Genomic DNA, 57,671 nt, shown 5'->3' on the forward strand with positions numbered 1-57,671 from the left:
CAAAGAATGGTTCGTCCGCTTCCGATTCCCCGGCCACGAAACAATCCCAATCGAAAACGGAATTCCCAAAGGCTGGCGAATTGATAAAATAGAGAATATAAGCAATGTGACAGATGGCGTTCATAACACCATACAAGATACGCCAAATTCACCATACTTACTACTTAGCTGTAAGAATATTAAAGATGGGAAAATACAAATAGGAGAAAACGAGCGAACTATTGATGAAAAAACTTTTTTTACGCTTCGAAAAAGAACCCAATTGTCAAAAGGAGATATTCTTATAACCTCTGTTGGAACAATTGGGGATGTCCACCTCCTAAATCAAGAACCTTCCTATATAGAATTTCAGAGAAGCGTTGCAATTATCAAACCAAACAAAGAGCTAGTCAATTCCTGCTATTTATATGAAACGTTCAAATCAATGCGGAAAGAATTTGAGAACGCAGCCCATGGTGCAGCACAGCAATGCCTTTTTATTGGCGATATTAATAGAGTGAAAGTCTGTCTTCCGCCTTTTAAAATCTGCCAACTCTTTGAAAAAAAGGTTCAACAAATATACGATTTGATTCTTACTTTATCAAATCAGTGTAACAATCTCATCAAACAACGCGACCTGCTCTTGCCCCGCCTAATGAGCGGAAAACTCGCTATATAAAAAGAAGGGAACATGAAAGCTTTACTTTTATTTCAATCACTAAGCCCAATAGCTTTTTTGATGTTGATAAACTTCTTTTATTTTTCATTGTCTCAAAAAGACAGCGAAATGACATTTTGGACATATTGTTACGAGAACATATATTTCTCCATTCTTTCAATTGTGTTTGTTATATGGGTGTTGATTTCCCTATTCTCTTGGATATATATCAATTCCATGAATAAAATCCAGTATGAAACAACGAATACAACTATAAGCCATATTAAAGAAGATAAGGAAGCAAGCCCATCCTTTTATGCAACTTTTTTACTGCCTTTTTTGATGAATAATTACACAGGTACAAATGGTCTTTTAGTTTTTACAATCTCTTTCATAGGGCTCATCGCCCTACTAGCCAAAACAACTCTTTTTTACAATAATCCCATATTAAGTATTCTTGGCTATAGAATATACAACTTCAAGAAAGACGGTTCCGATTTCATCGGAATTTGTTCCCAAAAACTAGAAAAAAAAACATTAAAAATCAATTACAATAAAGTTTCCAATAATGTAGTCTTTTTTGAGGTGATTGAATAATGAAAAAAGACAATTTCAAAAAACAGGTTAAAGCCATTCTTGACAATTATTCATACACACCAACTTTGTATGCGCTCCTCAAGGAGAAGGATATATACCAAATAAAGCGTATTAGCATTAGCAAAACTCTAGAAAAAAAATTAGAAGATGTAACCACCAATTGGTTAAAAGAAGAAATTGATAATGACAATTTCGAATTAGCCAATATCGAATATATAGATGAAAATAAAAAGATATTTTACGGATTAGGTTCTTATTCAAGGAATGGTTCTATAAAATTTCCAAAATTGCAAGAAACGAACGATTTGTATTTTTCGGAGAATGATCATAAAAACTTAACAGGAATACTTGTTCGTATAAACAAGGATAAAAAGGATTTTTGGTTGTACCAACATAAATATAAGATGACCCAAATGAACAGGGTTCATATACTTTATGCTTTTTTCAACAAAAAAGATGCATACGAACCCGTAGATTTCGACATCTTTAGGATTGATCATAAATTTGATTTTATTATATTGGAAGATTTTATTGCAACCAAAAATTGGACTTTACTGCAAAATTACTTTGGCTTAGACGCCTATATAAAAAAAGAAGCTAAAAAAAATATAGAAAGAATCAAACAATTGGATCTTATTTCCGATTTAAGTACGGTAAAAAAATATAGCACAGATTTAATTTTCGCTAGAAAACTTATGAAATTGAAGGATTCCGTCGTATTAGAAATGAATAAAGCGATCTTAATGCCGCGAATAGAAACGCATCCTATTTATTCAAAACAATTCAAGAAAGACTCATCTACAGGAAAGATCATCATCAACACCAAAACTAGCGTCAGCAATCTCATTAAAATGCTAAACGACGAAATTCTCCGTTCTGAACTAACGGATCAAAATTACGAAACAACTTCAAAATCTAAATTTGATGAAAACAACATACAAAGTTTGTAGCTGTATTGAAATAAGGATTTGATATGGCAAAAATGGTTCTTGACTTACAGCAAGCTTGTCTCGACGAAAAAGTATCTTGCTATTACTTGCTACTCCGAGCATACGCCATTGCCGAAAAATTGTCCATCAAAGACATGGCAGAATTCTGTTCTAATGAAATGACTGGATATAAGAGTGATGACACAACTCAATTACCCTTATATCGTCAAATCATAATTTACACGGAAGCTTTTGATGTCAATTTACAACGATGGGTTCCCATATCACTTTCTTCAGAGAATCCCATAAACAAACGAAATGTCATTGAACCTATCACAGAAATAGAAAAATTAAGCTTATCAAAAACTGAAACCTTAGAAATTCGCCCCACTGCAGAAGTTCAGCAAATAATCTTTGAAACAACAAATATGCCTAAAGCAATGGACATCCATCATATCGTGTCTATTGCTCAGCTAGCTTCAATCCCACAAATTGTTCGCAAACTCGTTTTAGATTGGGCTCTAAAGTTGGAAAAAGAAGGTATTCTTGGAGACAATCTTAAATTTTCTAGCGAAGAACAAAGTAAAGTTAAAGATATTCCCTCTATCCAAATCATCATCAATGGTAATGTTTCAAATTCAAATCTTGCCGGCGTGTTAAACGATTCTATTTCAAGCATCCAAACGCAAAGGAAAGAATAAATGTCAAAGCTGGTTATAGAATTACAGAAAGAATGTTTAAATCCGAAATGTTCGTTTAGCGATCTTTGTCAAAAGGCATATTTTATTGCTCGTAAACTAGATCAAGATGAAATGGTAGAATTCCTAAAAAAAGAAATTAATGGTTATCCCACCTCTAAGGAAGTCCCTGAATACAGAAATGCAAATGTCTTTTTCAAGGCTAGAAACCCAATGCGAGGATGGATACCTATCCAGCTTCCATCAAAAGGAACTTTTGAAGAATTATCAACATGGCCAATCACCATGTCAATTAGCGAAATTCAAACCGCCGTTGATAATAAAGACTTACAAACAATTTCAATGATTATTCCCCTTGAATTGCAACAGTTTCTTATTGAGGCAGCTCGCATTCCAAATCGTTATGAAATAAAAATGTTTTTTTCGAAAACTCAACTAGTGAGAATTCTCAATACCATAAAAAATCAAATTCTTGATTGGGCTCTTAACTTAGAACAGAAAGGTATTCTCGGAGAAGATTATGAGTTTTCTACAAAAGAAAAGGAAATCGCCAAAAATATGACCATTATAAACAACTACGGAAACATTAACGGATCAAACGTTGTTGGAGCAGCCATCAACTCCACTCTAAACGCAAACGGAGTAAAAGAATTTGATTACGAAGGGGCCAAAAAGCTTCTTGAATCTATAAAAGAGCTGATAAAAGCACCTTCAGTTGATGAAAATGACAGAAATCTTTTAAATACACAAATTGAAAAAATTGATCAAAAAATCAATCAAAAAGATTCTAAGTCTATCGGAACATTACTCAACAGCTTGGGCGTCTGGGCACAAAGCATAACTTGTAGCGTCATCGGCTCAGACATTTACAATAAAATTGACGCTTTCCTCAAAACAATTCAATAAACATATCCATGTCCATCGCAAAACTTATAGAAGATTTCATCACCAATAGTGCAAAATCGTCAACCCCTGTTGCCGATTTACTTGAGCAAGCCCGTACCATAGCCGACCTTATTGATGACAAAAAATTCGCCAAATTTTGCGAAAGGGAATTAAACGGATATGCAGAAAATGAAAAACTTCCCGATTATCGTCAGGTAAATGGCACTTTGGACATTTGGTATGATGGTCCCTTAATTAAAGCAGATGCCAAAAGATATGCAGTTGGCAATCCTGTTATCATTCCCTGCTGGAATCCAATCAAAGATATCTCTAGTGTTGTAGCCAGTGGAAAAGATTATGTATCACCTGTACAGGATGATAAAAATATTCGAGATTATAAGAACCGAACTGTTATAAAGTTGCATCTTCTACAAAGAATTGAAAACGAAATCAGAAGAAAAATCAACAAATGGAAATCGCAAAAAATCAAAGAAGGTAAGTTTTCCTTAGATTCGAATAAGGGAACTCCAGTTATAAACAACTATGGAAACATAAATGGTTCAAATATCATCGCTTCAATGACGAACTCTTCTGCAACAATCAACAACAATAACAGCTTTGATTTCAAAAAAGTTTCCGACTTAATAGAGCAAGTTTTGCAAAATATCGCAAGCTTACGCCTAACAAACAATCAGGAAGCCGAATTAAAGTCAGACCTTGTCGAAATCAAGCAAATGGTTACCCAAAAAGATGAAACAGGTGTTCGCAAGCTACTGCATAAAATAGAAGCCCTTTGCCAAAACATTACCGGAAGTTTGGTTGCCACAGGCATCATTTCTCAAATCAGTCAAATCTTAGAATAAAAGCAAGAGCAATACGAAGCCCCCTTGCCTAGTCTCTTTTAAAGTTGTATATTCTTTCCCGATCGCACCCATCCTGCCGACACCGATAAATTCAGGGCAGGTAGTTCCACTCTCTGCTTGACGCCGACCTCCCTTTGTTCGCTCGACAGGCTCACAATTCGAGGCAGCATACACCCTATGGGGAAACTGGCCCCCTGGCGATTAACGTAGAGCACCCCCACATTCCGTGGGATCATCAATCTGTCATTCAACAGGTTTGTGAACTGGTGTTCTGCAATGGATCTATACACAACAATAGAAAAACTAATCGAGCAAGCTAAAGCAAGGGGAATCTATTCAGAACACGAACTATATGTCCTGTGGCCCACTTTTTTAAAAGAAAATCTCTCAAAACGCATAAACCCAGAATGTCAGAAAAAACATATCGTGGGTACAAAAACTTTTGAAAACTACAACAGGGTTTCCAAAGCTAAAGGATTTGCCGGAGCTGCCTATTTCGATTTCAACATCGATGTTTATAAAATCGTGCAACAATCTATCGGGACGGGCCTAGTCGTTTTCGACAAAACCGGAAAAATCAAAGAAGAAATCGTCAAATTCGGCAACGATATAGGCTTTGCCGGTTGCGAAGACCTTGTAAGGACGAATGTAATATCGATTCGATATGCCAAGAAAGGCATTCACGCGACACCGGTCCATCCTATAAAATACGAGGACACCATAAACTTCCTCAAAAGTCGCTGAATGCCCTATATACAAAAAAAACATCGGTAACCTTCCAGCGACCCGGCATCACCAGCCGGCGCGTGTTTTCCGATGCTTTTATAATAATATACATTCTTATTTAACGAAAGTCAAGAGCAGCATAATTAGCCTTTCCAAAGTGGAACATTCCAAAGAAACCGAAATTCAGCAAATTCATTCATTTTCGCAAAAGAAAACTAATCATTAACACTCGTAGCATTTTTTCTATGGGTGTTTATTTATATTTAAATCAGAGATTTAAAATGAAGTCCTTTATTTCTGAAGACGATATTGAACAGGCAATCCTGAAAATGCTGGAGGCAGCCCCTTACAGCTATCAGGTTGTTCGTTGCGATCCGTCTCCAGAAAAAATGGAAGACCTCAACGATGGTACAGGCAGGGCGAATAAAAAGCAATGCGTCTTGCCAACTATTTTACGAGAATCGCTCACAAAACTCAATCCATACATTCCTTCGGACAAGCTAGACGAGATTGCACACGAACTGTCACGAGACTATTCCGGTACAGATATCACCGCAACCAACTACACGCTCTACAAAAAGTTGCGTGATGGCGTCCGTGTGAAGTTCATTAGGGATGGCAAGTCAGATTTTGACGATGTTGCCTTTATCGACTTCGATAATCCCGAAAACAACACGTTTACCGCAGTATCGCAGATGTGGATTCAGGGACGGTTCAATTACCGCCGCCCCGATGTTTTGATATTCGTCAATGGTTTGCCGCTCGTCTTTATCGAACTGAAGAACAGCACCGTCAAAATTGAAGAAGCCTACAACAAGAACTTGACGAGTTACAAGAGGGACATTCCGAATCTTTTTGCACTCAACCAGATTTGCGTACTTTCGAACGGTTTCGAGACAAAGCTTGGTGCTTTCAACGCCAGCTACGACTATTTCTTTGAATGGCTCAAGTCTAGCGAAGACGATAAAATTGACCGCAAGTATATCCGTGGCGAAGGCGTCAGTGCCGAGTACATGGTCAAGGGATTGCTGAACAAAGCAACTCTTATCGACTACATCGAAAACTTCATCTTGTTCGAAAATCAGTCCATCAAGATTATCGCCAAGAATCACCAGTTCATGGGTGTGAACAACTTGTGCGAAGCGGTCAAGAACCGCAAGGAACTAGACGGCAAGCTCGGCGTTTTCTGGCACACGCAAGGGAGCGGCAAGAGCTATTCAATGGCAATGTTCGCCCGCAAGGTTAATCGCAAGTTCCATGGGAATTTCTCTTTCGTCATCATCACTGACCGCGATGATCTCGATACGCAAATTCACAAAAACTTTATGCGTACCGAAATTATCGGACCCAAAGACGAATGCCAACCTAAGAACGGCGAACAACTTCGTGATTATTTGAGAGGAAACAAGCCTTTCATCTTCACGCTGATTCACAAGTTTGGTTTCGAAAAGCCAAAGAAGAAAACCGAATCGTCTGCTAATGAAGCCAGCGAAAAGAAGGTTCCCGTCTATGGCAAAAAATATCCGGTACTTTCGACCCGTGACGACATCTTTGTCTTAGTAGATGAAGCGCACCGCACGCAATACAAGACCTTAGCCGAAAACATGCGAACGGCGTTGCCGAACGCAAACTTCATTGCGTTTACAGGCACACCATTACTCGGCAGCAAACGCCTTACGAATCAGTGGTTCGGCGATTATGTTTCGGAATATAACTTTGCACAATCCGTAGAAGACGGCTCTACCGTCCCGCTGTTTTACAGTCGGCGCGTTCCCGAAGTCGGTCTCCAAAACAACTTCCTCGATGATGATGTCGTCACGATTATCGAAGACGAAAACCTCAACGAGGCCGAAGCGAATCTTCTGGAAAATTCCAGCTCGCGCATTCTAGAAGTCATCAAGCGCGAAGACCGCCTCGACAAGATTGCAAGGGATATCGCCCACCATTTCCCGCGTCGCGGATTCCTCGGCAAAGGTATGGTTGTTTCCGTCGATAAGTTTACCGCCGTAAAGATGTACGACAAGGTTCAGCACTATTGGAAAGAAGAAAAGAAGGCGCTGACCATCGAACGCAATAATGTCGTCAAGGATGGCGACGATTACAATCGTCTGACCGCAATCTTGAATTACATGGACAAGGTCGAGATGGCGGTTATCGTTTCGGAAGAAGCGGACGAAGTTCAAAAGTTCAAGGCACAGGGTTTGGATATCGTCGCCCACCGCAATAAGATGAATGCGATTACCCCCGAAGGTAAAGATATCGAAGATCGGTTTAAAGATCCAAACGACAATTTGCAATTGGTCTTTGTCTGTGCCATGTGGCTTACCGGTTTTGATGTAAAGAGTCTCAGCACGCTTTACCTCGACAAGCCCATGAAAAATCACACGCTGATGCAAGCTATCGCAAGAGCAAACCGCGTATTCCCAGGGAAACCATGCGGCATCATCGTGGACTATGTAAACGTATTCAAATTCATGAAGCAAGCCTTGGCCGCATACGCCATTGGCGATGACGGAAGCGAATTCCCGGCCAAGAACATCGACGAACTAATTGGCTACATTGATGCCTGTATCGAAGAAGCCCACAAGTTCCTTTTGGAACGAAACATCGATCTTTACAAGATTGTAGAAAATGCTTCTACATTTGACAAGTTGGATGATATTCGCGAAACGTATAACAAAATCATCGCGATTGATGAAGATTCCGAAAAGTTCAAAGTCATTTTGAACACCTTGCTGAATCTTTACAAAGCATCGAAGCCAGAAATTTTTGAACGCGACTGGAGTAATCCGATTTTCAGTGCACTCATCTATTTGCACGGACAATTTTTCCGCCTTATAAACGACGAGAAAATTGAAAAGGCTCGCAAACGCATGGGCGACCTTTTGGATAACAGCGTTTCATCGGAAAGCGTGAAAGTTGATGGAGCAACCGAACTCCGCGAGAGCTCTAGAAACGGAATATACATGCGTGGTTCCAAACTGATTGACCTTTCTAAAATTGATGCCGAAGGTTTGCGTAAAGAAATCAAGCAGGCAAAGTACAAGGCCGTCGAAATCAACGACATGAAGGAATTCATCGAAAAAGCCTTGCAACAGATGATCAACAGGAACGTCACTCGCATCAAGTTCTCCGAAAGGTTCCGCAATATCATCAACCGCTACAATGCAGGCGGAACGGAAAATGAAGATTATTACGAACAGTTAATCAAGCTTGTCGAAGAATTGAAGAAAGAAGATTCCCGTGCAAGCACGATGGGCCTTTCGGACGAAGAATTGGAAATTTTCGACTTGCTCGTGATGGGCAAAAAACTCACAAATGCACAAGAACAAGAAGTTCTGTTGACATCAAAAGCTTTGTACAAAAAGTTGAAAGACAACCGTCAAAAGATTCTTGTTGTCGATTGGTATAAGGACGAGCAGACTCGTGCCAAAGTCAAGAGTACCATCGAAGAAGTTCTGGATGCACCCAAATCACCGCATTTACCGGACTGCTACGATATCGATTTGTTCAATGCGAAAAGCAATTTGTTATTGAACCATTTTATCGATATGGCGGTACAGGGTTACGGCTGGGCCCGCGGCGTGATTTCATAAAAAAACTGGTAGTTTCCAAAATGGAAACTACCACTCTAAAGGCGATGCCGGAACGGAGTCCGGCATGACAATTCAACGTCCGCGCGGTTCCCCGCGCATTCTCGGCATGCTTTTTGCGCACGCCGCACGTTTCACAACGTCCGCTTACTTCTGCAAATTCAAACTTGCATTAGCAGCACCGTACAAACTAATGCTGTAGTCCTTGATGAGGTACACCGGGATCTTGTTCAAGAGCGGGCGGATGTTCGGATTGTAGTTCTTTTCGAACCAGGTCATGAACAAGTTATCGCGTTCGAGCCAGCGGAGGTCCTTCTGGACCGTTCCACCGGCGAGGTAGAAACCGCCGAGCGGGAGGAACAACGTGCAAGCATCGCTAGCGAAGCGGGCAAGCATCTTCACGAACATGCGCATCATTTCGGCAGCCACCGGATCGGTATCGCTTGCGCGGCTGATGTACTTCGGACGGTCATGCCAATCGGTTTCTTCAATCTTCTTGAAGGCATCGTTCTGCGGAACGCCCTTCGTGTCGCGCCACCATTCATAGAGGTGAGCAAGACCCATGCCAGAGACGAGCGGTTCAACGCCCGGCACGGTGCCGATGCGCTTTTCCATGTAGTCGCGGAAGTCCTGGGTTTCCTTGTCGAACGGAGCAAACGTAGAGTGACCACCTTCGGAGCAAGCCGGGATGTACTTCTGACCGTCAAATGCGAGGAAGCCAACGCCCATGCCCGTACCCGGACCAATCACAGCCTTCGTTGCAGCCTGCGGCTTCGGTTCGCTACCGTCGGTGTGCTTGAACTTGAGAATCTGTTTCGGGTCATCGACGTCGAGAGTCGGGATGCCATAGCTAATGGCCATAAAGTCGTTAATCACGAGAGTCGGGATGCCGGTTGCATTCGTGATGGCATCGCCGTCGACGCACCACGGGAGGTTCGTCATGACGCACTTGTTGTTTGCCACCGGACCTGCAGCGCTGATGCAGATGTGGGACGGCTTCAAATCCGCGCGATTTTCAATTGCTGCCTTGAGCGTTTCACGGATCGGGGTGTCAAGTCCTTCAATGCACTGGCTCGGGCAAACGGTTTCGAGAATGAGCGTAAACTTGCCATCCTTGTAGCCCACAAGACCAAGATTCGTATTCGTACCACCGATATCACCCGCCAAAACGAGACGGTCAAACTTTGCATCGGGATTAAGCCATTTAATTTCCATAATTTAAAACTCCATGTTTTACGTTCAGGAATATAGTTTTTTCTCAAGGAAATAGGAGATTCTCGATTAAATCGGGAATGACAAGTGCGTATTTATGCGTATGTAACAAAAACAACCGATTTACTCCGCTCAAAAAATATACATTAAGCCCATAGGAACCTATTTATATTGAGTGGGTCATAATTCACTTTTAACAAGCAGAGACCATGCGCGCTATTCTTGCACTCTTTTATTACATCGTCGTTTTCACTATCATGGTTGTTGCGGGTATCCCCTACACCCTCTATTGCGGTATCCGCGGGCACTGGGAAAACTGCACCAAGATTTGCACTTTCGCCTTCAGGAACATTATTTTCAAGCTTTTCGGCATTAAAGTCGCGGTCAAGGGGGCAGAAAACATTCCAAAGGGCGTAAACTACGTCATCGTCGCCAACCACCAGAGCTTTTTGGACATCAACGTCGTCTGGCATTCCATCACGTCGGCGTCATTCATGGCGAAGGCAAGCCTCTGGAAAGCGCCCGTATTCGGCTGGGTCCTGAACCGCTCCGGCAACATTCCTATCCACACGAACCCGCGCAAAAACGCAGGCCTCGGCAAAATCCTCAAGAAACGCCTCGAAAGCAACTACAACATCGTTGTGTTCCCCGAAGGCCACCGCAGCGAAGACGGGCACATGTTCAAGTTCCAAAATGGAATTTTCCGTTTGGCAAAAGAACAGCACTTTGACATTTTGCCAGTTACATTTATCAATACCGGAAAGATTCTCCCAAAGGTCAAATGGGCGGTCTATTCCGGCACCGTCGAGATGGTCGTTCACCCGCTGATCCGTTATGAAGATTACGCCGACAAGCCGATGGCCGATCTCCGCGACGAAACCCACGATTTAATTGAATCCGCAATGCCGTACAAGCAGGCGGAACTTGCCGCAGCAAAAGAAGCGGCAACAGAAAACAAGGAGGCTTAATTATGGCTAAGGAATTACCGAGCGAAGAACAAATTATTGCAATCCTTCGTGACGAACCTATGGTAGGGAGCCAGCTCCGCAGCGCTCTCGGCCTCCCCAAAAAACAGAAGATGGCTTTTAAGCAGCTCCTCGCCGACATGATCGAGCGCGGTGTTCTCAAGCGTTCCGCCCACAAGGAATACCAGCTGGGCGATGGCGAACCGCTCGAAGACAAGCGCGAAAAGCGTCGCAAGAAACTTGCAGAGCAGGGCGTCGAAGACAACCGCCGTCCAGGCGCTCGCAGCCGCCGTCAGACCGAAAAGGATTCCGGCACACGCGTGAAGCGCGGCATTCTGCACCAGACCGGTGACGAAGACTGGCAGGTGACCGAAATCGATACCGGCAAGGTGTACGAGATGTGCCACCGCAGGCAGGCGCCGGGCAAGGAAGGCGAGACCATCAGCTTCACGCTTTATCCGCACCCGAAGCTCAAGCACAGCTACTTGGCAAAGGTGGACCGCTCTGCCGAAATCATGAACGTGACTTGGGACGAAGTCAAGAAACAGTTCATGGAAGAGAGCAACTTGCCCAAGGGCTTTAGCCCCGCCATTGAAAAGTACGTGGCATCCATTACGGACCCGACCGAAAAGGATTTCAAGGGCCGCGTGGATTACCGCAAGCTCGACATTCTCTGCATTGACCCCGAAGGCGCCATGGACCACGACGATGCGATCAGCGTGGAACGCAAGCCGAATGGTGGTTACAAGCTCGGCGTGCACATCGCCGACGTGAGCTACTACGTGCCTGAAGGATCTGACCTCGACGAAGAAGCTCTTGAAAGAAGCTACACGCAATACTTGCCGTGGACGGCAGTGCCGATGCTCCCGGAAAAGCTTTCAAGCGGCGTTTGCAGTTTGCACGAAGGCGTAGACCGTTGCGCATTCACTTGCATGATTGACTTGGACAAGGAAGCAAACGTTCTCGGTTGGGACTTCCACCGCAGTGTCGTGAACATTACGAAGGGCATCACGTACCAGCAGGCCGTGAAGATGATGGAAGAAGGCGACGATTCCATCAAGGCTCTCGCCGAAGTGACAGCACTTCTCAAGAGGAACCGCACCAAGGATGGCTTGCTCGAATTCCAGACAACTGAATACGGTTGCAAGTTTGACGAAAACGGTGAACCGGTCAAGATTTTCCCGCGCGAACACGACGATTCCAATTCTTGGGTCGAAGAGTGCATGCTCATCGCGAACAACTGCTGCGCCAAGGAACTCAAGCAGCGCAAACTGCAAGGCATTTACCGTATCCATGAAGCTCCGGACACGAAGGACATCATGGAACTCTATTACATGTACCCGGATCTGTTCAAGGACGCTCCGGTGATGTTGCGTGACTTGGGTAAGCCGCGCAGCGGCGATACGAACTTGAACCCGGTAGCCTTCAAGCTTTACGAACACCTGGTCAAGCGCGCCGCCGGTGACGAGACGCTCACAAATCGCATTTTGCGCAGTATGCAGAAGGCGCATTACGATTCCAACAGCTTCGGACATTTCGCCTTGAACTGGCAGGATTACAGCCACTTCACTTCGCCGATCCGCCGTTACGCGGACCTTTGGTGCCATCGTGAACTCGCCCGCAAGGGGAAGGAAATCGACGCCGAACGCGTGAACAGCGTGATTGAAGTCTGCGACTTGATTTCGGCAAACGAAATCAAGAACATGAAGGTGGAACGCATTGCCATCAAGGTGTGCAGCTGCTGGATTTTGAAAAGCCGTATTGGCGATAGCTTCGAAGCAAGCGTCACGGGCATCGAAGAATGGGGCATCTACGTTTCCATCGACGATCCGATTGCCGAAGGTCTTGTGCGCTACCGCGATATCACGGGCGACGACTTCTATGTGTTCAACCCCGACCAGGGTCTTGCATTTGGCAAGCGTAGCGGCCGCACCTTCCGCCGTGGCGACAAGGTGATGGTTCAACTCCTTAGAGTTGATCCATTGCGCGGTCAGGCAGACTTCAGCATCACCGAAAAGCTGAGCCCCGAACCGAAGAAGCGCCGTACCCGCGAAGATACCGAACGCGACATTCGCAATTTCAATGAAAGAGCTGACCGCGCTGCGGCCGCCGAAGCACTCGGCTATGTGAGCCAGCCGGACGAAGACGACGATTACGAACCGGAATACGTTTCTCGCGGTCGCCGTGGACGTCGCGATTTCGACGGTCCGATCTTTGAACGCACCGGTCGCGATTCTCGTGAACGTGGCGGTTTCCGCAAGGGCCGTGACGAATTCGATGAAGGTCGCCGTTCCGACAAGCGTGGGAAACACGGTTCTGAAAAGCGCAGCGGTCGCGACTCCCGTGAATTCGGCGAAGGATTCCACGTAGCCAGCGAACCGCGTGAAGCAAGACGTGGCCGCAGATCTAGCGAAAAAGGTCGCGGACGCAGCAGCCGCGGAGGCCGCAGAGGAAGATAGTTGATGGACGCATGCAATAAAGTCGCCCTCTATGCCAGTTACCAAACCGGGGAAGACCTCCCCGGCTATGTCCGCTTTGCGCTCAAGCATCTCGCCGAGACCGACTTCAAGGTCGTCCTCCTCACGAACCGTCGAACGCTTTCAAGCGACACCTACGATTTTTTAATGGAAAATCACATCGAGCTTTTCCTCACCGAAAATCGCGGATTTGACTTTGGCATGTGGCGGCGTTATTTGCAACTGCAGGCGAACCGCACCGACGCAGCCGGCAACTACGTTCCCGGCGTCATCACGCGCGATGTGGAACGCTTGTTGCTCATCAACGATTCTATCGTCTATTACCAGAACAAATTCAAAGAATTCTTTGAACGTGCCGAAAAAAGCAATGCAGACGTCGTTTCGCTCACGAGCAATGACGAATTTGCACCGCATCTGCAATCGTTCTTCTTGTACATGAAACCCGCCGCACTCGGCGTGTTCTTCTTGCACATTTTCGAGACTCCCGAGCAGACCGAATTCTACGATGTTACGCGAAAGCTAGAAGTCGGCTTGAGCGAAAAATTCACCGAAGCCGAAGTCGTCATGGAATCGCTCTACCACACGGAACGTCCCGTGTTCTTCGCATACGACGAGCTCATCCAACAAGGCGCTGGTTTCGTGAAGCGCAAGCTTCTGGAACGCCGTTTCAACTACGAAGAAAAGAAACACTTCGTACGCCATCACGCCTACGACGCACTCAACAAGGACTACACCGCCCTCATTCTAGAAGCCGGGCTAGACGCCGATTTTGACGAGAGTTGGCTCCCGAAATGCAACGAGACTCGTGCAGAGCGCATCAAGGACTTTATCTGGGAAAAAGGTTTCCAGCTCGTCGGCTTCCCCGCTAAACGCTTGATTGACAAGCTGAAGAAATAGGAATATCAACAAAGCAGGAGAAAAATGACAAAATTCAATTTAGCAACGATTGGTTTTGCCGCTTTGTTGGCAACAGGATGTGGTTCTGACGAAAATCCGACAAACAGTTCAAAAGAAAACATTCCTAGCACGCCCGCTTCAGCTTTCGATTCCTTGATTGTCCAAAGCGCAGCCAATTTGCCCGCTTGCGATGCAGGCCGTGAAGGTCATGCTTTCTTTGTGCAGAACGAGAACTTGCCGCGTCTTTGCGTAAAAGGCATATGGCGCAGTGTTGCAGACACCACAGATTTTAGCATCACATGCAGCGACGGATTTCTGCATGCGGTTAACAAAGTTACGTCACTGCCAAACGGTACAATCATCGGCAGCCCAGACACCGTCTTTATCGAAGGATTCATTTCTCCGATGACCGGTATTGCACAAAAAGGGCCGTTCGTCTTTGGCACAAGCGTTACCGTCACCGAAGCAAGCAAGGAATTCAACACCGAGACTTATCAAAAAGCAGAAGATTGCATCCTCACTAACGACGGCCGCTACACCTTTAACGAAGTCCATTCGAATTCCAACTGCGTGAAAATCAGGGCGACCGGTTTTTACCGCAACGAAGTGACGGGCAGAGTTTCGAACAACCCCATCACACTTGCCGCAAAGACATGCTCGCCCGCACATGCGAACGTGAACATTCTCACGCACATTACCATCCCGCGTATCGAGCAGCTCACGATGAACCACATAGACTTTGCCGAAGCCAAAGCGCAGGCGGAGCGCGAAGCATTTGCCGCATTCGGGATTGACACGGTCATGCTTTATTCGCAGCCGTACTTCACCGACGGACGCACAGACAAGCCCGTTGCCGAAGATTTGGACATGTTCGGCAGTAGCGAATACAGTGCCGCACTGTTTGCTATCTCCGCCATGATTCAAGGCGAGCGCAGTGAAAACGACATGATGAACCTCGCGAACAATCTCGCCGAAGACATCAAGGGCGATGGCATTTGGAACGACCAGAACTGGAAAATTCAAATTGCCGACTGGATCGTAGGCTTGGATACAATTTGGAAATACAACGACATCCGCAATAACGTTTCATCATGGGGCATGGGCATTCCGAATTTCGAGCGCTACATGCGCGCGTTCATCCCCATCGCTTACGGATTCGGGCCATGTACTGATGCAAACGCAGGGCAGGTCACGTACGTCAATCAAGGTCAAAGCGCCCTTTTTGCAAACGACTACGAGCACGCGGACCATTCAACCGTGCGATTCATCTGCGATGCAAATTCCAAGGAATGGCGCATTGCGCAGCCCATCGAAAAAGATACAGCAGGATTTGGCCCCGGCGAATACAACAAGGAAGTCCGCGAAGGCCGCGTAAACCACGACAACTTTTACATCTTCGAAACCGCCACAAACGCCTGGCGACTTGCCACCCCGCAAGAAGCCGACGGATTTACGGACCTCGTTGAAGTTTACGCAAACCTCAAGCCCAACGAAATAGCCGTCTTCATCATCCGCCATAGCGAGCGCACCGGAGACACAAGTCCCACAGGCCACTTGACCGACAATGGTATAATTTACGCCAACAACTTAGGCAAACGCCTTGCAATGGTCGCCAAGGAAGATTTTTACTACGGCTACTCCGGTTACACACGCACGCAAGAGACCTGCGAAGAAATTGCAAAGGGCAAAGGCCAACTAAATTATACGCTCAACATTCTCCCGTACATGGACGGAGCCTGGTACGTGATGGACGCCGACAAAGTTAGCGAATACACAACATCGGTTGGCGGTGGTTGGGATTTGTATTCCAGATACGCATTCGCAGGAGAATTCCAAGATGCATTTTACGATCTAAGCATCCGCAGTGAACAGTTGCTCAAAGACAACATTCTTGCAAATCTCCCTGCGATGAAGCGCGTCAGCATTATGTGTACACACGACTTTTTGGTCGTGCCTCTCCTCGCCTACGTGACCGAAGGGCATGCCAACGTGCGCTACCACGAAAAAGGCCGCTGGGTCAATTACATGGGCGGTGTTGCCATGATCATTGCACCAGACGGCTCTATTCGTTATGTTCCCGTAAAAGGTCTTGAATCGGGAACGATGTAATCTATTTTAGATTTTCCACATCACGCCAAACGATGGCACAATGCTGAAGTAGCCAACGCCATCATCATGGATGTTTTCGGTACGGGTGTAATCATCCTTTGTGTATCTCACAGCAGATTCAGCATCGGTATAAGCCACCCAGCGGCCACCAACACTTACAAAGAGGCCCACGCTTTCATTCAGGGCGAACCTAGCCATCACATCGCCACCAAGGGTAAGGGAAGAGAACGATTCAAGATAATCGCGATCAACATTCCCAAGTTCGCTATGCTTCATCTTCTTGGATTCCGTTATAAAATTCGCATATTCAAATCCGACAACGGCGAATCCAGAAAGCAGGAGCTTTTCACTGTTCACGAAACTATAACCTGCACCAACTTCGAAAGTGCTGAACGAACCGACCTGCCAGCCCTTCGACGGATAAAACGGAATTTTCTTTGCAGTCGCAATACCCGCCGAGATAGAAGCCTTCGGGGTAAAACCGCAACGGCAAACACCTACATAGGTGGCGCTAACTTCGTAATTAATAAAATTGATCTTTTTGCCACCAGCCTTATAGCTTTCAAACGGAACCGTAAGGCTTACGCCGACAAACTTGCTCCATTTGGAGGTATCGGCCTCGGCAACCTTAGCGGTGTCTTCAACTTGAGCCACTTCAGCAACCGGAGCGGCCACCGGTTCTGCAGCTTTCACCGTATCGACCTTAGCCGTTTCTACAGCGGGAGCAGCCACTTTAGCCGTATCGGCAACTGGAGCAGCAGCATTTGCAGCTTCTGCAGCAGGAGCAGCAACAGGCGTTTCAGCCGGAGCTACAGTCTGAACACTATCCGTATTGGCAACAGGTGCCGGAGCAACAGGTGCCGGAGCAACAGCAGCTTCTTGAGCAAACAGAGCTGAGCAACAGATAGCAGCCGCACAGAAAATCATCTTTTTCATAAAGGTTCCCCTGGAAATTTTTAAAGATTTATCAGCTTGTATTACCTAGTATTAGCTAGTAACGGCAAGTAAAATAGTTTTTTTAGGGACTTTTGTCATTTTGTGCCAAAAAATCGATAGTATATTTGGAGCTCAGAGATGACATCAAAATAAAGGGTAAAGATGAAGCTAATCCACACGGCAGACTGGCATTTAGGCAATTCCATGCACGATATTGACAGGCTCGAAGAAACAAAGCAGTTTCTAAGCTGGCTCAAAGGACGCATTGAAGAATTCGGCGCAGAATGCCTTGTGGTTGCAGGCGACATTTTCGACACGACAAACCCTTCCGTCGAAGCGAGGCGCCAGTATTTCCGATTCCTGGCATCGCTTTTAGATACATGTTGCAAGAACATCGTGCTCGTTGGCGGCAACCACGACTCTGGAGCCATGCTAGATGCACCACGAGATTTGCTTGACGCGCTCAACATCCAGATGGTCGGTTCACTTGGCGATCGCCCTATCGATGAACTTGTCAAGGAATTAAAGGACGATTCAAACAACGTGATTGGAATTAGCGTTGCCGTCCCGTACGTGCGTGAGCAGGAGCTGCGCCGTTTTAAAATCGAAGGTGATGACAATTTTGTCCAAAGCACGTATAAAGGATTATATCAAGCCGTGTACGAAGCCGCAGAGAAATTGCGCAACGGCCGACAAATTCCAATGATAGCCACAGGGCACTTGTACGCCTCCAACTTAGAAGGCCGCCCCGAAAACGACAACGGCAGCGACGCCAAGGGGCACGGCATGCGCGACATCGTTGGGAACTTGGGGACTGTCCCCGCATCATCATTTCCAGAAGGATTTGACTACGTCGCGCTCGGGCATATTCATTACAGTTCCAAGGTTGCAGGGAATCCGAAAATCCGCTATTCCGGTTCGCCATTCATTCTCGGTTTTGACGAAGCCGAAAGAGCGCACCACATTTTGGCGATTGACTTGCAGAAAGGCGAGGAACCTTCTGTACAAAAAATCGAGACGCCACAATACTACAGTTTCAAGCGCATTTCGGGATCGATCGAAAGCATCACAGCCCAACTCAAGCAATTGCGGAAGGAGACCATCCCCAAGCCGTTAATGATCGAAATCGAGTACGATTACACTCCAGGTGTAAACATCCACGAAGCGCTCTTGCCTGTACTCGAAAAAGCGCCGTTTGAAGTCGTAAGCTGGAAAGTCAACCGCAATAACGCTCTTGGCGCCGACAGTTTCTCGGACGAGACACTCGAATCCGTTGACGTGCTTGACGATGAAGAAATTTTCAGGCGCCTCCTGATGAGCAAAATCGGCATCACAGAAATGAACGACGACATCAAGAAAGATTTCGAAAACTACCTCCCGCTTTTTAGGCAAGTGGTTGAAGAAGTGAAAAGCGAGGAGGCATAACCATGAAGATCCTGAAAGTCGAATTTGAAAATATCAATAGCCTCGCCGGTGAATGGTGCATAGACTTTACAGATCCTTCATATAAGGAACTGGACCATAGCCTTTTCGTCATTAGCGGAAAAACGGGCATGGGAAAGACTAGCATTCTCGATGCCATCACGCTTGCCATTTATGGGGCCACCCCTCGCCAGGAATTAATTTACAATGGCGGCAACGGCAATGCCGTCATGACTTCGGATAAAGGCACATGTTACGCACGAGTCACTTACAGTTGCAAAAAAGGGACTTTCGTATCGGAATGGAGCCAGCGCAGAGCCCGCGACAAGGCCGACGGGAAATTGCAAAATGCGCAGGGTACAATATACGCCATCGACAATCCGCACCATTACATCTTTAACGGAAATACCGGTGCAAAAGGAGAACTGGGCAAGGCAAACGCCGAGCTCATCCAGCTCGACTATTCCCAATTTTGCCGCTCGATAATGCTTGCACAAGGGGAATTCAGCAAGTTCCTGACAAGTAACGAAAGAGAACGTGCCGACATTCTCGAAAAGCTGAACGGGACGGAAAGATACCGCCGCATCGGCCAAAAAGTTGGCGAGCACAGAAGCCTCGCGAACCGCGCAAAAGAAACCGCACAGACGGCATTCAACACCTTGAGCGAAGCACTCCCCAAGGCCGAAGAAATTGCAATTGACGAAGCTTTGCTTAAAGATCTCGCCGACAAGCAAAAGAACCTTGCTATCCAAAAATCGGATTTCGAAGCTAGAATCAACTGGCGGAATTCACTGAACAGCAGCCAAGATCGCTTGAACAAAGCCGAAGCAGAACTATCAAAGGCAAGTTCAAACAAGTCTAACTTTGCGGAAAAAGAAACGCAACTTGCTCAAGCGGAAAAAGCTAGGGAATGCGTATCGCTCTACACGGAGCTGCAAGGTTTACGCGCCCGCAAAAGCACCGATGAATCCGCACTTGTCAAACTGCAGGGTGAATTCAAGACATCGACAGAAGCATTGAGCCTTATTCGCGAGAAAAAAGCAACACTCGAAAAGGCCAAAAACGATGCAGAACAATTTATCGTTGAAAGCGAGCCGCTCTGGAACGAGATTCGCAAGCTCGACGAGAACTTGAAAAACGCAGCAGGAATCAAATCAACGGCGGAAAGCCGCAAGAACCGCGCCGCCCAAGAACTCGCCAAAGCAGAATCAGGCTTAAAAAAAGTCCAAGCAGAAATCCTCACTCTTGAGCCCAAAGTAACAGGCCTCAAAGAAATCCAGGACAATAACGCCAAGGATGCAGAACTGCGCGGGATTGTACCGCAAAGCGAGAATCTCGTCGCCACAATTCGAAAGCAACTTAAGGACATCAGCGATGCCGAAAATGCGAAAGTTGCCGCTGAAAAAGACTTCACAAAAGCGGACGACAAGTTAAAGGCCGCCACCAAGCGCAAGCAGGAACTTTTCGAGGAACAGCAAAAGCTGTTCGAAAACGATATTTTGGTACTCGCCGACATCATCCAGAAGCACCTCGTTGAAGGCGCCCCGTGCCCGGTCTGTGGTTCCAAAGAACACCCAGCCTGCAACCAACAAGCAGGAAGCATTTCCATTGATGAGTCTAGCGCCTCGAGCGTTGCCGATAAAATCCGCGATTTGAATCTTAGATTGCAAAAGGCGGACGCGTTCATGGCACAGTGCGAAATCGACAAGAACCGTGCAACGACGGCCCAAAACGCAGCCATCGAAAGCATTGATGCATTGAACCATCAAAAGAACGAAACCGCAGAACAAATTGCAGCTCTGTGGAAGCCATGGGCCGAATTCAATATTGGAACCGCAACTGCAATTCTAAACGATTTAAAGCAGAGACAGCAACAATTCGAGACGCGCCAAGCCGAACTAGACGATTTGTCTAGCAAGCTCGCCATAGCACGCAACAATGCGACCATTTTCGAAGACGCAGTCAAGCAAGCCAAAGAAAATCTCGCATCCGAATCTAGCGCCTTCGACAAGGCAAGCAACGAGTTTGAACAAATTCAAAAAACACGAGCAAGTAAATTCGGCGACAAGAACGTAGAAACCGAAGCCAGCACGGCTACATCCAAAAAGAACGAAGCGACGGCCGCATACACCAAAGCGGACAACGAATTCCGCAATGCCGAAAACCATTGCATCGATTTGGATTCCAGAATCAAGTCTACGAGCGAAAGTATTGCAGCAACCGCAGAAAAAATCGTCAACGCCTCTGCAAATTTCACAAGCGCCATCACGTCCAAAGGCTTTACCGACGAGGCTGCCTATCTTGCAGCCTCCATGCCAGAAGTAGAATTTTCACAGTTGCAATTACAAAAGAAATCTATTGACGAAGCATTAGCCTCTGCAACACGATTGCGAGAAGAAGCTATTGATGCCATCGAGAAGATAAAGTCTGAACGTTCCGACGACATTCCGCTCCAGGATTTACTCGATCAAAAGAAGGCCGTCGAAGATGAACTGAATGCGCTCCAGCAAAAATCAGGCGCCGCACAAGAAAGAGTCAACCGTTATAAAATGAACTTGGCAAAACTGCAGGAACTCGAAAAAGACCTGAACAAAAAGAAGGCCGAAGCAGCCCGCTGGGATGCCATGGGCGACTGGTTCGGTGTCAAGGACGGCAGCGACTTTGCCACATTCGTTCAGGGGCTCACTTTCAAGTCGCTCCTCAAGCTTGCCAACAGGCACCTGCAAATCGTCAAGGACCGTTTCAGGCTCGTTGCCAAAGGAAACCTGGGCTTCGAAGTGGACGATGCTGAATTCGACACACCGCGCGGAATTTCCAATCTCTCGGGTGGTGAAAAATTCCTGATTAGTCTTTCGCTTGCGCTCGGAATTGCAGACTTTGCCAGCCGAAACGTCCGCGTCGAATCACTTTTCATGGACGAAGGTTTTGGAACGCTCGACGATATGACTTTGGAAGACGTGATGAACTGTCTGAGAAGCCAACAGCGCGAAGGAAAAATGCTCGGCATCATCACGCACGTTGAATCGGTCGTGAACAGCATCAATCAAAAAATTGTACTTGAAGCGGCACAACACGGTCATAGTATCATCAAAGGACCTGGCGTTAGCCAAAAACGTTAAAATATGTATATTATACCCTAAACATTTTTTAGGGTTTATCCAGTGGGGAGCTTTATGGATATCAAAAATATGTCGTCCTGCAGTTTCAGGTTTCCTAGCCTGTCTAAAACGATAGGAATAACAGCTGTATTATGTTTATCTATGACACTTGCAGGCTGCAGTGACGGCAATTCTTATATTGCACCGGAAGAATCAAACAACACCCCCCTCGCCGAAAATACCGCACCCACCTTCCTCAAAAAAGGAGACAAAGTCGCACTACTTTCCCCCGCTTACACAACAACAGAAGATGTTGTCCAAACGACCGCAAACATCCTCGAGGACTGGGGCTATAAACCGGTCATCGGCAAAAGCGCAAGTAAGGTTGAAGCAGGCAAATATGCAGGCACGGCTGAAGATCGCGCCAATGACTTTGAAGAAGCGCTCAAGGACACAAGCATCAAGGCAATTCTTTGCAACCGCGGTGGTTACGGCACCATCCAGCTTGTCGATTTGATTGATCCGAAGCTTGTAAAAAAGAACCCCAAATGGGTTATCGGCTATAGCGATGTGACCACGCTACATGCCATGCAAACAAAAGCAGGCGTCATGAGCATCCACGGCACCATGAGTTCCAGCATGGCTAAAAGCGAAGGAAAGGACATCAACAGCACGCTCCTACGCGATTTGCTCAAAGGCGAAGTCCCGACATACAAAGTACCAAAACACAAGTACAACCAGAAAGGCAAAGCCGAGGGTATTCTTGTTGGTGGCAACATGGCGACATTCGTACCGCTCATTGGCGCTAGCGATATCGATGTTTTCAGGAATGACGGCATCATCCTCTTTATGGAAGAAATCGGCGAGAACCTGCGCAACATCGACCGCATGTTCAATTCCATTCAACTTCACGGCGTGATGGAAAACGTGAAAGGCGTTATCCTTGGCGAATTTGTGGATTCGGGAACAGACCTTGATTACGAAAGCACCGAAGCCATGCTCTCCCAATATTTGAAAGAGTACAACATTCCCGTGATGTGCGGATTCCCGGCCGGGCACGACGATATAAACGTGCCGATTGTAATGGGCGCCAAGGTGAACATGGAAGTAACGGACAAGGGTGCAACACTATCCTTCAACATCAAGGGCAAAGAGAAGAACGTCGAGACAGACAAACTCACAGCAATAACGAAACTTTCGAAAGCATTGCTGAAAATGTTTGCCGGCAAGACGTTTAATGTTGAAGAATAAGTCTTGAGGGTATTTTATGTTTTACAGGAAACATGTTATTTCGAGCGTCATTGGGTGTGCAGCGACCGCACTATTTCTAGCAGCGTGCGGGAACGATTATTCGAGCGAGCCCTCGGCAGAAGATTCCGCCATCCAGAAGATGTCCCTCCGCGAGAAGGTCGGGCAGATGTTCTTTGTGCGCCCCGAAGCGCTAGATACAAGCATCCATTGGAACGAATACGCTGAGCTCCCCGATTACAAGCTCCAAAAAGTCAACAAGACCATGCGTGCGGTCAACAAGGACTACCCCATTGGCGGCATGATTCTTTACGCACATAACATTGTCGATGAGACCCAGCTTGGGAAATTCATCGATGAAATCAGGGAACTCAACGGTTCACCGCTCCTTGCGATTGACGAAGAAGGCGGTCGCGTGGCGCGTATTGCAAATAATGAAAATTTCGATGTTCCCAAATACGAAAGCATGGCCGCTATCGCAGAATCCAGCGATCCGGATGACGCTTACGAGGCAGCATTCACCATCGGAAGCTACGTCAAGAAATACGGATTCGATATTGACTACGCGCCAGTCGCCGACGTAAACACGAATCCAGACAACATCGTCATCGGCCCACGCGCTTTTTCGGACGATCCAAAGACTGCTGCAAAATTTGTAGTGAGCTACCTGAACGGTCTAGAATCCGCAGGCGTTATCGGCACGCTCAAGCACTTTCCGGGACATGGCGACGTGAGTACAGATACGCATTATGGCTACGCCTCGACCGACAAGACCTGGGACGAAATGCTCAAATGCGAAATGATCCCGTTCAAGGCAGGCATCAAGGCTGGCGCCCAGATGATTATGACCGCCCACATTGCCGCCCCGAATGTTTCAGGCGACGATTTGCCAGCAACGCTTTCGTCAGTGATTCTGCAAGACAAGCTCCGCGGAGAGCTCGGTTTTGACGGTGTTATCGTGACTGACGCGATGGACATGGGAGCCATCACCAAGCAGTTCAGCAACACCGAAGCCGCGATCAAGTCAATTCAAGCTGGCGTTGACGTGGTGCTTTGTTCCAGAGAATTCACGCAAGTATTTGACGCCGTTGTTAAAGCGGTCGAAAAAGGCAAAATCAAGGAATCGCGGATAGACGAAAGCGTCAAGCGAATCTTGAAGCTTAAGAAGAGCAAATAAGGGTGATGCACGCTTCCTTCGACTGTGCTCAGGACAGGCTCTGGCGGGAATGACATACAATACAAAAAGAAGCCGTAGATGCGGCTTCTTTTTTGCTTAATGACGAGAGGGAGATTCCCGCTCGGAGGCGGGAATGACAAATGCGCGGGAAAGCCCGCGCATTTTCAATTACTTCACGATTTCAGCGTCCTTGACGTTCTTGCCCTTGAGCTTGGAAGAAGCGGCGGGCTTGTTGCCGTTAACCGGCGGGAACTTGCTGTAGATGTACTTGTACTGAGCAATGCTCCAGATGTTACCGATAATCCAGTAGAGCACGAGACCAGACGGCATCACGGCGCTGAACAAGAGCATCATGGCAGGCATCATCCACACCATCATCTTCTGCTGGGCAGGATCCATGCCGGCGTTGGAGCTCATCGTCACCTTGGTCTGGAAATAGGTCGTTGCCACCATGAGCCACGGGAGGATGGCAAGGCCAGACGGCATGATGATAGGAATGCTGATACCGTTCCAGACAACGTCACTGCGGCTGAGGTCCGAGATCCAGAGGAAAGCCGGAGCGCCACGAAGTTCGATTGCGCGGCCAAGCACAAAGAAGAGGCCCATGAAAATCGGCATCTGGATGAGCATCGGGAGGCAGCCACCCGTGCAGCTTGCGAGCGGGTTGATGTTGTTCTTGCTGTAGAGTTCCATCATAGCGGCCTGCTTCTTCTGCGGGTCGGTACGGTACTTCACGTTGATTTCATCGAGCTGCGGCTTGAGAGCAGCCATGCCACGCGTGGACTTGATTTGCTTCACGGTGAACGGAGTCGTGATACCGCGAACGATGAGCGTCACGAGGATAATAGCAATACCGTAGTTCGGAATAATGCTGTAGAAGAGGTTCAAGAGCTTGAGGAGCATCTTGCAAATCCAGACGAACCAAACGTCTGCACCGCACCAGCTCCAACCACTCACGATAATCTTTTCGTAGTCCTTGTCGAGAGCAGAGAGTTCATCCCACTTGAGCGGGAGAATCATCAAGTCGTAGTTGAGGGACTGAGCACCGCGGAAATCGTCGGCAATCGTAAGCTTGTACGTACCCGGATCGACTTCGCTATCTTCAACCTTCATCGGCTTTGTCTTGAGCACAGCCGGAACAGCCTCGTCGAACTGGACCGTCATGGCCACGTACTTGCGGCGAAGACCGGCCCAAATAACCTTGCCTTCAGTAGCATTGAAAGAAGTCTGTTCGCGCGGCATTTCGCGTTCCACAGAATAGCGGTCGTTGAAGACGACTTCGCTGAAATAGTAGGTGCCGCCACCGCCGATGCCCATGAAGCCCTTGGACTTCGGAATATCTTCAGTTTCCTTGAGGCCACCCTTCCATGCGAGTTCATAGGCATTCGGCTGGAAGCCGATAAACTTGTTTTCTTGACGGACTGCCGGACCTTCCTTGGTAAAGCCGTAAGAACGGATGACCTGGTTGCCGTTTGCGTCCTGGAATGCGAACTGGACCTTTGCGCTGTCGGTCACGACAATCTTTGCAGGCGCGTTGCCGAGTTCGAACATCGCTTCGCTCAAGTCTGCATTGTCGAGCTTCAAGTCGAAGGCGCCAAGCGTCGTGTCCTGGATGAGTTCCGGGAACTTGCCGGTAGAATCCGGGAGAGCCTTCACGATAACACTCTTGATCTTAGCACCCTTGTTGGTGAGGGTCATGATGAACTTGTCAGTTTCGACCGTCACGGAGCGCTCTGCAATTTCAGCCTTCGGGGCGACCGGAGCTGCGCTATCGTTTGCCACAGCCGGAGCGGCAGCGTTTTCAGAACCGCCCAAGACCGGAGCAGCCTTGATTTCAGGCGTCTTACTCGGAATCACGAGCGACTTTGCAGAATCTGCAGCGACCTGCTTTTCGGTTTTAGCCTTAGCCTGTGCGGCACGGGCTGCAGCCTGCGCCTCGGCGTTAGCGTTATTGACAGCCATCCACCAAATCACGATGACCGCGATAAGGATGGAACCAATGAGTGTATTCTTGTTCATTTTTTATCCTTAGGGGGCGGAACCGGGTCATAGCCGCCCTTGCAGAAGGGGTTGCATCTTAAGACTCTAAAAACCGCAAGATAGAAACCTTTGATGGGCCCGTGGAGGCGTAAAGCTTCAATTGCGTAGTTTGAACACGTAGGCTGGAATCTACAGACCCCATGAAAAAAATAGGGGTGTACCAGTTGGTATAGACGGATGGGGGCAATCAAAGCCGCCACCAGAGCGTTTTTAAGCTTCTGCCACATCCGGTTGCTTGTCCCATTCCATCTTGTGGAAAATTTTCTGGGCGGATTCTCGAAAACGTTCAGAGGACATTTCCTTGGAATTGTCGCTCACGATAATCATTGCCCAGACGGGCTTTTTGATATTCGGGACAATACCATAAAACAGTGGACGTAGGATCCTACGGCACTTATTGCGATACACGGCATTTCCGTTCTTCTTCTTGGCTAAGAAGCAGAAACGACAAAAACCGTCCGGAGCTTCAATCCATCGCATGCTAAAAGCAGGTGCGCGGAGGAACTTTCCTTGGACGGCTACTTGCCGGTAAGCGGGCTGATTGGGCAGCCGATAAGAACGCAGAGTGGCTATAAGCCAGCCCCGACTTACTTCTTATAGATTTCGTCGCTAACGGTGAGGACCTTACGGCCCTTAGCACGGCGACGGCTCAAGACAGCACGACCCCAACGGTCTTCCATACGGGCCATAAAACCGTGCTTGTTAACGCGCTTACGATTGTGAGGCTGGAATGTTCTTTTCATGATAAAAACCTTTCTATGAAAACAGAATTTTTTTGAGACTCAAATTTAGTAAAATGTCGGTATTTATCAAGGGGTTACAACCGACCTAAAGGGTAATTTTTCACCCTTAACGGGACTCAAACAAAAAGCGTTCAATGAAAACACAATGTATTAACAATATGTGAACAAATATTTTTAAAGAGCGATGCATGTCATTCCCGCCTTGAGCGGGAATCTCCATTCCATATTGTCAAAAGGAGATGCCCCGTCAGGCGGGGCATGACAGCGCACAAGGCATGACAACATGCATCCTTTTTATATCTTTTACTTATATAATAGATTATAGCGTAAAAGCAGGATTTTATGGAACTCACTCCGCTTGACATTAGAAACCAGACATTTCATAAAAAATCTTTTAAGGGGTACGATCCGGAAGAGGTGAAGGCTTTTCTGGAGACCACGGCAACCGCGTTTGAAAACATGTTCCGCGACCGCACAAACTTGACCGAGCGCCTGAAAGTCGCCGAAGAGCGCGTGAACTACTACCGTCAAATCGAAAAGACGATCCAGGACGCCGTTGTGACGATGCAGCGCACGATTAACGAGGTGAAGGCATCCGCCGAAAAGGAAGCGGAAATCATCATCGCCGAAGCAAAGGCACGCGCCATGCGCGAAGTCGAGAGCATCAAGCGCGAAAGCGAAAACCTCCGCACCGAAATTGAGCAGCTCCGCCAGCTTCGCACCAATTACTTCATCCGCTGCCGAGCCCTCATCCATAGCCAGGACGAGCTCCTCTCCGCCATGGAAAACGACCAGCAGAGAGAATTCGAAGCGCCGGCGGCGATACAGAACGACGGCATCGCTCTCACTTAATGCGCCATGAGAATTAACATCAAGGTCCACGCGCGCAGCAAGCGCGAGAGCGTCACGCCACAGCCTGACGGAAGCTACAAAGTCGAAGTCAAGGCCCCGCCGGTCGACGGCGCCGCAAACGAAGCCATTTGTGAACTGATTGCCGATTACTTTCACGTCCACAAGCGCGATGTTTCAGTCGTCATGGGGGCAACAAACAATAAAAAGGTCATCGAAATTTTGGGGAAATAGATGAGACGCCAGTTTAGAGCAACGATACAGACAAAAGTACTGACATTCGCACTTTCGGGTCTAGTCCTTTGCGTACTTGCTCTAGGCGGCCTTTGTTTGTATACCACAAATAAAGTTACGCACGACAACACCGAGCGCAATCTCCACAACCTCACCAATACCGAGACCATTAAAATCAACAACCGCCTCAAGAACGTTGAGCAATACGTCAATACGCTAGAAATTGCGATTAGCGGAATGCTGGACAGTCTCGGGCAATTGACTGACGAAAAACAGCTCGACGAATTCACAGAAAAGAGCCGGGAACTCATCAGGCTCACCATCGGCAATACCGAAAAAGCAGTAGCGGTCTACTTGCGATTCAATCCGGAATTGACTCCGCCGACTTCCGGCATTTTCATGGCGAAAACGGCGAGAGACAACGAGCTCAAGTTTACAGAGCCCACAGACTTTTCGAAATACGATCCAAGCGATATCGAGCATGTCGGCTGGTATTACACACCGATCAAGACGAAAAAGCCGACTTGGATGATGCCCTACCTGAACAAGAACATCTCTGTCTACATGATTTCGTATGTCATTCCGTTATTCAAATTCGATACGGAAATAGGCGTTGTCGGCGTAGACATTGACTTCGATTACCTCACCCGGGAAATCGCTTCGATCCGACTTTTCGACAACGATTATGCTTTCCTCGCCGACAAGAACGGCAACATTCTCTTCCACCCCAGCATTCCTAAGGGCCATCCATTTACATTACCAGAAAACAGTTTGTTCATTCATAACAAACTCGAAAACGGGATGGACTTGACATTTGTAATCCCCAAGGAATCCATTACCGCAGACCGAAATAAACTTATTCAGAATCTTATTCTCATCACGATGCTGATTTTAGTGGTCTACATTTTAGCATCGCTCATATTTGCAAATTCGATTACAAGATCGCTCAAGCAACTCACCGACTACGCCAACAGACTCATCGATGGCAAAATGGGTATCGAACTCAACATCAAACGGAATGATGAAATCGGCGATTTGGCGACAAGCTTTGTCAAGGCCAAGATGCGTCTCGCCGAGACGATGGGTCACATCAAGGGGCTTGCGTTCAGGGACCCGATCACAAGCGTACGCAACCGCAATTCATTTGACCATTACATTGGCGAATTCAGCATCAGAGTTTCTACAGGAGATATCAAATCTTACGGGATTCTCGTCGCAAGAGTCGACAACCTTTTCAAAATCAAGAATAAGTTCGGAAATTCCAAGGCCATCGCATTGTTACAGGTTGCAAGCAAACTCATTTGTACCACATTCGATCATAGCCCTGTATTCAGAATCAACGAAGATGAATTCATCGTGGTGCTCATGAATAGCGATTTAAAGAATTGCAACGGGCTTCTGGAAAAACTGGAAGAAGGCGTAAAGAGCTCCGCTCAAGCAGAAAATCCTTGGGAATGCGTCAAGCTCGCTGTCGGCATTGCCATTTGCAAAGATTCAAAATCTTCGTCGCTATCCGAGCTGCTTTCTAGCGCCGAAAACAACATGTTGAAAAATCGAAACGATATTGAGTAGGTGACCATGAGATTTTCGATTCAATCAAAAATTTTAATTCTGTCGTTATCGACCACGCTCATCGGAACGCTTTCACTCGGCGTTCTTAGTACGTTGTTCATCAGCCGGACCACCCAGCGCAACTCCATGCAGTACATGAAGGACCAGGCGAACAACGAAGCCGCCAAGCTGAACTACCTGTTCGAATCCCATGAAAAATACACGATGGCAGCCGCCGCGGGAATTTATTCGCAAATCAAGGACGACTCTACCTTTTTGACGGATCCACAAAATTTATCCAGGAACATTGATGGCATTAGGGAACGCCTCAAATCCACCATTTACAACCTTTCAAATACCAAAAGCGTATTCGTCGTATTTAATCCAGACATCACACACTCTAGCGAAGGCGTTTACCTCGTTCGAAATACAGCAGACGGATTGTTCGAAAATCACGCTACGACAAACATCAAGCAGTTCAGCCCTTCTGACGTAGAACATGTAGGATGGTACTATAAGCCCATTATGACCGGGAGCCCGGTCTGGCTTCCGCCTTATTACAACAAGAACATCAACGCATACATTATTTCTTACGTTATCCCAATGTTCCTGGACAACAAGGAAATTGGCGTCACCGGCATCGATATCGATTTTGACCAAATGACAAAACAGCTTTCACAGGTGCACTTTATGCAAAGCGGTTTTGCATTTTTGGAAGACGCAGAAGGGACCGTCGTTTACCATCCGACCCTCCCCAACGGTCTAACATTCAAGCCAGAAGAAGACCAAGTCAAGATTTTCATCCCGCTCATCAACGGCATGACTCTTGTGACAATCGCGCCGGTTCTAGAAATTAATGCCCAGAGAGACAGGCACCTCAAACAAAGCATCATCTTTATTTTACTCCTCCTTGCATTCACGACCGCCATCACGATTTTCTTCTCGAGAAGCATTACAAAGCCGCTCAAGGAGCTCACTAAAGAAGCCAAGAAGATGATTACGGGCGATATGAATGCAGAATTCAACATTCGCCAGAACGACGAAATTGGAGAACTTGCCAAGAGCTTTGCCGCAGCGAAATTCCACATCAGCCAGCACATGAAGCAGATGCAGGGGCTTGCATTCCAGGATTCACTTACCGGCGTACGCAACAAGATGGCATACGACAATTACCGTGCCAAGCTCAGCGACCGCATTGAAAGCGGCGAAGTAAAATCGTACGGGATTGCCATTTTCGACACGAACAACCTCAAGGAAATCAACGATACGTACGGTCACGAAAACGGGAATGCCTACCTTATAAATTCTTGCAAGTTGATTTGCCAAATTTTCACACACAGCCCCGTCTTTAGAATTGGCGGTGACGAATTCCTAGTCGTCCTTACCGGCAGGGATTTAGACAACCACCACGAGCTTATGAGCCAGCTTAAAGAAAGCATGGACTTGACCAAGAAAGCATCGTTCCCATGGAAGCAAATTTCGATTGCATGCGGTCTTGCAATAGCATCTTACGCCAAGGCAACGACAATCGCAGACACGTTCAACAAGGCAGACAAGAACATGTACATCAACAAGCGCGAAATCAAAATCGCAGAACACAGACCGCTTAGCCGCGATGAAGAAATGCACGAAGAGAAACACGCCGCAAACGAAGCCCAGGAACCGGGAACAACTGACGAAAACGCATAACGAGATGCGCTAGCAAAACGCTGCGAGTGTTGCGAGATGCGTCGCAAAATATGCGCAAGAAGCGCCGCAGACTAGATCTTGTTTTTGTATTCCTTAGGCGAGCAGCCAGTGTATTCCTTGAACGCTTGCGCAAACTTGCTGGAGTTTGTATAGCCCACACGGCTTGCGACTTCGGCGACATTGAATTTGCCATCTAGCAAGAGCTGGGTGGCTTTTTTCATGCGGTACGTTTTGAGGTACGAATAAATGGAATCACCGTACGCCAGCTTGAAATACTTTTTCATTTGCGTCGGGCTCATTTCAATTTGCTTGGAGAGCTGTTCGAGCGTCAAATGCTCTTCGACATTTTCGCGGAGGATTTCGCGCAGGAGTTCCATTTTACCTTTATAAGCGCTCGGGATTTGCGCAGCGGTCTCATACTTGGCTTCGGAATCAAGGCGGCTCAAGAAGAGGATGAGTTCAAGCACCTTGATTTTAAAATACGGCAAACGGATGTTTTTCGGGAGCCTGTAGAGTTCCGAGAAAATGTGGCTCACGTGCTCGCTAGACGGAAGCTTTAACGGGAGTGTAAGCGGCTGGATTTTTTCGATAAGGGCCGCAAAGTCAACACCGACCGCCTTGAACATGTTCATGAGTTCGCACTGGCAGCGTTCCATAGAAAACACGACTGAAATCCCGTGATAGCAATGCACCGGGAATTTAAACGTCTTGCTTGCCGGCATATTGTCGAGCAAAACGAGGCCATTCTCTTCCATGGATTTCGGCATGGATTCCGAATTCAGCCATTCTGCGCTGCCGTTATGGCAATGGAGCACAATCAAGTTCTTGCCTTGATTCTCAAAATTGAAGGTAAATTCCTTGAGATGGAAATTGCTGTAGAAGACTTGCAGCCCAGGCAATACGTTATATGTTAGAAGGTGTCCCGTCCCCGTTTTATTTTGTAACATATAATGGGAAAAGAAATCTGTATTCTGAATCAAAATCAGATTTTTATCGGGTACGGGTTTAATCATAATATCACTCTCAAAAAATTAGACCAGACCAAGTATTTTAGTTCAAACCAATTTAATTAGATTAAACTAACTTAGTCTAGCCTAAATTTAGGCAATTTTATTTAAAACGGCAAGTGACTCAACTAAAAGAAATACTTACCTTTTACCCATATTTGCGTATTTTTCTTGTAAGTTTTAAACGTACCGCGCCTTCCGCCAAGCCAATCGCCGCCTAACGAAATCGTTATTTGGTCATTCAGGAGGTAATCTGCCGCCGGACGCACATAGAAACCGACATTATCGACATCGAACATCCCGTAAACAGAAAGTTTAAGCGTATTGTTCAGGACTTCCTTAGAGATACGAGCCGTAAGCATAGAGGTATTCTGTTCCATGCCAAGCACGCTCTGGTAATCCATGATAATCTTATGCATGTACTGGAACATGAAAGTCCAGTTATCGCCAGCATACCAGTCAACACCGAGCAAACCGTTGAAAGTCTTTCGCAACCAGTAATCGCGAGAATTTTTCAAGGCAATGGGCTCGCCAAAGTACGCCGCCACCTCGCCACGAATCACAATTTCGCCCACCGGGATGGAGACATCGCCACCGACAACATTCATCGGCTCGTAGATGCCCTTAATCACGGCAGATTTCGTTTCCGGATCGAAGCTCGCAATCGTGACAGGCGACTTGTTGAAAGTTCGTAACGCGGTAAGCGAGAAGTCGAGATTTTCAAGGAAGAATCGCAAGCGGCCGCCCACTTCGCTGTTCTTGAGGCGCTTTTCGGGAGTACCGCTCAAATCCATGCTCGTATTCGCAGGTAACGGCATGGTCCACGGATTGTCTTCACCCGAGGGCATCACGAAATACTCCGGAACCGGCACAAAGACGAGTTCGGCGGAGAAGCTTTCGCCAGGATACTTGAGGTTGATGGCATTCACAGGCACGCGAATGTCGTCGTAATCGTTCGCCATGAATTCCGTGTAGTCCATGGGCGAAATCAAGTCCGTAATGCGGAGCCCATCGGCAACGCCCCACGTGATAATTTGACGACCCGCCTTGACTTCAAGGTATTTGCCGGCGTAGTCGAAATACGCTTCACGAAGGAACGCTCCCGACTGGTCTTTGATGAGGCTGTTGTACGCGAGATTGACACTCGAGAAAAGCGAAGCCTCGCCGTAATTCGCACGCATTTCAAGACGGAGACGCGTCCGCGAAGACATGATCTTATGCGGATGTTCCACCTGCAACGCGTGATACGAATCCACAAAGCCGTTCAGTTGCAGAGAAAGCTCGTCTTCCTGGGCGTGTGCGGATAAGGCGAACGCTGCAGACAACGCCAATGAAATCATAGATTGCTTCGTCACTTTGTTCCTCGCAATGACGTGTTTTATCATTTTTCCTCCTTAAAGGGAGATGCCCGCGCAATGGCGGGCATGACATTCAAGACTTAACTGGATCCTTCGTCCCTACGGTCCTCAGGATGACGTAGAATGCGTCTCCCCCTAATTATTACAACCCACGTTCCAACTTGTTCACAGAGAAGATCTTGGAATCGAGCTGGATGTTGTATTTCGGATCGAGGAAGAGGAGTTCCGTGGAGTGTCCCGTCTGCACGTTCTTCATTTCCATCTTGCCGACAGTCCAGAAACCGTCAACCTTCTTGATGTCCGAAGAAACCATCTGGCGATGGAGCTTGCCGAGCTTGTCGTAGAATTCGACCTTGGCGACGACATCGCAATCCTTGCGGATCCAGACGAGTTTCTTGGAGAAGATTTCGCCTTCCTTCTTGGGAGTCGATTCGACGACGTAGTAATCGAAACCGTCTGCCGATTCTTCGCGCAAGAGCTTGTGCGTATCTTCATCGACATTGCGCTTACCGATATCATCGTACGTGAAATCGGAACCCATGAAGTAATCAGTTTTGGAACTCTTTCCGCTGATGCGGCGGGTCTTCTTCAAAGCCGGGAGATAGAGCCACTTGTCGTCTTCCTTGTTGACGTCATCGTAGTTCACGGTCAAGAAACCCGTGCCTTTCACGTCGTTCGGGTAAAGGAAGAACATGATGGTCTTGGTATCTTCGCCCACGTCCATTGCATACGAAGTAATCTTGCGGACACGGGTGTTACCGCTCTTATTCACGAGCTTCATTTCCATCGAGGAAGAACGCGTGTCGCCATCCGGGCGGTTCTTGACCTTCACCATAATGTCACGGGCATTCGTCTGAGCCATAGACATTGCACTGAGAGCGATAACGAGCGTCGCAGCAATTTTTGAAATTTTCATAATATCCTCCTATTTTCCGAAAATTTTAAACTTCTTGATTAAAAGCGGTGTCACGAACAGGTCGGCAAGTAAAGCCGAGACAAGGCCCACAAACACCACAAAGCCAAAATTGAACATCTGCGTTGCCTGCGAAGTCGTAAAGCCCGCAAATGTCGCCACCATGATAATCGTCGTCATCACAAGAGCCGGGCCCGCAGCGCGGAACACCTTGAGAATGGAATCCGTGTAGTTCTTGCTACGGTCAAATTCCACATGACCGTGGTTGATGAAGTGGATCGTATCGTCCACGGAAAGGCCGATAATCATCGGGATAAGCGTTGCCGTCATCATGTCGAGCGGGATGTTGCTAAAGCCAAGATAGCCGCCCACGAAAATACCCGGAGCGATGTTCGGAATCATGCCAATGAGACCCGTACGAACGCTGCCGAAGACAATCATCAAGAGCACCGCAACAATCACGACAGAGATGAGGAAGGACGTCATCTGACCTACTTCCAAATACTGCTGCATAGCGGTAAACTGCGGCAAGTTACCCACAGCCGTCACCTTCGCATTCGGATAAAGTTCACGAGCGAAGTTCTGCAAATCTTCGATTTCCTTCTGGAGTTCGTTGGAGTTGTAGCTAGAGATTTCGACCATCAAGCGGAGCTTCTTGTAATCGTAATCCATCCAGTAGCTTGCTTCGGAACCACCGGCATTTTCGTACAGGAGCAAGAGCTGGGCCACCTGTTCTTCCGTTTCCGGGATAGCGTACATTTCCTGGCGGTTTTCATTCAAGGTGCGGTCCAAATCCTTCAGGATGTCGAGAATGGAAGTGGAACGTTTTGTCAGCGGATACTTTTGAGCGTGATCCTGCAGCTGTTCCAACTTCTTGAGATTATCGACTTCCTTAGCCTTGTCATTTTCGCCAAAGTCAATCACCAAGTCGTAAGAGTAGAAGCTACCGATTTCAGATTCGGCAACGTAAAGCATCTTGTTCACGTATTCGACCTTGCGGCCCATCGTGCGTTCCACGTCAAACGCGGGTTCCATCTTGGTGACGCCATAAATCGAAATTGCGGTAATCACAGCAAAAATAATGGCAATCGGCTTTCCGTGAGTCAGAACAAACTGACCAAGATTATTGAGGATGAGGCCCATACGCGTATCGCCCTTTTCGAGCACCTTGGCGTTCGGCTTTTTATCCTTGCCAAAGCTCAGGAGAATCGGCGAAACTGTAAGAGCCACAAGGAGAATGAAGCCAACAGCGATAGAAGAGAGGATGCCCACGGAGCGGATAGGCTTAAGCATCACCGACAGGAACGACAGAAGTGCCACAATCGTTGTGAGTCCCGAGAACAGCACTGACCAGCCGGTTTCTTTCATGGCGTAAAGCACAGATTCCTTGCGCTTACCCGTGAGCATCATATTCTTGCGGAAGAAAGAATGGATATGAATGTTATACGCAATGGAGACGGCAAACGCCAAGATGACAGGCACCATGATGTTGGTCGCATCCATATAAAGACCGAGATAGCCGACCAAGCCAAAAGTCATGATGACGCCCGCAAACGTGGTAATCAGCGGAGAAACGATTCCGCGGAGAGAGCGCGTCACGAGGAACATCACGATGATGGAGCAGAGAATCGTAATGAGGAAAATACGGCTCATTTCTTCGCCGATGTACTTGAGTTTCTGATGGCTCAAGTAAGGCATACCCGTTGCAAGAGGGTGCAGCGGAGCGTACTTTTCCTTGGCGATGATTTCAGAGGTTTCGCGGCCCGTCTTCATGTCCGGAGCTTCAGCTTTAACGCCCTTCGCTTCGCCTTCAGCCTTCCACACAGAATCTTCCGGGAACGGACGGAGCTTCACGTTAATAAAGGCCTGCTTGCGGTCCTTAGAGATGAGCTTTTTTGCAAGTTCCGGCTTTGCGGCGAGGCGCTTTTCAATTTCGGCAAGGCCCGCTTCATCTGTCGGGATTTCTTCCGGCACGATCTGCACGATTTCCATGCCTTCATCCGTGCCGAGCATGTATTCCAAATCGACAATCGATGTTGCCTTACCGTCAGAATACGAGAGGCTATCGCGCAATTCGTTCGAAAGCTCGCGCAAAAGCTTCAAGTTTTCCGGCGTTAAAACAGACTGTTCCGTTTCGACCATCACGCCTACGAAATAGTCATTGCCGAACGTTTCCTTGAACTTGTCCGTTTCGACAAGCATCGGGTCGCCTTCAATAAAGTAGCTATCCCATGATGCTTCGACGTAAATTTTTTTCATGCCCACGATAGAAATCGCAAGCAAGGCTATAAACGAAACAAGAAGCAAGGCCCTGTGCGAAATCAGGAACCTTGCGAAGTTTTCAAATTTTTCGTTCACCTTTTCGATATTTATTCGAATACGTGACATCTTCTCACTCCTTTTTTAATTCATTGACGAATTGTATGTTGTAAATCTTTTCCATCTGGAGAACATCCAAGACTTCTGCGACTTTTTCGTAAGGAGTCTTTTTGTCGATTTTCAAGGCCACCGGCGCTTTTTTGTTTTGCACGGCGGCACTCTTGTTCTTCAAAATTTCAACTGTCGCCAATTCACCGTTGATGGCGATTTCGGTTTCTGAAAGTTCTATAAAGAATCCTTCAGAAACTTCCTGCTTGACTTCGCTCGAAGTTTCGGGCAATAAAAGCTTGAGGACAGATTTGTCCTGCTTAAAGACAGACGTCACCAAGAAAAAGACGAGCAGCAAAAATACGCAGTCAATTAAGGGCGTCATGTCCAGCGATATGCGACGACGTCTTTTAGCCATTGCGGGACTCCGTTCTCTTTGCGTCACGTTCCTGCAAAGTCTTGCCCAAGTGCAAAAGCACCTGGTTTTCGACTTCGTCCTGTTCCTGCTCCATGCGGGCATTCAGGTAGTTGAACGCAATCACGTGCGGGATAGCGACCACAAGCCCAAGGACCGTTGTCACGAGGGCAAACTTAATGCCCGTCGCAAAAGCGGATGGATCATCAAGGCCAGAGGCCGCTATCACCGTAAATGCGTTGAAAATGCCCACCACCGTACCGAGGAGGCCAAGCATTGGAGAAATCGATGCGATATTTTCGACTGTCGTAAGGCCCTTCGTGAGCGGAGAGAAGGCAAGGCCGATTTCAGTGCGGATACTTTCTGTAATGATGTGATGGTCGGTATTGCAGGTCACCACGCGATGGATAACTTTATCTGTCAAACGCGGCTGCACGGTTTTATTAAAGACAATTAGCGAAATCACCTTCCAGATAATGATGGCGTAACCGATAAAGTTCAGTGCAACCAGGATGTAGCCGATGTAACCGCCCTGTTTGACAAAGTCGAGAATGAAGTTCATTACGATCTCCCTGCATTAAGTTTGTACTGGATTGGAATTTCGATTCTCCAGCGTTCTTTTTCTAAAAGTTTTGGAATAGGTTGAAATTTGCCCATGTTGGCAACGGCTTCCAAGGCACTATTGTCCAGCGACGAATAACGGCTTGATTCCGAAACTTCGATTTGTTCAATCTTGCCATCGGCGAGGATGGTAAACCGCACACGTACCGTGCCTTCCTGCTTTAGGCGCTTAGCCGTCGCAGGGTAATCCTTGATCTGTTCCAATTGCTTTTTGAGCGAGCGCAAGTACGTGCGGGTCACCATTTTCACAGAATCAGCCGAAGGTTTGGGCGGTTCCTTGACCACAGGGGGCGCAGGAGGCGCTTCGACAACAGGTTCCGCAACTGCGACTGGTGCCGTTTCTGTTACCGGTTCCGGAATCGGTTCCGGTTCAGGAGGCTGTTCTTCAACCGGTTTTTCGACCACCTTCGGGATAATTTTAGCACGAACGACCTTTTTCACGACCGGAGGCGTTTCTGGAGGCGGAGGGGGCGCGATATAGACCTTTTCCGCATGCATTACGGGAGCATCTGGACGCTGAGTCGAGATTTCTTGTTTCTTGAAATACGGGTTTAAAAGTGTGGCGATATGGATAAGGATTGCAACTGCAAGCCCTATATAAAAGGCCTTGTTGAAAGACAAAGCTGAATAGATTCGTTTCTGAGTCATTTGAACCACACAATTGGACGGACAAAAATAAATCAGAACACCCCCTATATTCTACTCTAAACGGTTTAAAAAAGCTCCAATTAGACTAGGGTAACATTTTTAAAATTTTGAACAAAGCGAGATAAAAAAATATGACGCACCGCATGAATCAACAATTGGCACGCCATACTTTTTCTTCTATGGGAGTCTGGATCAGAAGAGTAGGAGTCTTAAATCCTAAATTAATTATTCCTTAATCGGAACGATGTAGTAAGCAGTTCCCGTCTTAACGCTCATTTCCTTTTTGACCTTGCCAGAAGCAATGTCGTAGCGGTAGATGGCACCACCCTTGCTGTCAGCATGGCCAAGCAAAACGCTCTTGCCATCGGCATCCAAGTGGATAGACGGTGCAAACCACGGAATCGTCGGGCTCAAGTCAAGCTTCTTGATGGTTTTCTTGTAAACATCAACCACCACAAAGTACCATTCATAGTTATTGAAGTTCGTCGGATCTTCAAAATTACCAAAGAAACCCATGAACTTACCGTCACCCATATAGGTTCCGCCAACCATCAAATGATTGTCGTTCGTCTTCTTGCCATCGTATTCAGCTTCATTCATGCGGAAAATCCAATCCTCGTCAAATTCGGATTCGCCCTTCTTAATGCGCACCCAACCTTCCTTATAGCCTTCAACAAAGCCGTAAGAAGCATTGGAATAAAAGTAGACATCGCCCTTTTCATCAACAAAGGAAGCCGTGCCGTTCATATCGTCCATGCCACCGACAGCAGAGACCTTGTCACTATAGACAACCTTCTCAACCTTGTCGGTCTTGGTGTTAATAATGGCAACGGATGCACGCGGGCCAGCAATCATGTTTGTAAAATCAACAAACTGGTTCAAGCAAACATACATCTTGTCTCCGCTAATCACAGCAGAACCCGGAACCGTACTCAAAGCACCGCTTTCTTCATCGATGTAGCTAGAAAGATCAATATTTGCAGTTTCCTTGAGAGTCATCGGATCCAAAGCGGTAATCACGTCACCCAAAGCCTGTTCAACATACATCTTATTCTTGTCGACAAACTTCATTGCAATAGACTGCGTTCCCGTGAACTTAGCCGTAGCAGAAGCCTTGTCAGCCATCTTGCCGTCCTTAACTTCATAGCGGGAAAGCGTACTATTCATGGCATTGTCAGCAGCGAGCACATAGACAGCACCGTTGAAATACTGGACAGAACCAGAATTCGTTGCTTCAACAAAATTCTTGACGACCTTGGACTGGTCATCAGAAAGCGAAGCAATACCCACATACTGAGAAGTTTCCATCATGAAAGAAAGAACGTACTTCTGATCTTCAGATTCCTTTTCTTCCTTAGAAGAGCTGCTAGACTTAGCCGAAGAGGAACTCTTTGCAGACGAAGAAGAACTCTTGTTTTCTTTCTTGACAGAAGAAGAGCTCTTTGCCGTCTTTTCTGAAGACGAAGAGCTTTTCGGTTCATCAGCCGGAGCATTGGAACCAGAATCATCGCCGCAACCAGCAAGCATCAAGCCGAGTGCAGCTGTAAGAATAAGGGACTTGTAGGATTTCATTTTTATTCCTTTTTGTTATTTGTTAAATCTTTCGTCTTGTCATGCCTGCGGGCATTCCATTAAAGCGAGAATTTCACCTTCGTCGCAAAAGTGCGACCTGGCTTAGATTCTCCGTACTTGTCATAGACAAGTTCATCCGTAAAATTCTTGACTTCAAAACTCCAAGAGAGCTTATTTGCCATAATGGAGTATTCAACACCTAAATCTTGCGAGAACGAACTCGGGATTGTACGATCTTGTTTTGCCGAAACTTTCCAGCCGTAATAATATTCATCCGTATAATTTGCAAACCAATAAAGTTTGAAGAAGTCATCGCGGAAGAACAAATCACCAATATGGAATTCTGCACCAAAGTTCATATAGAACGTCGGCGTATTCGGAACAGTAAGACCTTTCGCAATACCAAACGACATATCCGCTTCGCGGCTTTCTGCATCCTGCTTTGTCAAGTTAAACGAGAGCGCAACATATTCGTTCACATCAATCGCAGCGTCAATTTCAAATCCTGAAGTTATCGTACCGACGCTATTATAATACGGGCGCGGAATAGAGGCATAATTATTCCAATAAATGCGATCTTCCATCAGCAAGTAGAACCAGTTGAATTCCAAATGCATTTTAAGTAAAAGAGGAATCTTGTCCAAATCAAGTTCTGCACCGGCAGTAAAATTATCCGATTTTTCAGGTTTCAAATTCGGAGCACACTGCACATACATTCCATCGCCAAAAATTTCTTCACGAGTCGGGAAACGCAAGCTATGCTGGTATCCACCTTTAATCGCAAACGGTTCAAAAATCTTGATACGTAAGTTTTCGCTATAGCCAACATCCTTATTTGTAGCATCGTCATCCGTTAAACGTTTCAGTTTTCCGTCAACATTATCGGCAGTAATGGAGTAATAATACACCTTAAATCCCGCCACATTCAGGATTCGCTTATTCCAGAAATTATTTTCAGAAGAAAGACCAACCACCAACGAATTGCTATTTCCAGGGAATCCCACATTATTCAGGAGTTGCCCCTTTGCAGCCAACTTGTCTTTCGGTTCCTGTGATTCATAGCGATAAAGTCCGCTAAGCAAAAGAGAATGATTATCATTGAAATCGTAACCGATATTCCAAGGCATCGTCAACGTATAATTTTTGCGTTCAACATAAGTTGCACTGCCCATGGACATTTCACCGGAAGAACGTTTCATCTCCTTGTAATTATTCTTATCCCATCCAAAGTAATACACATGGCTTGTGTCAACGACACGATCCTTGCTGTAATTAAAACCGACAGACAATCCAGCAGAAAGACCCTTCACAAAAAGATCTTTCTTCTCAAGCCCTAAAGAAACGCCATTGCCCCAAGCCTCAGCAAACGCATCTTCAACACGATGCGCCGTTGACTGAATTTCTTTATCCATTCCGCCAAAGCTTGCGCCCAACGAAATACGGTCAAACCAAAAACGGTTCAAGTTCACAAATGGCGCAATATTATAGCTATAATAATGGTTATGCTCACGCGTCACCGTTGTATCCATGTACGGTGTCGTAAATTTGTAATCATTATCAGAATAATTGTAATAGGCGGAAATCCCTGTTTCTACAGAACGCTGTTTAGCAGAATCGGTAACCCACACATACTTTGCATCAAGCGAAACCTTGTGCGTATTGAAGCTTCCAAAAGAATACGAACCCGCAATGGAACTTTTGGGCAAATTGCGCGTTACGATATTAATCACGCCGCCCATGCCATCCGTTGCGAAACGTTCCGGCACATAGCTCTTGTAAACTTCAATGCGATCCACCTTGTCAATAGGGATATCATTTATCGAAAGCGAGCCGTTACCATTATCCACAGGAACGCCATCGACAAGGACTTTTACGTTCTTGCCTTCCATACCGCGAATATTGATTTTACTTTCGCCGCCAAGACCACCCGACTGGCGGATTTTCACGCCACTTGAGCGATTCGTCGCTTCGGCAATTGTGGCACTGGAGCCTTGCAATTCCTTTGCATCCAAAACTTTGACGGATTCTGCTTTCGTTTTTGTATCGACAGGAGTAGCTTCTGCTTCGCTTTCGTCTTCGACAGACAAGCCGTCAAGAACCGTAACATCAGAGGGCTTTGAGGAATTCTTGGAAGGCGTTTCTGCAGCACCTTCAGTTTTCGATGCAGTTGGAGCAGACGTTTCGCTCACTGCCGCGGGTTCATCGAAAAATGCATCGTCATAGCTCGTCACTTCATCAGTCTGAGCAAACACGCAAGCAGAACATAACACAACGGAGAATGCAATTTTCTTTTTCATTTTTGAAAGCCCCAATTCCAACATGGACGAGTAAAAATAAATTAAGCCCCTATAAAGGTTCTACTCTAAATAGTTTTAAAACAATCCAATTAGACAAGGGTAACTTTTTTCGTGCGTCATCCTGAATGCGTAGCATGAAGGATCCAGTTAAGTTCTGCACTGGATTCTTCGCGTTGCTCAGAATGACGAGACGCGAAAACAAGTATGGCGCACCGTTCGGCACGCCATACCCGCTTCTATTGTAGTCTGGGTTTTGTGAAGAAGTCCTAGAGCACCCACAAAGCAATGTGGTAAACTATAAACGCCAAGCCGAGCGAAATTGCAAAGTAGTAACCCGCAATTGCAAGCATCCACTTAAGGGAATGCGTTTCACGATACGTTGTACCCATTGCAAGTACACAAGGGATATTGAACATGGATGCAAAAATAAATGCAAGAGCTTCCGGGATGGTCACCACGGCACGCATCATTTCGCCAAGATTTGCACCCGCCTCATTACGGGCAACAAGCGAGAACGCATCCGTTGTACTCGAGAAGACCACGCTCATCACGCCAAGCGACGCTTCCTTGCTAAAGATTCCGCCGATATACGAAATAAACAGTTGCCAGCGCATACCGAAAATCTGCGTAAACGGTTCAATCGCATTGCCAATGGTGTAAAGCACGCTATGTTCCACATTTCCATCTTTCGAATACGAAATAAGCCAGAACAAAAGGGACACAAACCAAATGACCGCAATCGCCTTCTTGAAAACCGCCCAGACATTGCGAGCAACCGTCTTGAGCAAAATTTTCCAATGTGGCTTGTGGTACGGCGGGAGTTCCATAATCATGCCCACGCGTTCATTCACCGGCATCAGTTTGTTTCCGAAAAGTTTAGACGAGAGCCAGAACGATGCAAAAATCATCGCTACATAAACCAAGCCAAACAGCGGAGCCGCCGAGCCAAAGAAAACGGAAGCAAGGAAAAGCACTACGGCAACTTTTGAGCCGCACGGAATGGACCACAAAAGCACCATTGCAAACAAGCGCTGCCCACGTGTATCTAGCACGCGCGTACCACAAACGGCGCCGCCCGTGCAAGCAAGCCCAGAGAACAGCGGCATAAAAGCCTTGCCATGCAAACCAAGCCTTGAAAGCCACGAGTCAAACACATACGAAGATCTCGCCAAGTAGCCCGTATCTTCCATCAAGCCAAATATCACGAGAATCGCAAAGACAAAACCCATCATGGCGACAGTCACGGAAAGACCGCCAATGATAACACCATTGATGAACGACGCTACAGATGGCCACCAGCCAAACTTTTCGCACATTTGAACAACAAGCGGTTCTGCAACATGCTGGAGTCCAAAGCAGCTTGCAATAATCGGGACTGCGATCATCATGCTCACGGCAAGCGTAAGCACAAGGATAAAGAACGCGACAATTTTACCCCAGATGCGGTGCGTCGCAATCTTATCAAATCGAGAAAGCTTCATCGACTTTTCTTCGCCCTCAGACGCATCACGAAGAACTTCAGAGACAAAGCGGTACTTCGCTTCACCCGTCAAAAGTCCGCCATCAGAACCTTCAGCATCAAGAATTTCCTTGATTTCTTTCCAATGTTCCGGAGTCACCGCCGTTTCGACTTCCGAACGCACAAGCGAATCATTTTCCAAAAGCTTTGATGCAACCCAGAATCTTTCGCGATTGTCAAATTTCAGAGATGCAATCAAATCTTCAAGCTTTTTCAGATTTTCAACACGCGACTTTTCGCCTTCGCGTTCAACAATATCACGAATTTTATCCGATGAAATCGTCGCCTTCTTTTCAAGCGCACGATTCAGCGTTTCAAAGAATTTCGGATAGTCGTCCAAATTTGCCGCCGTAAAGCCAAGCACCGGAATGTTCAAGAGCTTTTCGATTTTCTGGACGTCAATCTTTTTGCCCTTCTGCTCGGCCACATCCATCATGTTGAGCACAAGCATCACCGGGCTTTTCACGCCCGCAAAATCCGCAAGCATGTAAAGGCTGCGTTCCAATTGCGAAGCGTCAACGATAATGCAGACAATATCAGCGTAACCGTGTTCAATGTAAGTACGCGTCACAACTTCTTCGGCAGAATTTGCCGTAAGCCCATAACTACCCGGCAAATCGACAATGCGATAAAGCTCTTCGCCCTGCGTGAAAAAGCCTTCCGCCCTTTCCACCGTTTTTCCGGGCCAGTTACCGACATGCTGATGCGAGCCCGTCAATGCATTAAAAAGAGTGGACTTGCCGGAATTCGGCTGTCCCAGCAAAGCAATCGTTCTCATGCCATCTCCACGTCAATCTGCATGCATTCTTTGCGGTTAATCGCAATCATCGTATCGTGCGAATACACAAGAACCGGAGAGCGACCATCATTTTGCAGCACCAAGAACGGACTGCTCGGCGGAAGCCCCATCGAAACCACGCGAGAAATAAAGCGTGAATCCCCGTTAATCTTTTGAATCAAACCCTTTTGATTTTCCTGTAATTCAGACAAACACATTCTTATAAACTCCTTCTATTTAAAACTGTAGCGAATCTTTGTTGCAAAACTTCTACCCGGTTTACTTTCACCAAACTTATCGAACGATTCGCTATCCGTGATATTATCAACTTCAAAGCTCCAGCCCAGTTTATTGTCCCAAATGGAATATTCAACGCCCACATCCTGCGTGAACGAAGCCTTAATTTTACGGCTCTGGCGGGAGCTAATCTTCCAGCCGTAGAAATATTCATCCGTATAATTTGCGGACCACCAGACTTTCAAGAAGTCTTCTTTGCCAAACAAATCGCCCATATGGAATTCCGCAAGATAGTTCATAAAGAATCGCGGAATGTTAGGCACAATCGCCTTCTTGGGAACGCCCTGTTTTGCCGTATATTTCATGTTACGCAAATCTTGGAAAGTCCAGTTCGTTCCGAGCAAAACCCATTCATTGACATCCAACTTCACATCACCTTCGTAGCCCCAAGCACGAATCGGATTCATGTTAAAGTAAGGCGTAGACATCTGAGCCGAATTCATGTAATGGATTCGATTCTTGTAGTACGAATAAAACACATCACCATCAAAGCGGAGCCTTGTCACAAGCGGCAATTCCTGCAAATCCACAGAAATTCCAAAGTTAAAGTTATCAGCCTGTTCGGGCTTGAGGCTTGTCGCCGCGCTCACGCGAATGCCATCACCAAAAAGTTCTTCAGGAGTCGGTAAGCGCACAGCATGCTGATACGAGGCCTTCACAGAAAGTGGCTTTGCCACCTTGAACATCAAACTTTCATCGTAACTGAAATCATTGTAATCATTTGATTCCACCGCAGGTTCAATCAGAAGACTCGTCGGCATATTCGAAATTTCAGCCTTCATGTAATGGAACTTGAAACCGAGAAGATTCTGGAGACGCGAATCAAAGAAATTATTTTCAAGAGAAAGTCCCGTCGTTATCGAGAAAACTTCTCCCGGAAGCCCCGCCGTGTTAAACTGGGCCATTTTAGCGCCGTAGTCGTCCTCAGGATTTTCCTTGTGGTACTTGATGAGTGTATTCCAATAAATCTTTTGATCCTTAATAAACTGGTAATCAAAATTCAGCAAGTTATTGAAATCATACACCTGCACCGTACGCAATCTCGGAAGCCCCATAGACACGAGTTCGCCCACATTCTTTTGAGCCGTATCGCAGCTAAACCAGTTGCGACAATGGACACGGCTCGTATCGATGACTTTATTTTCGGCAAAGCCAAACGAAAAATAGTCACCGAAATTCAAGTTTTTCGCAAAGAAATTCTTCTTGTCCAGTCCGAGCGAAGCTCCAAAATTATAGCCTTCAGAAGCCGCTTCCTTAATGCGATTTTCAATACCCTGAATCTGCTTGTCAAATGCACCAAAGCCTGCACCCAACGAAATTTGGTCAAACCAGGCGTTCATCAAATTTGCAAAAGCCTGCACATTGTAAGAGGTATAATGGTCGTGATCGCGAACAACGCTCGTATCCGCACCTGTAGAGCTTTTCATGTACGGCGATGTAAATTCGTAATCGTTATCGGAATGGTTAAAGTAACCGGACACACCAATTTCAAGGCTTGCAGCACCCGCAATGCTATCAATCAAATGGCTTGCGGCAACGGAAGCTTTGTGCGTATTGAAACTTGAAAAACTGTAAGAAGCGTCCACAGAATTTGTCGGGCGTTTTTTGGTTACAATATTAATGGCACCGCCCGCACCATCTGTCGCAAAACGTGCCGGGATATAGCCTTTATAAACTTCAATATCCGCAATCTGGTCAATAGGAATATCGTCAAGTCCCAAATTTCCCTGCGTTTCAACAGGAACGCCGTTGACAAGCACCTTGATGTTCTTGCCTTCCATGCCGCGGATATTGATTTTGCCTTCGCTACCCATTCCGCCAGACTTGCGCACTTTCACGCCAGACGCAGAATTAATAGCCTTGGAAACGCTCTTGCTCGTATTTTGCAATTCAGCGGCATCAATCGTAGAAACCGATTCTACCTGTTTTGCAATAGCAGTCTGCTCCGCTTCGGATTCCGTTTCAACCGAAAGCAAGTCCAGCTTTGTGACATCTTCGGAATTTGCGGAAGCGCCCGCAGCATTTACTTCAGAAGCGCCACCATTGGAAGCATCAGTCGCATTGCTTTCCGCGACGGATTCATCAAAATCTTCGAACGAAGTAACTTCGTCATCCTGCGCATAAGCAGAAACAACGGCAAATGCCGCAAAAGCGGCAAAAACAATATTTTTCATTTTACGCAAATTCATATTCTACACGAATCGTCATTCTGAGCCTATAAAGGCGAAGAATCCAGGGCATTACTCTCAACTTTAAAATGCACTGGATCCTTCGTTTCACTCAGGATGACGTAGAGGGTTTACTTCAGCGGCACAATCCACATCGGGATCTGTTCAGCCTTCGCAATTTTCTTAGCCTTATCCGTCTTCGGATCATAGCGGAAGTATGCATTGCCATTTTCTTCAGTAGAGACCGCAAAAATTACGTTGCCATCATCTTCCACATACTTGCCGTAGCTTGCCCAGCTCGAAGAATAACCAATCGGCAAAGCCTTGATCTTCTTCTTGGCAAGGTCAACCTGCACCGGCTTGCAAGTGTTATTGTGATAGCTATCCATGTCCGTCCAAGTCTGCTGCAAATCAACCATCACGTTCAAGAAAGCATAGACATAGCCATCTTCCGACGGGTACGTTGCCGGAGAGAGGTACTTGAAGTTACCCTTTTCCGTAAGGTTCTTAATGCCAACTTCTTCGCTGACCTTCCAAACGTACTTTTCGTCGAACTTGGTTTCACCCACCTTAATGCGGAGGAAGCCATCAACCTGGCCAGGAGCGTAGCCCCAAGAAGCGTTACTGTAGCAGTAAATGTAACCGTCAAGCACAATAAATGCCTGGTTCTGGGAGTCATCCAAAGAACCCACAGCAGCAATGCGGTCGTCCTTGGCAACGTCAATTACTTTATCCTTCTTGATATCGATAATAGCGACCTGAGCTTCGTTACCCGTAGCATAGTCGCTCACGTTCTGCAAGAGACCCACATAAAGGCGATCGTCAACAATCACGCCAGTTCCCGGGCTCACCACGAGAGCGTCCTTATCCTTGTACTTGGAAAGATCAATTGCACCAGTCTTCTTCATGGTTTTCGGGTTGATGATGATCAAGGAATCGAGCATACCGCCCAAATAAGCCTTTTCATCGTTGACAAAATAAATGTGGTTTACCCAAGTTCCCGGGAGAGAGAGCTTTGCGGTCACCTTGCCAAGTTTGTTGTTTTCAGCCAAGCTGTAACGGGAAATAGAGCCAACATCCAAATCAGCGATGAACAGGGAATTATCGTAATAGACAACACCTGCACGCGTACCGACTTCAACAAAGTCCTTGCCCAAATCATCCGTGTGATCGAGGGACATTGTGCCGATAAACATCGTTTCGCCGGTCGAAATGGAAGTCGCAAATTCGCGCTTGTAATCATCCGAATCAGAGCTTGCGTTGTTCGAAGAATCGCTACCGCAGGCGGCAAAAAGGCTTGCAGCAAAAGTAAGTGCAATAAGTTTTTTATTCATACAGTTCTCCTAGGGTTATACACCTTTTAAGTTTCGCCCGCATTTTAGAAATCCCAAAAGACCGCCTCAACTCCAAATGGACTCAAACCAATCCAAAAAGTTAGATATGACTAATATAACCTTTAAAACAAGACCTCAATAAATTAAAATTGGTGCGAAAAACAAACAGAAGGTAACTATGAGTGTTTTCAAAAGACTAACACCTTATATGCAATCGCGAAAAATTTTATATCCGTTTGCACTTTTATTTTCATCATTGAGTTCCATCGCTGGGATCGCTCCCTTTATATATGTATGGCTCATCGTCCGTGAATTATTCGCCGACACAGGTAATATTTCATACGACATGGTCAAGCATTACGCATTGATGGCGGTCATTTTCTCGGCAGCAAGCGTCGCACTTTACTTTTCCGCCCTCATCTGCTCGCACTTAGTTGCCTTCCGCATCGAAGGCAACATTCGCAGAATCACCATGAAAAAATTACTCAAGCTCCCGCTTGGCTTTTTCGACAAGAATCCCACCGGACGCATCCGCAAAATCATCGACGACAACGCAGCCATCACTCATACATTCATGGCGCACGAGCTTCCGGATTTGGCAGGAACCATCGTCGTTCCCATCGCCTCGCTCGTATTGTTGTTCATTTTCGATTGGCGTCTTGGCATCGCATCACTCGTCCCAATTGCCTACGCCATCATCACGCTCGGCTCCAAGATGAACAAGAGCAAGGACTTTATGCAAAAGTACATGAAGTCTCTCGAAGATATGAACACCGAAGCCGTCGAATATGTGCGCGGCATTCCCGTCGTTAAAGTTTTCCAACAAACTATTTTCTCGTTCAAGAATTTCTATAAAACGATTGATGATTACCATCAAATGGTCACTGCATATTCCAGCAGCTGGAAGTTCATCATGTGCTCTTACACGACGCTCATCAACGGCGTCGCCCTCATCCTTGTTCCCACGGCATTCCTGATTGCAACAAGTTCAGGCAACATCGCCGCAACGATTGTAGACTTGATGCTCTATGTTCTCGTGACCCCCGTTTTCTCGCAGTGCGTCATGCGCAGCATGTACTTGAGCCAAGCAGTCAACCAGGCAAAACTCGCCATTGGTAGCATTGAATCGTTGACAGATTACCCGGAACTTGCTACACCGACAAACCCGCAAGAAGTCAAGCATTTCGATGTTGAATTCAAGAATGTCAAGTTCACCTACCCCGGCACAGAAAATGAAGTCCTTCATGACATTTCATTCAAAATAAAGGAAGGCGAAACAGTCGCACTCGTTGGTACATCTGGCGGCGGCAAGAGCACCATTGCAAAACTCGTCCCGAGATTCTTCGATGCCAACGATGGTGAAATTTTAGTCGGCGGCGCGCCCATCAAGGAAATACCCCAAGAAGTCCTCATGAAAAACACATCATTCGTTTTCCAGAATACTCGACTCTTCAAGAAGAGTATTTTGGAAAACGTCCGTTACGGAACTCCTGAGGCATCCATTGAAAGCGTCAACAAGGCGCTTGATCTCGCCCAATGCCGCGAAATCATTGACCGTCTGCCCGAAGGCATCAACACCATCATCGGCAGCAAGGGTACATACCTCTCCGGCGGCGAACAGCAGAGAATCGTCCTTGCCCGCGCCATTCTCAAGAATGCACCGATCGTCGTTCTTGATGAAGCGACCGCATTTGCAGACCCCGAAAACGAAAGCCTTATCCAGCAAGCACTGCAAACGCTTTCGAAGGGCAAAACAGTCTTGATGATTGCACACAGACTCACAAGCATCGTGAATGCCGACCAGATTCTCGTCGTACAAGGCGGCCGCATCGTGGAACGCGGCACGCACAAGGAACTCGTTGAAAAAGGCGGCATATTCGCCAAGATGTGGCAAGATTATCAGCAGTCCGTCAGCTGGACTATCGGAGGCAAGAATGTATAACTGGATTAAAAATCGCTTTGTCCTCTCTGATGAAGGTACAAAAACATTTATCAAAGGTGTATTTTGGACAACGTGGCATTATCTTTCGTTAATGCTCCCGCTTTCGTTCGTATTCCTGTTCCTCAAGGAATTCATGGCGAAAATGCAAAATCCGTCGGCAGAACCGCATAATTTCTGGGTTTACATAGCAATTGCGGTCGTCATTTACCTCGTCATGTACTTCATCTACGCGCTTTCTTACGACAGCACGTACGAATCCGTCTATTCGGAATGTAAAAAACGTCGCATCACGCTCGCCGAAAAGTTGCGCAAACTCCCGCTATCATTCTTCGGCAAAAAGGACCTTTCCGACTTGACTTCGACTATCATGAACGACGTGAACGCCCTTGAAATGATTTTCTCGCACGCCGTTCCTGAAATTTTCGCAGTCGCCGCGATGCTCGTTATCTGCGCAGTCGCACTCATCATTTACAACCCGTTGATGGCGGCAGCACTTTTGTGGGTTGCACCGTTTGCAGGATTGCTCATTTACCTGTCCCGCAAATTACAGTTCAAAAACTTCAAGCACACCTACAATGCGGCCCGCGTCATCACCGAAGACATTCAGGAAAGCCTTGAAAATATTCAAGAAATCAAGTCCTACTGCGAAGAAGAAAGCGTCTGCAAAGCATTGGACGATCACTCCAAATTCTATGAACATTCCCAGATTAAAGGCGAATTCATGTCAGGAGTCATCCTGAACGGTGCACAAATTTTCCTGAAACTCGGCCTTGCTTCCGTTCTCATTTTCGGTTCTATCCTCCTTGCACAAGACAAATTAAGCATATTTGATTACCTCGTGTACATCGTCTGCGCATCGACGATTTACAGCCCCATCTATCTCGTTCTAAACAACATAACGGAACTTTTCTTCTTGGATGTCCGCCTCAAGCGATTCAAGGAAATGGACGATATGGAAGTCCAGCGCGGTTCCACAAAGTTCGAACCCGCCGATTATGACATCGAATTCAAGAACGTCGATTTCTACTACAACGAAGAAAAGCAAGTTTTGAAGAAGGCTTCGTTCACCGCCAAGCAAGGCGAGATCACCGCACTCGTGGGCCCGTCTGGCAGCGGAAAGACAACCGCTGCAAAGCTCGCCGCCCGTTTCTGGGACATTCAAGGTGGCACCATCACGCTCGGCGGCCAGGACATCTCGAGAATCGATCCCGAAACGCTCCTCAAGAACTTCTCCATCGTCTTCCAAGATGTCGTGCTGTTCAACACCTCCATCCGCGACAACATTCGCATCGGTAAGCGCGACGCCACCGACGAAGAAATTCTGCGAGCCGCAAAACTTGCAAACTGCGACGACTTTGTCCAAAAGCTCCCGCAAGGCTATGACACCGTCATCGGCGAAAACGGCGATACACTCTCCGGCGGCGAACGCCAGCGAATCTCCATCGCCCGCGCCATTCTCAAGGACGCCCCCATCGTGCTCCTTGACGAAGCCACCGCAAGCCTCGACGTCGAAAACGAATCCAAGATTCAGCAGAGCATTTCGGAACTTGTGCAGAACAAGACCGTCATCATCATCGCCCACCGCATGCGCACCATCGCCAATGCCGACAAGGTGGTGGTCCTGCAAAACGGTCAAGTTATCGAAACCGGCTCCCCCGCAGAACTCAAAGCGAAAGGTGGCCTCTTCGGCAAAATGCTCAAGCTCCAAGAAGTAAATTAGAACTCATTCAATAACCACCTACTAAATTGCCCCGGAGAAGTCCGGGGCAATTTTCTTAACATATTCTTGTCATTCCCGCCTCCGAGCGGGAATCTCCATTTTTGTTCAGCGCCCCACTCAAATGTATTGCTTTTGTACGGACAAATATGTATATTAAATAACATGAACAAAACCGCAAATTTATACGCCCGCATAGAGCCCGATGTCAAAGAACAAGCTGAAAACATCCTAGAAACTCTCGGTATATCCGTTTCCAGCGCTATCAACATGTTCTATAAGCAGATTATTCTGCAACAGGGAATTCCCTTCGATGTGAAGCTGCCTAAAGCTCCCGAAAATGCCGCTAAATGGTCAAAAGAGCGCCTCGACACGGAACTCGAAAAAGGATACAATGACATGCTGAAAGGTCGCACCCGCCCTGCAGCGATGGTCCTTTCCGATGTCAAGAAGAATCACAAGATATGAATTTATAGAAGCGAAATAATCTTTATTTCCTGCATTCCACATACGCTAAATCAATCCGCACTTTAATAACGCAATTTTCCGTTATCGTCCAGCCATTTCCTTTCAAAAAAGACTTGTATTCGTCTTCCGTCCATTCGTGCGCAAAGCGGACACCGACAAGACTCAAAAGCTTTTGCCACAAGTTTCTTTTGCCGTCAGCAGGGAATATAAAGTTCGGTGCAATGAGTATACCGTCATCTTTCAAGACGCGGCGGATTTCCGCAAGCGCCTTCGAGGGCTCCGGGATAATGTGGAGAGCATTCGCAATCACGACCACATCAAAAGCGTTGTCCATAAACCGCAACGAAGTTGCATCGCGAATTCATAAACCGCGCGCAAAGATATTCCAAATGTTCTTACTCATCATTTTCTCCTAAAAAACGCACTTCCCTCATGACAAGGAAAGTGCGCTAACCGATTAAAACAAAATCTAATTATTAAAAGTTCTGCGCAACGACAATTTGCTTCCGCAAAATGGCACCATCCAAGAATTCAAACATCGTGCGATAAGCGTTATCGCGAACATCCTTGCGCGAGAGGAACAAGTCGTGCATGCCGTCCTCAATCGTTACGGTCGTGACATCACTACCCAATTTCGGAGCCCACTTTTCAAGGAGATTCACATCTAGCATGCAGTCGCAACGCATGTAGTCGTCATCCCACTTGACCGTATTTACCGTGCAGCCGCTACGCATCATAAGGACAGGGGCCTTGATTTGCATTCCCGCATGGATCCACTTGATGCCGCGAGTTGTCGCACGGAGGTATCCAAAATACTGTTGTGGCCATTCATCGCTTTTCAATTCACGATTGAATTCCCACTCGCCCCTTTCACTTTTCAAAAGAGATATGTTGTACTTAGGGGCTTCCTGTTTCGGAGCGGGTGCATCGGGCAACAACAGCGCAATATCCGAAAACACAGGGAAAGCCACGTTGCGGACAAACCAGCTATTTTTATAATCTAGGAACGGGCTATTCAAAACGAGAGCCGCAAAATCTTCGCTATTACGTTCATTCAGGTAATTCGGCGTAATCAGCCCGCCCTGCGAATGGCCGAGAATGACAAACGGCAATTTTGCATTCGAGCCTTTCGACGCAATCTTCTTGCAGAGCGCTACAGCAGCATCCAACTCTGCATAGTATTCCTTGACGCTACGCATATCCGAGCGCGGCTCGCCTTCACTATACGAACGACCATTGTAATGCAAGTCAATCGCAAAGAACGCAAAACCCGCGGAATCCGATTTTTCCGCAAGCTCTTCCTGGAAGAAGTAATCATTGTAACCATGCACATACAAGATAATTCCGCGCGGATTCGGTTCATGCGTCACCGCACGCGGAGAACTTCCGTAAGGATATTCAATTAACGTTGCATGAAAATCCTTATCATACGGTTTTACGTCAATCGGGTAAACCTGATAAGGTTCGCCAAGTTCCGGGTCCACCGACTTCTGCGGCAAAGCGTTATCAACGATAGTCTGCAACGTAGCAGCCGAGAGTTGCTTACTGTAAGCTTCGTCCCGCTTCTTTTCCTTGCAGGCGGCAAGACATGCATTTGCAGAAGTTGTAAAAAGCAATACGGCAGAGGCCGCGACAACAAAAGACTTTAACTTATTCATGCGTCTACGATACAAAAATGCAATCGTTCACGCTACTCCAATTAGACCTTCAAAACTCCAGCGCGTTTTTTGAAATTGTCAAGTTTTAATACTATCTTTTTTCGTATGACTCAACCCATTTTACCCATTATTCAAGGTCTCACCATCCCATTTTTAGGGACGGTTCTCGGCGCAGCCTGCGTATTCTTTATCCGCGGGCAAATGAAGCAGAACCTCAAGCGCGGACTTTTAGCATTTGCGGCTGGCGTCATGGTAGCGGCATCCGTCTGGAGCCTGCTCCTCCCAGCAATCGAGGCTAGCGAGCATTTGGGTAAATTAGCGTTCGCCCCCGCTGCAGTGGGGTTCTGGGCAGGTATTTTGTTTCTGTTCATTTTGGATAAAATCACACCACATTTGCATTTGGGCAGTCAAACTCCCGAAGGTCCGAGAGCAAAACTCAAACGCACTACGATGCTCACGCTCGCCGTAACACTCCACAACTTGCCCGAAGGCATGGCCGTTGGCATCGTTTTCGCAGGGTGGCTTTCCGGGAACGTCGCCATCACGCTCTCGGCCGCATTCGCTCTTTCCATCGGTATCGCGATACAAAACTTCCCTGAAGGAGCAGTCGTTTCTCTCCCGCTAAAAGCCGAAGGCGCTTCGCGCAAAAAAGCATTCGCGCTCGGAGCGCTCTCCGGAGCTGTCGAACCCATCGGTGCCTTGATTACCTTAATCGCCGCCGAAATCCTTTCGCCATTTATGCCCTACCTGCTCTCGTTTGCGGCAGGCGCAATGATTTACGTTGTCGTTGAAGAAATGCTCCCCGAAGTGAGCGAAGGCGACCACTTTGACGCAGGCACGATCCTCTTCGCCGTCGGCTTCACGCTTATGATGGCACTCGACAGCGCACTTTAAAATCAAGCAAACAATTCTTTTATCGAAATAACCTTGTAATTGCCCAGATTTTTTATTTTCTTCTTGACTCCAGCAGTAACACCCTTTCTGGAAAAAATCCAAAAATACAGATTGTCGCGTTTAATACACGGTGCGCACGCCTGCAAGTCAGAAAGTTCAGTCTCATCAAACGCCTTTTCAGTGTATTTACATTCGCAAAGAATGGCATTATTTTCATCTTGGGCAACAATGTCTATTTCCTCTTGACGTTTCGCAAGAGGGTTATTACCCCACCAGCGTCCAACTTGTTCAGCAAAAAACGGAAGCTCGCCATTATAGGATTTTTCCATAATAAACTGCGAGCACACTCTTTCAAATCGATGCCCAATATATCCATTTAAACTTTCAGTTGTAAACTCTCTGTCGTAATAAATTTCAGGAGAAATAAGCCCATTCAACATATTCAAATGTTTGAAGATAAACCTGAAATAAAAAGCAAAGTAATTATCGTCAATGGAATAAAGCGTATTGCGAGCCTTGCCTTTTTCGCCAACAGGGATTTCAGTCTTGATAAATCCCAAATTTTGAAGGACGTTTAGATATTTCGCAATCTTTGCACTTTCTTCACCGACCTTCATCTTTATATCATTAAGCGTTGACGCACCAGAATTAATAGCAAGAAGAACATTCTTATAAAAAAGCGTTTCCTTGAGTTCCATGCGAAGCAACGTATCAATTTCATTGTATAAGTAGCCCGTTGTAGAAAGGCAATTCTTGATAATGTTCTCGCGAACGGAAACGGAATCGTCAAAAAGTGAAAGGTATAGAGGAATACCGCCAAGAATTGAATAAACCGTTAGGACTTCTTCGTCACTATATTTTGGGAAAAAATCTTTAGATTCTTTATATGAAAATGGTTGCAATTTCAGATCGACAGTTTTGCGACCATATAAAGGTTTGGTAGAATCATCAAACAAATCCTCAATAACAGAGACTTCAGAACCGCACAAAATTAAAAATATATTCTTTTTTTTCAGAATTCGGTCAATCGCATTCTGCAGTCCCGAATCGTATGCAGGATTTGAATTGTACAAATAAGTAAATTCGTCAATAATGATATTCACACGTTTAGAAAAAGCGGCTCCATCGATGAACGAGTAGACCTCTTGCCAAGTCTCAAGTGAATTCAAAAAATCGCCAGCATTTAAGACCCGCTTCAATTCCGTACAAAAATTACGAACATTATTAGCTTCGCTCCCTTTGTCAGCAGTAAAGAACACAGTATCCTTTTCATGAAGCGAGGCAAAGTGAGCCAAAAGAAAACTCTTGCCCACACGCCTACGACCATGCATGATTAGCATTTCAAATTTCTTAGACTGATAAAGATCTTCAAGAAGCTTTAATTCTCTTTTACGTCCGACAAACATCTTATTTACTCCAAAGTTATTAACTTTAAAGTTATTTACTCTAGAGTTAATATAAAAATTTTATTTTAGAAAGTCAATAGACCTATCCAAAAGCGCTTTTTTTTGCAAAAAAAATCGCTACAGTTCAATATAGTGCGGGATAATATCTTCGTAGTTCCCGTCCTTGAGCAAGAAGCCTTTGGGAATCACGCCTAGCTGCGTAAATCCGAGCTTCTTGTAGAGTTTGAGCGCAGACGTATTTGTCGCGACAACCGCATTGAACTGCAAAATCCTAAAGCCGATTTCCTTCGCTTTCGCGAGGCAATCCTTCACGAGAAATTCACCGATGTGCTGGCCGCGCTTGTTCTTCTTGACTGCATAGCTTGCATTCGAAATGTGCCCGCAGCGCCCGACATTATTCGGGTGGAGAATGTACAGCCCCACAACCTCGCCGGAATCTGCGTCGATGGCGACGCCCGTGAACGACTGCGACTTGAAAAACTCGTCTCCCGTCTGCGGGGTAAGCTGTTCCATTTGCGGAAACGCGATGCCGTCTTCGACAATGTCGTTCCAGATTTCAATCGCGTCGTTGATATACTTTGTATTATATTGTTCAATTTTAAGCATGAGAATGATCTCCTTTTTTTATTCCCCCAGCACGTGTCGGAGCGTATCGAGGAAAAGTTCGCCCGCCCGCGTGAACTGCTGGCCCCGCCGCCAAATGATGTACATGTTGGT

Annotated in this window: 48 protein-coding genes (2 of these 48 cut by a window edge); 24 read left to right on the top strand and 24 right to left on the bottom strand. The window is 46.7% G+C overall.

Going from position 1 to position 57,671, the window contains the following annotated elements:
- The 8 genes from B7991_RS08460 to B7991_RS08495 all read left to right on the top strand — a co-directional run.
- Window positions 1–658, top strand: partial view of a restriction endonuclease subunit S gene (locus tag B7991_RS08460; RefSeq protein ID WP_088630432.1) — the 3' portion only. It extends 482 nt beyond the left edge of the window; 658 of the gene's 1,140 nt are visible here — the last part of the coding sequence; its start codon lies off the left edge, out of view; its stop codon occupies window positions 656–658.
- A gap of 216 nt (window positions 659–874) precedes the next feature.
- The gene (locus tag B7991_RS14655; protein ID WP_141099857.1) at window positions 875–1,234 is read left to right on the top strand and encodes a hypothetical protein; all 360 of its coding nucleotides are present in this window, start codon (window positions 875–877) and stop codon (window positions 1,232–1,234) included.
- On the top strand, window positions 1,234–2,184 hold the full coding sequence (locus B7991_RS08470; protein WP_088630434.1) for a Kiwa anti-phage protein KwaB-like domain-containing protein: 951 nt from the start codon (window positions 1,234–1,236) through the stop codon (window positions 2,182–2,184). Before B7991_RS14655 ends, B7991_RS08470 begins: the two co-directional genes overlap by 1 nt.
- A gap of 23 nt (window positions 2,185–2,207) precedes the next feature.
- Complete coding sequence (locus B7991_RS08475) at window positions 2,208–2,864, top strand: hypothetical protein (protein WP_088630435.1); 657 nt, start codon at window positions 2,208–2,210, stop codon at window positions 2,862–2,864.
- Window positions 2,865–3,767 carry a hypothetical protein gene (locus tag B7991_RS08480; protein WP_088630436.1) on the top strand — a complete coding sequence of 301 codons (903 nt, stop codon included), beginning with the start codon at window positions 2,865–2,867 and terminating at the stop codon, window positions 3,765–3,767.
- Between the two features lie 8 nt (window positions 3,768–3,775).
- The gene (locus tag B7991_RS08485; protein ID WP_088630437.1) at window positions 3,776–4,609 is read left to right on the top strand and encodes a hypothetical protein; all 834 of its coding nucleotides are present in this window, start codon (window positions 3,776–3,778) and stop codon (window positions 4,607–4,609) included.
- 276 nt (window positions 4,610–4,885) lie between these two features.
- Window positions 4,886–5,353 carry a polymorphic toxin type 50 domain-containing protein gene (locus tag B7991_RS08490; RefSeq protein ID WP_088630438.1) on the top strand — a complete coding sequence of 156 codons (468 nt, stop codon included), beginning with the start codon at window positions 4,886–4,888 and terminating at the stop codon, window positions 5,351–5,353.
- Window positions 5,354–5,616: 263 nt separating this feature from the next.
- On the top strand, window positions 5,617–8,931 hold the full coding sequence (locus B7991_RS08495) for a type I restriction endonuclease subunit R (RefSeq protein WP_088630439.1): 3,315 nt from the start codon (window positions 5,617–5,619) through the stop codon (window positions 8,929–8,931).
- A gap of 144 nt (window positions 8,932–9,075) precedes the next feature.
- On the opposite strand, the gene B7991_RS08500 is transcribed toward B7991_RS08495, so the two are convergent.
- The gene (locus B7991_RS08500) at window positions 9,076–10,143 is read right to left on the bottom strand and encodes a glucokinase (protein ID WP_015731915.1); all 1,068 of its coding nucleotides are present in this window, start codon (window positions 10,141–10,143) and stop codon (window positions 9,076–9,078) included.
- 206 nt (window positions 10,144–10,349) lie between these two features.
- On the opposite strand from B7991_RS08500, the gene B7991_RS08505 reads away from it, so the two are divergent.
- From B7991_RS08505 to B7991_RS08520, 4 genes are read left to right on the top strand one after another with little or no spacing between them, the layout of a single operon-like run.
- The gene (locus tag B7991_RS08505; protein ID WP_088630440.1) at window positions 10,350–11,108 is read left to right on the top strand and encodes a 1-acyl-sn-glycerol-3-phosphate acyltransferase; all 759 of its coding nucleotides are present in this window, start codon (window positions 10,350–10,352) and stop codon (window positions 11,106–11,108) included.
- A 2-nt stretch (window positions 11,109–11,110) separates the two neighbouring features.
- On the top strand, window positions 11,111–13,564 hold the full coding sequence (locus tag B7991_RS08510) for a ribonuclease R family protein (RefSeq protein ID WP_088630441.1): 2,454 nt from the start codon (window positions 11,111–11,113) through the stop codon (window positions 13,562–13,564).
- A gap of 3 nt (window positions 13,565–13,567) precedes the next feature.
- The gene (locus tag B7991_RS08515; RefSeq protein WP_088630442.1) at window positions 13,568–14,479 is read left to right on the top strand and encodes a hypothetical protein; all 912 of its coding nucleotides are present in this window, start codon (window positions 13,568–13,570) and stop codon (window positions 14,477–14,479) included.
- Between the two features lie 24 nt (window positions 14,480–14,503).
- Window positions 14,504–16,588, top strand: coding sequence for a histidine phosphatase family protein (locus tag B7991_RS08520; RefSeq protein ID WP_088630443.1), 2,085 nt, complete (start codon window positions 14,504–14,506; stop codon window positions 16,586–16,588).
- Between the two features lie 6 nt (window positions 16,589–16,594).
- Here the strand turns inward: B7991_RS08520 and B7991_RS08525 are convergent, their stop codons facing one another.
- Entirely contained in the window at window positions 16,595–17,524 is a 930-nt protein-coding gene (locus B7991_RS08525; RefSeq protein ID WP_088630444.1) for a hypothetical protein, read from the bottom strand.
- Window positions 17,525–17,686: 162 nt separating this feature from the next.
- Between B7991_RS08525 and sbcD the strand changes: the two genes are divergently transcribed.
- The 4 genes from sbcD to B7991_RS08545 all read left to right on the top strand — a co-directional run bounded on the left by sbcD (window position 17,687) and on the right by B7991_RS08545 (window position 24,469).
- A complete protein-coding gene (gene sbcD / locus B7991_RS08530; protein WP_088630445.1) occupies window positions 17,687–18,949 on the top strand; it encodes an exonuclease subunit SbcD in 1,263 nt (420 codons plus the stop codon).
- A gap of 2 nt (window positions 18,950–18,951) precedes the next feature.
- Complete coding sequence (locus tag B7991_RS08535; RefSeq protein WP_088630446.1) at window positions 18,952–22,065, top strand: SbcC/MukB-like Walker B domain-containing protein; 3,114 nt, start codon at window positions 18,952–18,954, stop codon at window positions 22,063–22,065.
- A gap of 141 nt (window positions 22,066–22,206) precedes the next feature.
- Window positions 22,207–23,295, top strand: coding sequence for an LD-carboxypeptidase (locus B7991_RS08540; RefSeq protein ID WP_254917899.1), 1,089 nt, complete (start codon window positions 22,207–22,209; stop codon window positions 23,293–23,295).
- A 16-nt stretch (window positions 23,296–23,311) separates the two neighbouring features.
- A complete protein-coding gene (locus tag B7991_RS08545) occupies window positions 23,312–24,469 on the top strand; it encodes a glycoside hydrolase family 3 protein (protein WP_088630447.1) in 1,158 nt (385 codons plus the stop codon).
- A gap of 168 nt (window positions 24,470–24,637) precedes the next feature.
- Here the strand turns inward: B7991_RS08545 and B7991_RS08550 are convergent, their stop codons facing one another.
- From B7991_RS08550 to rpmH, 4 genes are read right to left on the bottom strand one after another with little or no spacing between them, the layout of a single operon-like run.
- Window positions 24,638–26,488, bottom strand: a complete 1,851-nt coding sequence (locus B7991_RS08550; RefSeq protein ID WP_088630448.1) for a YidC/Oxa1 family insertase periplasmic-domain containing protein — start codon at window positions 26,486–26,488, stop codon at window positions 24,638–24,640.
- Window positions 26,485–26,736: a membrane protein insertion efficiency factor YidD gene (gene yidD, locus B7991_RS08555; protein ID WP_088630449.1), complete on the bottom strand. Its 252-nt coding sequence runs from the start codon at window positions 26,734–26,736 to the stop codon at window positions 26,485–26,487. The genes B7991_RS08550 and yidD overlap by 4 nt, the downstream gene beginning before the upstream one ends.
- Window positions 26,720–27,082 carry a ribonuclease P protein component gene (locus B7991_RS08560; protein WP_348536613.1) on the bottom strand — a complete coding sequence of 121 codons (363 nt, stop codon included), beginning with the start codon at window positions 27,080–27,082 and terminating at the stop codon, window positions 26,720–26,722. Before B7991_RS08560 ends, yidD begins: the two co-directional genes overlap by 17 nt.
- Window positions 27,083–27,096: 14 nt before the next feature.
- A complete protein-coding gene (gene rpmH / locus B7991_RS08565) occupies window positions 27,097–27,252 on the bottom strand; it encodes a 50S ribosomal protein L34 (protein WP_014546417.1) in 156 nt (51 codons plus the stop codon).
- A 342-nt stretch (window positions 27,253–27,594) separates the two neighbouring features.
- Between rpmH and B7991_RS08570 the strand changes: the two genes are divergently transcribed.
- The 4 genes from B7991_RS08570 to B7991_RS08585 are packed head-to-tail and all read left to right on the top strand — an operon-like array spanning window position 27,595 to window position 31,575.
- Window positions 27,595–28,104: a DivIVA domain-containing protein gene (locus tag B7991_RS08570; RefSeq protein WP_088630450.1), complete on the top strand. Its 510-nt coding sequence runs from the start codon at window positions 27,595–27,597 to the stop codon at window positions 28,102–28,104.
- Window positions 28,105–28,110: 6 nt separating this feature from the next.
- Window positions 28,111–28,335, top strand: a complete 225-nt coding sequence (locus tag B7991_RS08575; RefSeq protein WP_088630451.1) for a DUF167 domain-containing protein — start codon at window positions 28,111–28,113, stop codon at window positions 28,333–28,335.
- Complete coding sequence (locus tag B7991_RS08580; RefSeq protein WP_088630452.1) at window positions 28,336–29,907, top strand: diguanylate cyclase; 1,572 nt, start codon at window positions 28,336–28,338, stop codon at window positions 29,905–29,907.
- 6 nt (window positions 29,908–29,913) lie between these two features.
- Window positions 29,914–31,575: a diguanylate cyclase gene (locus tag B7991_RS08585; RefSeq protein ID WP_088630453.1), complete on the top strand. Its 1,662-nt coding sequence runs from the start codon at window positions 29,914–29,916 to the stop codon at window positions 31,573–31,575.
- A 71-nt stretch (window positions 31,576–31,646) separates the two neighbouring features.
- Here B7991_RS08585 and B7991_RS08590 read toward each other — a convergent pair whose 3' ends face one another.
- From B7991_RS08590 to B7991_RS08650, 13 genes are all read right to left on the bottom strand, one after another.
- Window positions 31,647–32,522 (bottom strand): AraC family transcriptional regulator, encoded by an 876-nt coding sequence (locus tag B7991_RS08590; RefSeq protein ID WP_235003003.1) that lies wholly within the window; start codon window positions 32,520–32,522, stop codon window positions 31,647–31,649.
- 188 nt (window positions 32,523–32,710) lie between these two features.
- Complete coding sequence (locus B7991_RS08595) at window positions 32,711–33,967, bottom strand: capsule assembly Wzi family protein (protein ID WP_235003002.1); 1,257 nt, start codon at window positions 33,965–33,967, stop codon at window positions 32,711–32,713.
- Window positions 33,968–34,082: 115 nt separating this feature from the next.
- On the bottom strand, window positions 34,083–34,856 hold the full coding sequence (locus B7991_RS08600; RefSeq protein WP_088630455.1) for an outer membrane lipoprotein-sorting protein: 774 nt from the start codon (window positions 34,854–34,856) through the stop codon (window positions 34,083–34,085).
- Window positions 34,857–34,865: 9 nt separating this feature from the next.
- Window positions 34,866–37,241, bottom strand: a complete 2,376-nt coding sequence (locus B7991_RS08605) for an RND family transporter (RefSeq protein ID WP_088630456.1) — start codon at window positions 37,239–37,241, stop codon at window positions 34,866–34,868.
- Between the two features lie 4 nt (window positions 37,242–37,245).
- Complete coding sequence (locus B7991_RS08610; protein WP_014546408.1) at window positions 37,246–37,638, bottom strand: biopolymer transporter ExbD; 393 nt, start codon at window positions 37,636–37,638, stop codon at window positions 37,246–37,248.
- Entirely contained in the window at window positions 37,631–38,197 is a 567-nt protein-coding gene (locus tag B7991_RS08615) for a MotA/TolQ/ExbB proton channel family protein (RefSeq protein ID WP_014546407.1), read from the bottom strand. Before B7991_RS08615 ends, B7991_RS08610 begins: the two co-directional genes overlap by 8 nt.
- A complete protein-coding gene (locus B7991_RS08620; RefSeq protein WP_088630502.1) occupies window positions 38,197–38,904 on the bottom strand; it encodes an energy transducer TonB in 708 nt (235 codons plus the stop codon). The genes B7991_RS08615 and B7991_RS08620 overlap by 1 nt, the downstream gene beginning before the upstream one ends.
- 225 nt (window positions 38,905–39,129) lie before the next feature.
- Window positions 39,130–40,476, bottom strand: a complete 1,347-nt coding sequence (locus B7991_RS08625) for a hypothetical protein (RefSeq protein WP_088630457.1) — start codon at window positions 40,474–40,476, stop codon at window positions 39,130–39,132.
- A 59-nt stretch (window positions 40,477–40,535) separates the two neighbouring features.
- Window positions 40,536–42,773: a TonB-dependent siderophore receptor gene (locus tag B7991_RS08630; protein WP_176421786.1), complete on the bottom strand. Its 2,238-nt coding sequence runs from the start codon at window positions 42,771–42,773 to the stop codon at window positions 40,536–40,538.
- A 266-nt stretch (window positions 42,774–43,039) separates the two neighbouring features.
- Window positions 43,040–45,070: a ferrous iron transport protein B gene (gene feoB / locus B7991_RS08635; RefSeq protein ID WP_088630459.1), complete on the bottom strand. Its 2,031-nt coding sequence runs from the start codon at window positions 45,068–45,070 to the stop codon at window positions 43,040–43,042.
- Window positions 45,067–45,288 (bottom strand): FeoA family protein, encoded by a 222-nt coding sequence (locus B7991_RS08640; protein ID WP_014546404.1) that lies wholly within the window; start codon window positions 45,286–45,288, stop codon window positions 45,067–45,069. The genes feoB and B7991_RS08640 overlap by 4 nt, the downstream gene beginning before the upstream one ends.
- Before the next feature lie 15 nt (window positions 45,289–45,303).
- Entirely contained in the window at window positions 45,304–47,541 is a 2,238-nt protein-coding gene (locus tag B7991_RS08645; protein ID WP_254917900.1) for a TonB-dependent receptor, read from the bottom strand.
- A gap of 125 nt (window positions 47,542–47,666) precedes the next feature.
- A complete protein-coding gene (locus B7991_RS08650) occupies window positions 47,667–48,869 on the bottom strand; it encodes a hypothetical protein (protein ID WP_088630461.1) in 1,203 nt (400 codons plus the stop codon).
- Between the two features lie 178 nt (window positions 48,870–49,047).
- Between B7991_RS08650 and B7991_RS08655 the strand changes: the two genes are divergently transcribed.
- The 3 genes from B7991_RS08655 (at window position 49,048) to B7991_RS08665 (ending at window position 52,996) form a co-directional block, all read left to right on the top strand.
- Window positions 49,048–50,811, top strand: coding sequence for an ABC transporter ATP-binding protein (locus B7991_RS08655; protein ID WP_088630462.1), 1,764 nt, complete (start codon window positions 49,048–49,050; stop codon window positions 50,809–50,811).
- The gene (locus tag B7991_RS08660; RefSeq protein ID WP_088630463.1) at window positions 50,804–52,531 is read left to right on the top strand and encodes an ABC transporter ATP-binding protein; all 1,728 of its coding nucleotides are present in this window, start codon (window positions 50,804–50,806) and stop codon (window positions 52,529–52,531) included. The genes B7991_RS08655 and B7991_RS08660 overlap by 8 nt, the downstream gene beginning before the upstream one ends.
- 162 nt (window positions 52,532–52,693) lie before the next feature.
- Window positions 52,694–52,996 carry a type II toxin-antitoxin system RelB/DinJ family antitoxin gene (locus B7991_RS08665; RefSeq protein WP_088630464.1) on the top strand — a complete coding sequence of 101 codons (303 nt, stop codon included), beginning with the start codon at window positions 52,694–52,696 and terminating at the stop codon, window positions 52,994–52,996.
- A gap of 22 nt (window positions 52,997–53,018) precedes the next feature.
- Here B7991_RS08665 and B7991_RS08670 read toward each other — a convergent pair whose 3' ends face one another.
- Window positions 53,019–53,357 (bottom strand): class I SAM-dependent methyltransferase, encoded by a 339-nt coding sequence (locus tag B7991_RS08670; RefSeq protein WP_303395821.1) that lies wholly within the window; start codon window positions 53,355–53,357, stop codon window positions 53,019–53,021.
- A 115-nt stretch (window positions 53,358–53,472) separates the two neighbouring features.
- Window positions 53,473–54,654: an alpha/beta hydrolase gene (locus B7991_RS08675; protein WP_254917902.1), complete on the bottom strand. Its 1,182-nt coding sequence runs from the start codon at window positions 54,652–54,654 to the stop codon at window positions 53,473–53,475.
- 105 nt (window positions 54,655–54,759) lie between these two features.
- Between B7991_RS08675 and B7991_RS08680 the strand changes: the two genes are divergently transcribed.
- Complete coding sequence (locus B7991_RS08680; protein WP_176421787.1) at window positions 54,760–55,548, top strand: ZIP family metal transporter; 789 nt, start codon at window positions 54,760–54,762, stop codon at window positions 55,546–55,548.
- Window positions 55,549–55,550: 2 nt separating this feature from the next.
- Here the strand turns inward: B7991_RS08680 and B7991_RS08685 are convergent, their stop codons facing one another.
- The 3 genes from B7991_RS08685 to B7991_RS08695 all read right to left on the bottom strand — a co-directional run.
- Window positions 55,551–56,954 carry an ATP-binding protein gene (locus B7991_RS08685; RefSeq protein WP_088630465.1) on the bottom strand — a complete coding sequence of 468 codons (1,404 nt, stop codon included), beginning with the start codon at window positions 56,952–56,954 and terminating at the stop codon, window positions 55,551–55,553.
- Between the two features lie 117 nt (window positions 56,955–57,071).
- Window positions 57,072–57,560, bottom strand: coding sequence for a GNAT family N-acetyltransferase (locus tag B7991_RS08690; RefSeq protein WP_088630466.1), 489 nt, complete (start codon window positions 57,558–57,560; stop codon window positions 57,072–57,074).
- 18 nt (window positions 57,561–57,578) lie between these two features.
- Window positions 57,579–57,671, bottom strand: partial view of a LysR family transcriptional regulator gene (locus B7991_RS08695; protein ID WP_088630467.1) — the 3' end only. 789 nt of this gene lie beyond the right edge of the window; the window shows 93 of its 882 coding nt (coding positions 790–882); its start codon lies off the right edge, out of view — the gene reads right to left on this strand; the stop codon is at window positions 57,579–57,581.

The organism is Fibrobacter sp. UWB3 (genome assembly GCF_002210405.1).
Taxonomy (GTDB): Bacteria; Fibrobacterota; Fibrobacteria; order Fibrobacterales; family Fibrobacteraceae; genus Fibrobacter.

Coding starts and splice junctions, on each gene's coding strand:
- B7991_RS08675 (WP_254917902.1), bottom strand. CDS start 54,654: ATGAATAAGTTAAAGTCTTTTGTTGTCGCGGCCTCTGCCGTATTGCTT.
- B7991_RS08485 (WP_088630437.1), top strand. CDS start 3,776: ATGTCCATCGCAAAACTTATAGAAGATTTCATCACCAATAGTGCAAAA.
- B7991_RS08620 (WP_088630502.1), bottom strand. CDS start 38,904: ATGACTCAGAAACGAATCTATTCAGCTTTGTCTTTCAACAAGGCCTTT.
- B7991_RS08685 (WP_088630465.1), bottom strand. CDS start 56,954: ATGTTTGTCGGACGTAAAAGAGAATTAAAGCTTCTTGAAGATCTTTAT.
- B7991_RS08470 (WP_088630434.1), top strand. CDS start 1,234: ATGAAAAAAGACAATTTCAAAAAACAGGTTAAAGCCATTCTTGACAAT.
- B7991_RS08500 (WP_015731915.1), bottom strand. CDS start 10,143: ATGGAAATTAAATGGCTTAATCCCGATGCAAAGTTTGACCGTCTCGTT.
- feoB (WP_088630459.1), bottom strand. CDS start 45,070: ATGAGAACGATTGCTTTGCTGGGACAGCCGAATTCCGGCAAGTCCACT.
- B7991_RS08495 (WP_088630439.1), top strand. CDS start 5,617: ATGAAGTCCTTTATTTCTGAAGACGATATTGAACAGGCAATCCTGAAA.
- B7991_RS08590 (WP_235003003.1), bottom strand. CDS start 32,522: ATGTTACAAAATAAAACGGGGACGGGACACCTTCTAACATATAACGTA.
- B7991_RS08615 (WP_014546407.1), bottom strand. CDS start 38,197: ATGAACTTCATTCTCGACTTTGTCAAACAGGGCGGTTACATCGGCTAC.
- B7991_RS08490 (WP_088630438.1), top strand. CDS start 4,886: ATGGATCTATACACAACAATAGAAAAACTAATCGAGCAAGCTAAAGCA.
- rpmH (WP_014546417.1), bottom strand. CDS start 27,252: ATGAAAAGAACATTCCAGCCTCACAATCGTAAGCGCGTTAACAAGCAC.
- B7991_RS08545 (WP_088630447.1), top strand. CDS start 23,312: ATGTTTTACAGGAAACATGTTATTTCGAGCGTCATTGGGTGTGCAGCG.
- B7991_RS08520 (WP_088630443.1), top strand. CDS start 14,504: ATGACAAAATTCAATTTAGCAACGATTGGTTTTGCCGCTTTGTTGGCA.
- B7991_RS08540 (WP_254917899.1), top strand. CDS start 22,207: ATGACACTTGCAGGCTGCAGTGACGGCAATTCTTATATTGCACCGGAA.
- yidD (WP_088630449.1), bottom strand. CDS start 26,736: ATGTGGCAGAAGCTTAAAAACGCTCTGGTGGCGGCTTTGATTGCCCCC.
- B7991_RS08525 (WP_088630444.1), bottom strand. CDS start 17,524: ATGAAAAAGATGATTTTCTGTGCGGCTGCTATCTGTTGCTCAGCTCTG.
- B7991_RS08650 (WP_088630461.1), bottom strand. CDS start 48,869: ATGAATAAAAAACTTATTGCACTTACTTTTGCTGCAAGCCTTTTTGCC.
- B7991_RS08665 (WP_088630464.1), top strand. CDS start 52,694: ATGAACAAAACCGCAAATTTATACGCCCGCATAGAGCCCGATGTCAAA.
- B7991_RS08600 (WP_088630455.1), bottom strand. CDS start 34,856: ATGAAAATTTCAAAAATTGCTGCGACGCTCGTTATCGCTCTCAGTGCA.
- B7991_RS08585 (WP_088630453.1), top strand. CDS start 29,914: ATGAGATTTTCGATTCAATCAAAAATTTTAATTCTGTCGTTATCGACC.
- sbcD (WP_088630445.1), top strand. CDS start 17,687: ATGAAGCTAATCCACACGGCAGACTGGCATTTAGGCAATTCCATGCAC.
- B7991_RS08570 (WP_088630450.1), top strand. CDS start 27,595: ATGGAACTCACTCCGCTTGACATTAGAAACCAGACATTTCATAAAAAA.
- B7991_RS08575 (WP_088630451.1), top strand. CDS start 28,111: ATGAGAATTAACATCAAGGTCCACGCGCGCAGCAAGCGCGAGAGCGTC.
- B7991_RS08595 (WP_235003002.1), bottom strand. CDS start 33,967: ATGATAAAACACGTCATTGCGAGGAACAAAGTGACGAAGCAATCTATG.
- B7991_RS08580 (WP_088630452.1), top strand. CDS start 28,336: ATGAGACGCCAGTTTAGAGCAACGATACAGACAAAAGTACTGACATTC.
- B7991_RS08480 (WP_088630436.1), top strand. CDS start 2,865: ATGTCAAAGCTGGTTATAGAATTACAGAAAGAATGTTTAAATCCGAAA.
- B7991_RS08610 (WP_014546408.1), bottom strand. CDS start 37,638: ATGGCTAAAAGACGTCGTCGCATATCGCTGGACATGACGCCCTTAATT.
- B7991_RS08690 (WP_088630466.1), bottom strand. CDS start 57,560: ATGCTTAAAATTGAACAATATAATACAAAGTATATCAACGACGCGATT.
- B7991_RS14655 (WP_141099857.1), top strand. CDS start 875: ATGAATAAAATCCAGTATGAAACAACGAATACAACTATAAGCCATATT.
- B7991_RS08645 (WP_254917900.1), bottom strand. CDS start 47,541: ATGAAAAATATTGTTTTTGCCGCTTTTGCGGCATTTGCCGTTGTTTCT.
- B7991_RS08625 (WP_088630457.1), bottom strand. CDS start 40,476: ATGAAATCCTACAAGTCCCTTATTCTTACAGCTGCACTCGGCTTGATG.
- B7991_RS08515 (WP_088630442.1), top strand. CDS start 13,568: ATGGACGCATGCAATAAAGTCGCCCTCTATGCCAGTTACCAAACCGGG.
- B7991_RS08510 (WP_088630441.1), top strand. CDS start 11,111: ATGGCTAAGGAATTACCGAGCGAAGAACAAATTATTGCAATCCTTCGT.
- B7991_RS08475 (WP_088630435.1), top strand. CDS start 2,208: ATGGCAAAAATGGTTCTTGACTTACAGCAAGCTTGTCTCGACGAAAAA.
- B7991_RS08660 (WP_088630463.1), top strand. CDS start 50,804: ATGTATAACTGGATTAAAAATCGCTTTGTCCTCTCTGATGAAGGTACA.
- B7991_RS08550 (WP_088630448.1), bottom strand. CDS start 26,488: ATGAACAAGAATACACTCATTGGTTCCATCCTTATCGCGGTCATCGTG.
- B7991_RS08655 (WP_088630462.1), top strand. CDS start 49,048: ATGAGTGTTTTCAAAAGACTAACACCTTATATGCAATCGCGAAAAATT.
- B7991_RS08505 (WP_088630440.1), top strand. CDS start 10,350: ATGCGCGCTATTCTTGCACTCTTTTATTACATCGTCGTTTTCACTATC.
- B7991_RS08630 (WP_176421786.1), bottom strand. CDS start 42,773: ATGAAAAAGAAAATTGCATTCTCCGTTGTGTTATGTTCTGCTTGCGTG.
- B7991_RS08680 (WP_176421787.1), top strand. CDS start 54,760: ATGACTCAACCCATTTTACCCATTATTCAAGGTCTCACCATCCCATTT.
- B7991_RS08640 (WP_014546404.1), bottom strand. CDS start 45,288: ATGTGTTTGTCTGAATTACAGGAAAATCAAAAGGGTTTGATTCAAAAG.
- B7991_RS08535 (WP_088630446.1), top strand. CDS start 18,952: ATGAAGATCCTGAAAGTCGAATTTGAAAATATCAATAGCCTCGCCGGT.
- B7991_RS08605 (WP_088630456.1), bottom strand. CDS start 37,241: ATGTCACGTATTCGAATAAATATCGAAAAGGTGAACGAAAAATTTGAA.